Genomic DNA, 57,671 nt, shown 5'->3' on the forward strand with positions numbered 1-57,671 from the left:
GAACAAAATATCGTGAAGTGGACATGCGAGTGATTGCAGCAACAAATTGCAACCTTGAATCTTTGATTGAACAAAAAAAATTTCGTCAAGATCTCTATTACAGGCTAAATGTATTAAATTTTACCATACCACCATTAAGAGAAAGACAAGAGGATATTTCCACCCTTCTGTTCTATTTTTCAAAAAAATTAGAAAAGAAATATGGAATTGAAATGCATATGGATGCCCCTGTACTGGAAAAGTGCTTAGAATATGACTGGCCAGGTAACATTCGAGAATTAAGCAATATCGTAGAACGAATGTATCATATGAGTGAAGACGGTAAGATTACCCTTAATCAGTTACCAACTTACATTTTAAACTTCCCAAAAATAGCTATACAAAATATAGACTATAATACATCTGATATCACTGTTCCCCTTAAAGATGCTGTGAAGACATTTGAAAAATGGTATATTACACAAATGCTTTCACAAACTTCTACTATGCAGGAATGTGCCGATAAACTCGGAGTAAACATCTCCACACTTGTACGAAAAAAGAGAAATTTATCAATTATGTAGATTAAAGTTAATTATAGATTTAAAAAAGAGGCTGACTAAACAAGTAGTGGATTGCACCCCGTCAAGTAGATAGAACAAATAATGTAAATGAACTATCCCAATACCATCAACTTGCGATGTTATCCACTTTAAAAGTCATTGTAAGCGATTACAATGACTTTTTATCATTTCTACCAATAGTAAGAGAATCTCGTCTAAACCTTATATTCATTGATAGGTGGAAAGGATTGTTATCGGAGATTAATACAGATTATTTATATGAGTTAACTAGTTAACCCCATTATCAGAAAAATTTTAAAGTTACCCAATGAAAATCAAATGAGCTCTCAGACAGATTTTAAATCGAGTTGACGGGTGATTCTCCGTCACGATTCGTCTAAGTGCTCTTTTTTCATGCTATTTTTCAAGAAAACTAGTATAAAACATCGCACAATAGAATAGAGAAAAATAAAGAAGCAAAATAGTACGTGATATAGCGTATTAGAATTTTATATTGTAATGGTTAAATATACATTCAAATTACGAATCATTGAATCTGCAATCGGTCCCTCAAATGATTAAAAATCGGTCTCAAGACTTAGAGAAACCACCACCCCTGGTCTATTATCCTTAAAATTCCAAAGACTTACAATTACATACAGGAGGAAAACCACAAAAAAAGAGAGAAATCTTAATGTTGAGATTGAGCAATGCATAAAATGGATGAGCATGAGAAAGGAGATTTTATTAAATGTCTGTGTTTACTAAATGGTCCTTTAAAAATAAGGCGGCCATAGCATTAGTTACAATTCTTGTATTACTTTTAGGATGTGTTAGCTATTTCAAATTACCAATGGAGTTTTTACCACCAGCTGATCAACCGCAAATAACGATTATTGCACTGGGGCAAGGAATCGATTCTAATTCGATGGAGGAACAGGTCACAACACCAATTGAAACCGCAGTGAGTTCTGTCAAAGGAAAGAAAGATTATTTCTCCACAACAGGTGATGGATTTACACAAATCGATATATTATTTGAATCAAAAACGAATATGAAAGATGCCAAGCAAGAAGTGCAAGAAGCTCTTGCTGCGGTGACATTACCTAAGAATGTTCAGAAACCTTCAATCATTCAGCTTAATACATCCATGATTCCGATTGCAGATGTATCTATTACATTTAAGGATGGATTAACAAAAAGAAATAGCGAATTTGCTAAGAAAAAAATCATTCCAATGTATAAAGATATAAAAGGTGTCGCAAATGTGCAAGCGTTTGGTACAGAAAGTTCATATGTTTCTATAAAAATAAATAATACGCTATTAGCAGAAAAACAATTATCACTTGAGAATATTATGGCAGTACTTCAAGATCAAAACCTTTCTGCTTCAGTCGGAGAAAAAACGATTGACGACAAAGCTAGTAACATCAAAATCATTGGAAAATTGAATTCGTTGAAAGACATTAAACAACTACCCATTGCTCCAGGTGTTAAACTGACGGATGTTGCAAAAGTAAGCATTAAAAAGCCAAATACTACGCTTACTCGTGTAAATGGTAAGGATGCATTGATTCTTATTATGACTAAAGGAAGTAATGCAAACGCAGTAAGTACGGGGAAAGAAATTGCAGAAGTATCTAAGAAAATGAACAAACAATATTCTAACGTCCAGAGTGATGTTATTATGTCGACAGCAGATATGATCGAAGGTTCCGTAAATACGATGATGAAAGAAGTATTATTAGGCGCACTATTCGCGACCATAGTAATTGTTCTATTTTTAAGAAACCTACGTTCAACATTTATTACGATTGTCTCCATACCCCTTTCTCTAGCTTTTACCCTGTTTTTGCTATGGATGTCAGGCGTGTCATTAAACATTTTGACATTGGGTGGAGTAGCCGTGGCTGTTGGTAGGCTTGTAGATGATAGTATCGTCGTTATTGAGAATATTTTCAGGAAAATGCAAAAGGAAAAATTCTCAGTTAGTCTTGTCATTGAAGCGACAAAAGAAGTAGGAACAGCCATCTTAGCTTCTACACTAACAACTGTTGCCGTATTTTTACCTATTGGATTAGTTAGCGGCAGTTTACAAGACTTTTTAATGCCATTTGCCTTAACAATCACGTATTCTTTACTCGCTTCTTTAATTGTTGCAGTGACCGTTGTACCATTGATGAGTTCTTCCTTGTTAAAAAACAGCAAACTTGCTGTGCATAAACCTGCAGTACGTTTTTCTCGCTTATTAACATGGACACTAAATCATAAATGGGTTGTATATCTACTCTCTTTATTATTATTTGCTGGTTCAATTGGGACTTATTTTGCAATGCCTAAAGGAGAGATTGATAAATCGACAGCTGATTTCATTCAAGCAACTTTAGAGTATCCAAATGATACACCACTTGAAAAAGTAAAAGAAAATACACTTCGCCTTGAAGATTACATTCACTCTCAAGATGAAGTGGAATATGAATATACACAGCTTGGTAATACAGAAGACGCTGCAAGATTAGGAGGAGTTAATTCTCCAACGCTCGCAACATTCATGATTATGTTAAAGGATAGTAAAGATACAGAAAAAGTGCTTGATAGGCTAGAAAAACAAAAGAAAGAGTATGTCGGTGCAGAATTAACAGTAGATACAGCTTCCTTTATGTCAGGATCTTCTTCACCAGTTACGATTGATGTTATGGGTGATGATTTAACTCAAATTGAAAAAACTGCAACTAATGTAAAAGAAAAAATTGAAGGAATAAAAGGAATTGAAAAAGTAACAACCAATCAGGATGCAAAAAAGATGGTTTATTCATTTAAAGTGAATGCTGCAGAAGGAAGTGCAACGCAAATTTCTCAGCAATTAGGTGTCTTTTTAAATCGAACGCCTATAGGATCGGCAACGATTGGTTCACAACCAATTACAATTATGTTAGAGCCTCTACTAAACCCAAAAACGAAAGATGAACTAAACAACATTTTAGTCGCTACACCTACGGGAATGGAGCCTTTATCCAAAGTAGCTAAGCTAAAACAAGAAGAGAAGCCAACAAACATAATCCATAAAGATGGCAATTCATATGTACGTATTACCGCTAGTGTGGATCCTGAGCAGCTATCAAAGGTCAATGAAGAGATTACTAAAACTATCTTTGGTAAAAAAGATGTAAAAGGAATGAAGATTCCATCTGGAGTAAACGTATATATTGGCGGTGCAAGTGCACAACAAGCAGACGATTTCTCTGATTTATTTATCACTATGCTTGTATCAATCGGAATCGTATTCTTAATAATGGTAGTAACCTTTAAGACATTCCGTGCACCAATTGCAATATTATGCTCACTTCCATTAGCAGCAATTGGCGCGATTCTCGGCCTATTGATTAGTGGAATTACAGTAGATGTTACGGCATTACTTGGTGCCTTAATGTTAATTGGCATTGTAGTTACGAATGCGATTGTCTTGCTAGATCGCGTCAAACAAAATGAAAAAACAATGATTATACGTGACGCACTTGTAGAAGCAGCAGCAACAAGAATGCGTCCAATCTTAATGACAGCTATGGCGACAGTCTGTGCTATGATTCCATTATTATTTAAAAAAGCAGAATCAACTAGCTTAGTATCCAGTAGTCTTGCAATCGTCGTAATTGGTGGCTTAACGATGGCTACATTGCTGACGCTTGTGGTGATTCCTGTTATTTACGAGACACTTCACTTCCGAAAGGCAACAAGACAGCGAAAAGAAAAAGCAAGTGAAATGAATTAATCTGTTTAACATAACTAACAAGCCCTTCAATCTGTTGATTGAAGGGCTTGAATTGTGATACATCAAGTTCTAATAGTTGGCTCAATTTAATTATATTTTTTACATTTCTTAGATACACTTGTTTTGCATACTGATAAACGAGGGATTCTTAGATTTGTGGTAAAAATTTGCTTAGATCCAATAAACGAACACAGTTATTCCAGTAATATAAATGATAGCACAAAAGGTTTTTTAGGAATATTTGTAGAATACCAATATATAATGAAAGAAAAAAACACCATAGTTTAGGAGGGGTTGCAAATATTAATGGGAATCTTAATATTTAGTCCAATATATGTAATATTTATTTGGCAATTCTTTAAACCTAAGGAAGCATTATTGAATGGACGAGCAACACTATTTTGGGGATTTAAATATACTATTGAAAAACAAAAACGCAAGAACTTTAAAGAGGGAGAAGATGTTACCGAAAAAGAAATCTTTCAGACAAAAGCTAGTTCTGTTCTAGCTATTATGTTTTTAACCATAATTTTAATTATTGAGTACCTAGTAATCGAGTATAAATCGGGTTTTTAATGTAATTATTCACCCATGCATGAATGAGAAACGTTTTCGACTCCAAATATCGAAAACGCCTCTTAATTAATAAAAAGTAGCATTATAGTTAAATAGAACCCAAAAATTAAAAGCACCTTCGTTTATAGTGCTACTTATTTATCGAATTTTCATCTTTAACTATTAGATAATGTAATTATTGTGCAAAATAAAAGCAACACGTTCAATCGCTTTATTGATTATTGTTGAACTGGTAAAGTTAGAAAGTTTTTGTCATAAATACTTGTGAAACAGGCGTCTCTTCAAATCCCTTTTTCGTTAATAAGGAAATCACTCGCCCATCTCCTTTTAAGAAGTTATAAGTAGTACGATTTATTGGCTTATCGTATTCCAAAGCATACGCAAGTAATGCATTTAGTACATCATCATCACCATTTTCAGATACTTGAAATAATGTAATACCTTCCGTTTCATTTCCGAACACATATTTTTTCCGAATAAGACATGCAGCCTGTACATCTTCATCCTTTGTAATCATCACAACTTCTCCACCTATTTTAGGTGTGTTACTAGGATCTGTTTGCCAAGGTACAATAGCCGGAAATAATCCTGAACCTATTGCATGTACAGCAGGAATCCTTTGAATTTCATAGCCATCTAAACTTGGTAATTGATTATCTAAAACCCCTTCTGCTGATAAAAAGAGTAAATCGTCAACTACATTATATCCACACTTCTCATATAATGATATGGCTGGCTTATTTTCAGAAAGTGCTTCTAATGTAGCTATAGAAACATTGTTATCCAATAAGACTTTCACTGCCTCTTGCATCAAAGGGAAGCCCAACTTCTTCCCACGATATTCAGGAATAATACCGGTTCCACCATTCCAAGAAACCTTTCGACCATCCACTTCTCTAATCCCTTGCAATACAAATCCGACAGGCTCAATCCCATCATACGCAACGACTGAGAGCGATGGAGATAAACTTTCATTTCCAAACTTACTAATGAATGTTTCAAAAGATAAATTCATCGGTAATATATATCCTTCAAACCCTCTATTAAATAATTCGTGTGCTTCTTGAAAGCTTACTGACGACAGTAATTTATAAGAAATGTTCATTGCTTACCTCCGCTTTTCATATTGTTATTCGGACTTAAATTTCTGCAAATATATTAATCTATTCTTTTCATTATATTGTTATTCTTAATTTTATACAATTCTAATATTACTGACTATTATGTCCCGCGAATATTAAAAAGCCTTGATTCAAAATTAGAATCAAGGCTTTTACATTTTTACATCGCTTCTTTATTTGAAAATTGACTGTTATAAAGGTCAGCATAGAAACCGCCTTCTTCTAACAGATCTTGATGTGTTCCTTGTTCGATGACTTTACCTTGATCCATCACTAAGATCAAGTCAGCGTCTCTAATAGTGGAAAGACGATGTGCAATAACAAAGCTAGTTCGCCCTTCCATTAAACGATTCATCGCCTGTTGGATCAGTAATTCTGTACGCGTATCAACACTTGATGTTGCTTCATCCAAAATCATGATCGGAGGATCCGCAAGTACAGCTCGAGCAATAGTTAAGAGCTGTTTTTGTCCTTGTGAAATGTTTGATGCTTCTTCATTTAAAACTGTGTTATACCCATCTGGAAGTGTACGAATGAAGTGATCTGCTCGAGCTGTTTTGGCAGCCGAGAATATTTCTTCTTCTGTTGCATTTTCTTTCCCAAAAGCTAAGTTCTCTTTAATTGTCCCATTAAAGAGCCAAGTGTCCTGAAGCACCATACCAAATGTTTTGCGGAGGTTTTCTCGTGATATGTTGCGCGTATCAATACCATCAATTTTGATTTTCCCGTCATTTAACTCATAAAATCTCATTAACAGATTGATCAGTGTCGTTTTACCAGCTCCAGTTGGACCTACAATGGCCACTGTTTGACCTGGCTGTACTTCAATATTCATGTCCTCTATTAATAGATCCTTGCCATATCCAAAACTAACATGCTCGAAAGTAACGGCTCCTTTTGCTTTCGTTAAACTAGAAGATGTCACTTCTTTTATTTCTTCTTCTTCATCTAATAGTTCAAAAACACGTTCAGCTGCGGCAATTGTTGATTGGATAATGTTTGCAATGTTCGCTGTTTGTGCAATTGGCTGTGTAAATTGGCGAGTGTACGTAATAAATGCTTGTATATCACCAATTGAAATCGCACGTTGCGTTACTAAAATACCGCCTACAACACTAATGATAACGTAACTTAAATTTCCGATGAATGACATTAAAGGCATAATCATTCCCGAGATAAATTGTGCTTTACGACCTGCTTGATATAATTTTTCATTTACTTCATCGAACTCAGCGACCGCTTTTTTCTCATGACCAAATACTTTAACGACTTGATGACCTGTATACATTTCTTCAATATGACCATTTAACTGGCCAAGAGTTTTTTGTTGATCTGCAAAATGTTTTTGTGATCTTTTCAAAATTGGTTTAATGACGAAAATCGAAAGTGGTAGACTTACAATTGATATTAATGTCAGCAACGGGCTGATTGTTAACATCATGATGATAATCCCAATTATTGTTACGATCGAAGTGATAAACTGGGTCACACTTTGCTGTAGCGTACTACCAATCGTATCAATATCATTTGTTACCCTACTTAAAGTTTCTCCATTAGCACGTCCATCAAAGTATTTCAATGGAAGTTTCTCTAGCTTTTCATTGATCTCTGTTCTTAAATCATAAACTGTTTTCTGAGCGACGCTAGACATAATATACTGTTGAATATACGAAAACAAACTACTAACAACATAAAGTCCCGCAAGTAACAGTAACAATTGTCCAATAGCATGGAAGTCGATTTCTGCTCCTGGTACTCCTTTGAATTTGCTATATGCCCCTTCAAATAATTCAGTGATTGCATTCCCCATTATCTTCGGCCCTACAACCATGAAAACAGTACTCATAATTGCTGCTAAAAATACGATAATTAATCGATTACGATGTGGTTTTAAAAAGCTAAGTAAACGTCGGAATGTGCCTTTAAAATTCTTGGCTTTTTGCCCTGCCATCATCATATTACCGCCATTCCCCATTGGACCGCCTTGAGGTTGCGTTTTTCTATGCTTACTCATGCGATTTCCTCCTCTGAGAGCTGTGATTTCACGATTTCACGATATACTTCATTTTCTTCAAGTAATTCTTTATGTGTACCTATACCAGCTATTTCGCCTTTATCTAAAACAATGATTCGATCAGCATCTACTACTGTACTAACTCGCTGAGCAACGAGTAACATGGTTGCATTCTTAGTTTCTTCTTTTAATGCTGCACGTAGACTTGCATCTGTTTTGTAATCAAGCGCGGAAAAGCTATCATCGAATATATAAATATCCGGTTTTCTTACTAAGGCTCTTGCTATTGAAAGTCGTTGTTTTTGACCACCCGATACATTTGAACCGCCTTGAGAAATCTCAGATTCATAACCATTTTCCATTTTACTTATAAAATCTTCTGCTTGGGCTATGCGCGCCGCATGTTCAATCTCTTCTTGCGTGGCATCTTCTTTACCAAAGCGAATATTTTCAGCAATCGTACCTGTAAAGAGTAGTGCTTTTTGCGGTACATAACCAATCTTAGAACGTACCTCATCGATTGATGTCTCTTTTAGGTCTACACCATTTACTCGAATCGTTCCGCTAGTAACATCATAAAAACGTGGAATCAGATTCACGAGTGTTGATTTCCCAGCACCGGTTCCCCCAATGATTGCAGTAATTTCACCTGACTTAGCACGGAAACTAATATTAGATAACACAGGTTCTTCTGCTCCTGGATAAGTAAAAGACACTTTATCAAATTCAAGTGTTCCTCGTTCTTGGTCTACTGCTTTAGCCCCTTCATTAAGTATTGTCGGTTTCTTATCTAATACTTCATTAATACGTTTTGCGGACACTGCAGCTCTCGGAATCATAACAAACATCATTGATGCCATAACAAGGGCGAACATGATTTGCATGACGTATTGAATAAATGCCATCAAGTCCCCTATCTGCATACCACCGTTATCGATACGAATTCCACCAAACCAAATGATACCAACAACTGTTAAATTCATAACAAGCATCATAACCGGCATTAAAAATGCCATTACTTTATTGACTTTTATAGAAACATCCATTAAATCTTTATTTGCTTTTTGTAAACGAACTTTTTCTTGTTTTTCACGATTAAAAGCACGGATAACGCGTATCCCTGTTAAATTTTCGCGTAATACTAAATTCAAACGATCTAAACGTGTTTGCACTAATTTAAAAAGCGGTATTCCTTTTGTCATAATTAGAATAACTGCTCCCATTAGTACAGGGATTGTTGCTACGATAATAAGCGATAATTTTGCATCTTTTGATAAAGCCATTATTAATCCACCAACAAACATAATCGGTGCACTTACAACCATTCTTAGTAACATGATTACTACTTGCTGTACTTGAGTTATGTCATTTGTTGTTCGTGTAATCAGTGATGCTGTTCCAACTTCATCAAAATCTTGCAGTGAAAATCCTTCAACATGATTAAACACTTTACGGCGGACATCACGACCAAAACCCATTGCCGCTTTTGATGAGTAATAGCTTGCAACAATCGATGCACACACTCCGAATGCAGCTACTAAAAGCATTAATCCACCAATTTTTATAATATAATTCTTATCACCTACTACTACTCCCTTATCAATAATATCTGACATTAGAGTAGGTAAATACAAATCAGCCATGGATTGAACGAATACAAGTCCAACCACCGCTAGAACAATCCACTTATAAACTGTGAGGTTTTTTAGTAGTTTAAGCACTTAAATCATTCTCCTCTTTCTATAGCCTCTTCTAATAAAGTGATTATTTGGCGCTGTGATGTTAGAAGATCATCGTATTGTTTTTCACTAAGTGAATCAGTCGCTAACTCAAAAGCTTTGAGTACACTACTCTCTTGGCTTTGTATCTTGTTATAAAGCAATTGACCTTTATCACTAAGGGTCAACAGCATTTCACGTCTATTATCTTCTACAGGATTTCTCTGAATCAATTCAGCCTGTACAAGTCCCTCAACAGCTTGACTTAATGTACTTTTCGGAAAAAACGTTGCCTTCCCTAACTGTTTTTGAGTCATCTCTTCAAATGGTGCGAGCGTTATTAATAAAGCATATTGAGGAATCGTAAGCTCATTTTCTAATGCCGTTCTTTGCACTATTCTCCTAATACAATGGTTCACATGCCAAAATGAATGTAATAACTTTTCAGACCTTATACTAGCGTCTTTTTCAAGACTCAAAATCCCCCACTCCTTTCATTTCAAACAGTTCCATTACGAACAGTTCTATAATAGCACAATTAAATTTACATTTTTATTGAAGAACAATCAAGCGAAAAGCGTTGTATTTGGCAAACTAATTTCATTATTAAAACGGCAAAAGAAAACCCAGTTAGAGGACCTTATTATACTGTCCTTTAACCGGGGTATTTTACATATTCAAGTTAACTTTAATGTTTCAAATTCATCGCCGTCTTATAAAATGCTGCACTAGATAGTACTATCAAAGCTACCAAGAAAAAGAGTTGATCTTGAAAATGCACTAGCAGCCATCCACCTATTACTGGACCGATGAAACTTCCTAAGTTCTTGAATTGGGCAGCCCCTAAAAAACTTGCTTTTTGTGTTTCGGGGGCAATTTCATCAATTAAGACATTCATTGTTGGGAAAACAAAGATCTCACCAATCGTAAACAGTACCATCCCTATAACAAATATGAGACTACTATTTGCCACGCCAAATAAAGCTAATCCTGCTACAAAGAATCCAATGCCCACTAATAGTGTGGATTTCGTTGAATATCGCTCTGAATAGATACTAATAGGTAATTGTAGAATAAGAACTACCGCTGCATTAAGTGCGATTAAAAATGAGTATAGTTTTACTCCATCCTCAACAGTCAATTCGACCAATTGAGGTAATGTAGAATCGAACTGAGAATATCCAAAGTTAATCAATATCGCTCCCGCAACAAACAGCTGCATTTTTCGATTCGATAAAATAATGCGAAACATATGATGTATTTGAATTTGTGTTCCTAGTTTTTGCTGTTTCATTTCATATCGATTCAATACAATCATCAAAAAGATTCCATATACGCAGTACATAGCGCCTGTAAACAAAAAAGGAACGCTTGGACTTGATAGGCTGGCTATATATACTCCTACAACAGGACCTATAACAGCAGCTATATTAATTGCTGTATATCGTAATGAAAAGAGACGTTTTCTTTTTTCTTGTGGCGTAAAATCAATCATTAATGCTTGTGTAGCCGGTTCAAAAAATGAACGACATAAACCATTGATAGCATTTAAGACTATGAACATAGCAACTATATTTGTCGTAGCAAATCCTATAAACACCGTACTCCATACAAAAACAGTGATTAACAGAATTCGTTTTCTACCAAATCGATCAGTCAAATAACCACCGATAAAGCCCCCTATAGTAGATAATAATGGGGCAATTCCTATCGTTATACCTATAAGTAAAGGCCCTACTCCTAAATCTTTATGTAGATAAAGCGCCAAAAAGGGCATAGCCATAAAACTTGCGATACGTGTAAATACTGTACCGCCTAAAATGATCCATACTAATGGATGAAAATGTTGGAAGAATCTCAATTTTAAGCACTTCACTTTCAAATAATTAAATTTACAATTTTAACAAATATAACACCACCAATATATGTATGAACAGAGTTAAATTTTCACTACTTTAATTATTTTGATAAATCTGAGTTTATGAGGCGAAGAAGTTACAGGTTTTATTATTAAATAAAAAGCCCCTTATACTAGAAGAACAAAATGATCTTCATTGTATAGGGGCATATATCATTTACAAACTAATACTTGTCTAGCAAAAGTACCTTTTCTTGCTTCACAGCGATCGATAATTTCAAAACCAGCTTCTTCAACCATATGGTCCATTGTATCAATCGTTACTATTACAACTTTTTTGGTGAATCGGCGAGCCTGCTTCACGATATCAAGCTGTTCTTCAACAGTAATATGTGTGAATAAATTGTACGGCATATCAATGATTGCAACATCATAATTGTCTTCAATCTCTGAAATTGGTCCAGTAGTTACATTGCCTTCTAAACCGAAATGGGCAATATTTTTTCTTGAGCCTAGCACTACACGTCGATTAATATCTCGTCCTACGATATCGATTCCCATCGATAATGCTTCAACTAAAACTGTCCCAATACCGCAACATGGATCGATTGCACGAACCCCGTTAGGATGCGGAACTGCAATATTTGCAACGGCTCTTGCAACACGTGTATTTAGCGCTGTTGAGTACATATGCGGTTTTTGCTGGTGGTGAAGCCAAATAGGTTCACTGACTTCTAATTTACCAAAATACCATTTGTTATCTATCATAACGACACCAAATACAGTTTCAGGTTGCTCTAAATCAGGTTCACCTTTAATACGTAAACCAATATTACGTTCGATTTCTCGTCGTTTTGAGTGGCCTACCTTTTTCATAGAACCAAGCTCGGAGTCATTCAAACAAACAACTTTAAATGTTGCATGATCTAAATCAAGTTGTTCAACTAAGTCGGCTATTTGTTCGAAGCTATCACCTTCATATATTACTTCAAGGCGCTCTTTCATAAATGGACTTCTACTTGGATCTATTTCTATCGTACTTTTCAACACATTTGAAAGGACGTCGAATCCAAAAAATGATCGCATCTCCATACGACACAAATCATACTCATCTCGATGTCCTGAATATGTGTAAATAAATTCTCTGTTACTCAATCATTTCCCATCCTTCACTGTGCTTCCTCAATCTCTTCAACTAATTTGAAGAAGAAGCGATAAATCATATTATAGATTTCTTCAAATGATTTCGCTTCACTAAAACCTTCTAGATAGTCTAATGGCACATTTATATCCCATAAACCATCTTCAGCGGAAAACATGACACTGTATTTCGCATTATCTCCTTGCAAATGTGTATTCAAATAAGTTTTTATCGCTTCGCCGAATTTCTTTTGTAATTTTAAACCAAATAAGGCTGTGTACGTTTCGAAAACATCATCGAATTCTAGCGCTACAGCATCCATGCGGATTAACTCAAAATTACTAGATTCTACATAAACAAATTCATTTGCTTGTTCTTTCAAATATGAAATTGGTTTCTGCAAGAAAGCAGGAGTTTCCGTAGAGATCAATTCTTCCGTCTCTTTATTACAGCGTTCAAGAGCATCTATGTGAAATGCTTTTTCAGCAACAGCTACACCATTAGGAAGTAATTGATGTTTTTCTGCGAATTCCTTTTCAATATCAAACAATTCAATTTTGTTTTCACTTATATGATTTTCAATATAATTTTCAATTTGTTGTTTTAACAAGTTAAGTCAGCTCCTTTACTTGAAAGGAATTGAATTGGATTCCTCTCATACCCTAGTATAGCCTAAATTGTACTGTTAAGCCTTTAATTTATTATCTTGAAATATAGATCTTTTATTGTCGGTTAATTTCTAACTAAAATACTTATGGAATGTCGAGTTCTGGCACCATTCATGTCAACTCATTTTATTGGATTATAACAATAGTTGTTGTTTTTTTGTCAACAAAACTCACTTAAACAAGCACTTTTTATCAACACAAATAATATGATGTAAAAAACAAGGGGTGTTGCATAGTGGCTTGGTTAATCATTTTAGCTTTTGCGTTTTCATCTAGTATTGATAATTTAGGTGTAGGAATTTCTTACGGTATTCGTAAGATTACAATCAGATTTGACAAAAACCTTTTAATCGCGTTCATTTGTTTTCTAATGAGTATGGGAGGGATTACATTTGGTGTTTGGCTATCAACCATTCTTCCAGGTATGCTTCCAGTAATCTTTGGAGCTTTCGTATTATTTGTTATCGGTATTCGGATCATACTTTTGGCAAAACCTCGTAAAAAGGAATTCTCACCAGTGGGTAGTACGAATGAAGTGCAGTCTAAACGTTTCCAAGATGTTTTAAGGAATCCCGAAAAAGCTAATCTTGATAAGTCTGGTGAAATTGGTTGGTGGGAATCTGTACTCCTAGGCGTTGCATTATCTGCGAATGCACTTACGAATGGACTAGGAGCCGGTTTGCTCGGGCTTTCACCTCTTGCAATTTCAATTACTGCTGCTATAGGTAGTTTTGTTACTGTTTGGGCAGGAGTCAAATTAGGAAGTAAAGTTGCCGATGTTCGAATTGGATCTTTTACTCTTGGTCAATTTGGAACAATCATCAGTGGAGTAATTATTATAGTAGTTGCTTGTACAGTATTCTTTTAACTCAATTTGTTGACAATTTGTCAACATTAATATACTCTTTTTGAGAATGTATATTTCCACATTATACAAATGCATTAATTTACGTATAGTAACTTAAGGAAGGAGAATCGAAAATGGCTGAACAGAAAAACAGCACTACTCTAGGTTTATTGCTAAGAGATTTATTAAAAGAACGCTCAATGTCAATGCGGAAGTTTAGTGAACTCACCGGAATCGATACAGCTACTATTTCTCGGATTATAAACGGTAAACGAAAAGCAACCCCACAACATTTAGAAAAATTTGCTGAATGCCTTGAAGTTCCTTTAATCAATCTTTTTGAAGCTGCAGGATACCCTATTGAACAGAAACAGGAAAAGTCCAATTCAGATATTCATACGTCTGTTGACGCAATTCAAGCTTTTCTTGAGACTTCCAATGTTTACGATAAGCAATTTTCGATGGCAGATGTTGAAGAAAAATTAGAAAACTATGGACTATATGCACAAACAGAAGAGGGTAAAAACACGATTCTTGAAGATTTTGATAAAAAAATTCAGAAGGTAGGTAGTGTTGGCCCATTTATAAGCAAATTGAAAGAGTTATATGAGAAATTCACATTAGGGAAGGGTACACTATTTGAACTTACCTTAATTGGAAGTACATTATTATATTTTATTATTCCTGTAGATGCTATTCCTGATTATCTATTTCCGATTGGCTATTTAGACGATGCAATAGCTGTACAACTTACCACAAGTGCATTACTAAAAAAATAATTACAATTAAATGATAGGTGGATTTATTTATGAAAAATAGCAATAAGAACCGTAAATGGCTAAGAAATTTGTTCTTAGCATTCGCACTAGTGATTGTAGCAGGAATCATCTATTGGGTATATCAGTACAATAGTGGATTGTCTTTGGCAAACGATGGCCTCTATAAGGATGACACAACGACGTTTGATCCATTCGAAGGTGCGGATCTGCAATTTGGTGAGATTAACGTACTACTAATAGGAAGTGACTCAAGAGGCGAAAAAGGTGCTAGATCGGATGCATTATTGATTGCACACTATAATCAGAAGACGAATAAAGTAAAAACTGTTTCTATTATGAGAGATACGTATGTTGACATCCCAGATTACGGAAAGCAGAAGATAAATGCTGCTTTTGCTTTTGGAGGCCCTGAACTTGTAAGAAAAACAATTAAGAAGAATTTTGATATTGATGTAAATTACTACGCTGTCGTTGATTTTGAGGGATTCCCTAAAATTATTGATCTTATAGCTCCAGATGGGATTAAGGTTGATATTCCATATAAAATGGAGTATGGAATTGGAATGACATTAAATCCGGGTAAACAGACTTTACATGGTGATCAGTTATTAGGATATGTACGATTCCGCCACGATCGCCTAAGTGACTTTGGGCGGGTGGAACGCCAGCAAGAAGTTTTGTCTAAAGTTAAAGAAGAAGCTATCAGTATTCAAAGCTTAGTAAATTTGCCAAAAATACTTGGTGTTGCTGATCCATATATTGATACAAATGTTGACAATAAAACGATTCTTACAATTGGAAAAGGTTTATTAGTTGGGAAATCTAAAGGTATGGATACTTTACGAATTCCTATTGCAAATTCTTTTGAAAACAAAAATGTAGACGTAGGTGCAGTCCTAGATATTAACCTCGAAAAGAACAAGCAAGCATTAGAAGAGTTTTTATCATCAGAGGTCAATGAAAAAAAAATTACTAAATCTGAAGAAGTTTCATCTTAGGTATCAACATGAATATAGACTATCAACTTTTCAAACTAATTAACCAGTTTGCAGGACAGAACTCGATTCTCGATCAACTTGTTCTTTTGTTTTCGACATATGGTCCCATTCTGTTTGGAATGGTCTTAATATGGCTATGGTTTTCAAAATCCAATAATCAGCATGAAAATCGAAAGATCGTATTATATGCGTTAACGATTGTTATTCTAACACTCGGTATTGATAAGATTATTGAAATGGCATATTTTCGACCACGTCCATTTGTCGACCATGCAGTAACATTGTTATATGAAAAAACAAACCTAGACCCTTCATTTCCAAGTAATCATGCTGCAGGTTCATTTGCCTTGGCATTCGCCCTCTTTTGGAAACGAAAAAAAGTGGGAAGTGTACTTATAATTTTGGCCTTTGTCATGGCACTTTCAAGAATTTTTATTGGCGTACATTACCCTCTAGATGTAATGGCTGGTGCAACCATCGGATTAGGTGTAACTTACCTTGTTATATCACAAAGCCGTTTACTTGAATCACCATACAATCTAATCATTCATATCTGCAATAAGTTAAGCTTGAAAACAAATAGATAAGTTGTTTATTTTCTCTCTTAGCCTATGATTCTACTTTAGGTGGTTCATATGGAGAACGTTTCAAAAGCCTAATGACTTTTGAAACGTTTAATTTAATTTATAGCATTCCCTTTTCCATCGTAAAACCCCACAAAATAACCTTCTGATAAAGCATCATTTAAAATCTCACTTCGTATAGTCCAAAATACGGATTCTTTAGGTTCTACATGAAAAACCGTCGTGAATCCTTTATTCCCCAATTTCACCTTGACTACATTCGATTTATTATTTTAGAAACTACTTTTGAAATCTTCACCTTAGAAAGTTCTTTGATAGCTAGTTAACGTCACATTGCTACCCCATTTCATTTTTCCAACAAATGTTTTCATAAAAAAAGAACCGATTTGATTCGATTCCTGAAGTTAATATTGAGGTACTTTTCTCTTAGTTTACAGTATTCCTTATACTTATCTACATACATTTGTTAAAATGAATAGTACACTAAGAGAAGCAATTAAGTATTAGGGAAAATGTTGATATTTGGTAGCTTTTTAAATTATTTAAGGTGGGCTATATTAAATTGAAAAATAAAAAAAACGATAAAAAGCATCATTATTTTAAATTAAATGAAGATGATATTTTAGAAATAGTTTGTCACCACTTAGCAGATCAAGAAGAGTTAGGTACTTATAATTCTAAATTAACATTTATTGATGAAGGAAATGATGATTTACGAATTGTTGCTGCATTTGGTGAGTTAGAAGATGAAAGCATTACTGAATTAGACTTATTTAAATTAGATAAAGAAATCGATTATAATGGAGATCATGCGAATATTCCAGAAGGATGTAATTTAGATCCAACTAATCCAGAAACAAGAGAGAAAGTAAAAAAGTTACTAGATAAAATTAAAAATGGAGAAAAAATTTTTTAATTAATTCATTGAATTAAATCTGCACCTCAATTGTTAGACTTAAGTCTACAATTGGAGGTGCTTTTCTATTGTAACTGTACACTAAGGATTTCAATATAATTATATTTTGATATAATTATATTTATGATAAATTTGGAAATAGAGGTGATTTTTTGAGTACAATAATTATGTATAGTCCTATTCTATTATTAATACTGAGCTATTATTTTAAAATTTCATTTATAGAACACCTTCATGAAGGAAATAAACGAGAAGCTAGACAAGCAAAAATATTAACGATTACCTGCTTCACACTAGGTATCATACCCTTGATTCTCATGTTAATGGATGCAAGCGGCTTGTATAATGGCTGATATGTAAAAGGCACTTCTACAATATCGTAGAAGTGCTTTATTTTTAAAATAGACGCTTTAAATTAGCCATCTCAATTGCCGCAATTGCAGAATCATAGCCTTTATTGCCTGATTTCGTACCTGAGCGTTCGATTGCTTGTTCAATATTTTCTGTTGTGACTATACCGAAAATAACGGGTACATTTGTATTTAACGAAACATTGGCAATTCCTTTTGCCGCTTCATTGCACACATAATCATAATGGGATGTGGAGCCACGTATAACCGTCCCCAAACCTATTACAGCGTCGTAGTCACCTTTCTCTACCATTTGTTTTGCTATAAAGGGCACTTCAAATGCACCAGGTACCCATGCAACATCAATATTGTCTTCTGAAACGCCATGTCGTACTAAGCCGTCCATTGCGCCACCTAGTAATTTACTTGTGATAAACTCATTAAACCGACCTACTACAATACCAATTTTTAAATCTGTTCCAATTAATTGTGCTTCAAATACTTTTCCCATTTTAAGATCCCCTTTACGAAATAAGATGATTCATCTTTTCTTTTTTAGTTTCTAAATAAAATAAATTGCTTGCTACAGCTTCAATTTCTATTGGCAATCTTTCAACAACTTCTATGCCGTATCCTTCTAAACTTTGAACTTTATCCGGGTTGTTCGTTAATAAGCGGATTTTCGATATGCCTAAATTTTTTAGTATTTGAGCTGCTAATGCATAATCACGTGCATCTGAAGGAAAACCCAACTTTAAATTGGCTTCAACTGTATCAAAGCCCTGCTCTTGTAACTCATAAGTACGTAGCTTATTAATCAAACCTATACCTCTACCTTCTTGCTGCATATACAATACAACACCTGCCCCTTCAGTCTCGATGACTTTTAAGGCCTGTTCCAATTGAGGGCCGCAATCACATCTTTCTGAATGAAAAATATCACCTGTTAGACAAGATGAGTGAACGCGCACAATCGGAGCTTCTACAATACTTACATCCCCTTTTATAAGGGCTACATGTTCGAACTTGTCGATGTCGTTTTCATAGCCAATCAAATTGAAATGGCCATAGCTAGTCGGAAGTTGTACACTAGCTGCTCTAGTGATTATCTCTTCATGGTTGTAACGATATTGAATTAAACTTTCAATTGTAATGATTTTTAATTGATGTTTTTTAGCGAAATCTATTAGCTCTTGTCCAGTTGACATTTTCCCGCTATCGCCCATTATTTCGCAGATAATGCCTGCTGGAATGGCTCCGCATGCTTTCGCCAAATCAACTGCCGCTTCTGTATGACCAGGTCTCTCTAATACGCCATTTCTTTTAGCAACTAACGGAAAAACATGACCCGGTCTTTTAAAATCATCGGCTAATGCATTGGGATTCAATAAATGTTGAATCGTTTGCGAACGCTCAAATGCACTAATGCCTGTTTTTGCATTACAATGATCAATACTTACTGTAAATGCCGTTTGATGGTGATCCGTATTATTGGACACCATTGGATGTAAGTTGAGCTCTGTTGCGATTTTTTCTGTGATTGGTGTACAAATTAGACCTCTTGCATGTGTTGCCATAAAGTTAATATTTTCTGGCGTTGCATATTCTGCAAGTGCTACTAAATCCCCTTCATTTTCACGATTTTCATCATCAACGACGATAATCATTTTGCCTTCTTTTAAATCCTTTAATGCTTCTTCAATTGAGTGAAACATTGCTATACACCGCCCGTTTTAAAATCCGTTTTGTTGTAAAAAATCCATTGTAATTGCTGAAGTACTATCGTTATTCTGTAATTGATGAATAATATATTTGCCTAGCATATCTGTTTCGATATTCACTTGTTGTCCCGTTTCCTTCAGTGCGAAAATCGTTTCTTGGTACGTATGTGGAATAAGCGATACAGTCAGTTTTTCAGGCTGTTTATCAAAAATCGTCAAGCTTGTTCCATCAATGGCTACGGAACCCCTTGATATACACAAATGACTCAGTTCTCTAGAGATAGCGATGTCAATGTAGACTGCATTTGCTTGCTTTGTTTTTCTAACAATGGTTCCTGTCCCATCAACATGGCCAGAAACGAAGTGACCACCAAATCGCCCATTTGCAGCCATTGCTCTTTCTAAATTCACCAACTGACCTACTTTTAAGGCGTGCATTGTTGTCGCCTTCACTGTTTCTGGCATAACATCTAAACTGAGTTTGTGCTGGGTAAAATGCGATACGGTTAGACATACCCCGTTAACTGCTACACTATCGCCAAGTTGCATATCCGACATGATGTCATGAGCTTCAATTGTAAGCTTCATACTCTCGGCATCTTTTTTCAGCTCTGTTATTTTTCCTTTTGCCTCAATAATTCCTGTGAACATACGCTACCCCCTACTCTCGAAATCACTTTAATCACATCACCAATTCGATCCACTTTCTGCAGTTTTAGTGGGACAGCTTCAGCCATATTTTTTACGTCTAAATCTTCCAACATCCCAATTCCATCATGGTCACCTACTATTTTTGGTGCGATGTAAGTAATCATTTCATTGACTAGACCTGAATTGATAAAGCTTGTATTTATACGCTGCCCCCCTTCCACATAGAGGGTGACGATATTTCGCCTTGCCAGCTCTTGAAGAACGTCCTGGATTGCGATTGTTTTTGTTTTAAGTTGGATTATTTGTACATTGGCTTGTGCAAAACTTGTGATTTGATCAGAAGTAACTTCACGCCCAACAACTATCCATGTTTGCGTTGCTTGATCGGTGACAACCTTAGCATTTATAGGGGTTCTTAAATACGTATCCAAAATAATGCGAATCGGTTGTTTTTTACTTTCTGCAAAACGATTTGTAAGTAATGGGTCATCTTTTAACACCGTCCCAACACCAACTAAAATCGCATCTGTTCGCGCTCTTTTGCGATGAACATCCTCCTGCACTTCTTTACCTGTGATATTTTCATTTCGTCCATGAACGGTAGCAATCTTGCCATCTAATGTAATAGCTTGCTTTAACGAAACAAAGGGCAACTTCTGTTTCATAAAATACAAATAGGCTTTATTTAAATTCATAGCCTCTGCTTCACAAAGCCCCACTTCCACTTCAATGCCAGAATTCTTTAGCTTTGCTACACCAGTTCCCGCTACTATGGGATTTGGATCAAGTGTTGCTACCACTACTTTTTTTATACCTGCATTCAAAATAGCCATCGTACAAGGCGGTGTATTACCGAAATGATTACAAGGCTCTAATGTGACATACATCGTGCTGCCACCTGCATTTTCTCCAGCCATGTTAATTGCATGAACCTCGGCATGCGGTGAACCTGCTCTAAGATGCGCTCCAAAACCGACTACATCACCATCTTTTGCAATGACCGCTCCTACTACCGGATTGGGCGAAGTTTGCCCCGCTCCCACTGCTGCTAATTTCAAAGCAAAATCCATAAAATACTCGTCATGCATAGTGATAAACCTCCCTTTTTGAAAAATAAAAAAACTCTCTAATTTAATTAGGGAGTTTGGGAGAGTTTTAGATAACCGCATCGCTAAATAAACCTAATGAAACACTATTTTTCAAAAGGAATTGCGTGTGATCTAGTTGTCCTTCTCCCATCCAGACTATACTGTCGGCTTTGGATTCGCACCAAATCCTGCTCTTATCAAGCTCACGGGCTTAGAAGCTTTACTTCATCACCGTCGATTGGGAATTTCACCCGACCCCGAAGGACTTACTTATTTAGTTTTTTCCATCAAAAAAACTCCATAGATTTCTACGGAGTTTGATAGGAGTTATGTAAAATATCATAAGCAAATAAACCTATTAAAAAACAAATTTTTTAATAAGACTTCGATATTCTCTACATCCTTCTCCCATCCAGACTATACTGTCGGCTTTGGATTCACACCAAATCCTGCTCTTATCAAGCTCACGGGCTTAGAAGCTTTACTCTTCATCACCGTCGATTGGGAATTTCACCCGACCCCGAAGGATATTACATATGAAATTGACAATAATACAATAAAGTTTTAGGGCATCAAAAAAACCCCATAGAACACTACGGAGTTTGATAGGAGACATAAATTATCAATGCTAAATAAACCTATTAAATCTACATAAATTTAATAAGACCTTGATATTCTCTACATCCTTCTCCCATCCAGACTATACTGTCGGCTTTGGATTCGCACCAAATCCTGCCTAAAAAAGGCTCACGGGCTTAAAAGTTTTACTTTATCACCGTCGATTGGGAATTTCACCCGACCCCAAAGGATTATTATATTGTATGTAAATACCATAGCACTTTACTTATTTAAAAACTAGAGGTTTTTTTAATTTCTATAGTATTGATCGAGAACATACTAAAATGAATTTACTCTTAAAAGCTTGATGTATTGGGCTTTATTGGCCTGTTACATGACACGGAAAATTGTAATTTTTTTATTCACTGGCACCAATTCACTGTATAGTTAGGGTAATAATACAAAAACCAAGGATAAAAACGATAGATATAAAAGTGATAAAACTCCATTTTTTCATTTCTAATTTCGGCCTAATTATACTGTTTAAATTAATACAAGCCGGAATGTAAATAGCCGTAGAAATGATAGAAAGAATCAAAAAGAAACCTAGTAAACCATCATCAAAAGTAGAGTCTACACTCAACCCGAAAGAATGCGAAGCGTACATTATTGTCATGAACCATAATACACCTATAAAAAAAGATAAATAGCCGAGAAATAAGTTAACTATTACGGAAATAGAACGGTATCCTATCCTCATTATATCCTCCTTTTTATTATTAAATTTATGCGTCAAAAATCTCATCACATTGTTTTCAGTACATGTACACATACTATTGAAAATAACCTTAAACTATTATATAGATCGTTTTAATATTTTATGTATATGACACAATGATATCGAATATTTACTAAAATTTACCAACAATTAATCTATCTTCTCTCATACAAAAAATTATACATGCCTAATAAAAAAGCACTACATAATAAAACAATTTAATATCGTTTCATATGTAGCACTCCTTTATTCAAGTTACTTATTCGTTTATTCTTCTAGCATTATTTTTATTATTCGGTTTTTGTTTATCTTCATGATTATGTTGTTTATGTGCTTCATCATTTTGTCCAACCGAATCAAAGTCATCTGGACTCAAATCAAACCCATAACCAAATTCTTCACGACCTAAGTCATTTTTCTTTTTCGCTTTATTTTTTTCTTGGTTGTTATTCGCCATTAATAATCACCTCCATCCACTATAATTTGTTCATTTTCTTTTGAATTATTCTTAGTATTTATTCAGTAAACCTGACTTGAGATAACTGTTTGAAATAAAACGATTCCTTATTAACCTTTTAATTCCAAATCGTTATTAATAATCGACTTTTTAATTATTTCTATATCATTCCAGTAAGCAGTATAGTTTTCTTAAGAAAAGGAGTGAGCAGAATGAATAGTACTTGGAATGCAACTTTATATGATACGAAGCATCAATTTGTTTCAAAATATGGTGAAGGATTAATTTCCTTTCTTAATCCAAAAGCAGGTGAGCAGATTTTAGATGTAGGTTGTGGTACAGGTGATTTAGCTGCACAAATTGCTGAATCAGGTGCAAAAGTCATTGGGATTGATCAGTCAGCATCAATGATTGAACAAGCAAGCCAAAAATTTGAGCATATTCCATTCCACGTCAAAGATGCGCAAAACCTTGGTTATTCAAACCAGTTTGATGCCGTTTTTTCTAACGCTGCGTTACATTGGATGAAATCTCAAGAAAAGGCCGTTGCAAGTATTTATGAAGCGTTAAAAGATGGTGGTCGTTTTGTCGCTGAATTGGGTGGAAAAGGTAATATTCAATCCATTGTAGAAGCAATTCAACAATCATTTCGTGAACTAGGTTATGAATACAAAGGAGAAAAGTTCCCGTGGTATTTTCCAAGTGTGGCCGAGTATGTTGCTTTACTTGATGAATATGGTTTTAATGTGCACTATGTAGAATTATATAATCTTCCTACTGAATTATCTGGGGAAGATGGTATTTTAAACTGGTTGACTATGTTTAGTGACAGTTTACTCGAGCATTTAACGAGTATTGAAAAAGAAAAAGTTATTAAACGAACTGAAGAACATTTAAAAACAACTCTGTATCAAGATGGAAAGTGGATTGCGGATTATTACCGTCTTCGTGTATTAGCTACAAAATAAAAAGAGTCGCTTTTTGGAAATCGGAGTGGAAAATACACTACAAGAAGAGTATAGAACGACAGATGCATTTGCTGAGATTCTTAAAGAGTTAATCGATATTAAATAAGAGCCTATTTTCGATATACAAAACAGGGATAAATAAAGCCAGATATACTAGCTTTATCTGTCCCTCGATTTTTAAGTCCCATAAATAGATTTGCATAATTCAAAAAGATATTCCGTCTCCACTGAGCTATGCTTTGAGATAAAATACGTTTTAGACGTACAAGTTTTAAGTATATTTGTCGCTAATAATGCTAGTCTGTCTTCTTCTAACTCCTTGAGTACTACACTTTTCGGTAAAAATGCTACACCTATTCCTTCTAGTATCATTTGTTTGATAGCCTCTGTTTGATTCACCTTCATATTAGTAGTATGAGAAAAATGTTGTTGCAACTGACGGTTAACTTCATCCCAATAAGGGGCATATTCATGAGTCAATACTTTTTCCTGTCGTATTATTTCTACCATATCCATACTTTCCAAATGTTTTGGACCAACACAAACAATAGGCTCATCATTTAAACATTTAACGCTTAAAGATGGATTTACAGGTTTTATCTTTGACAAACCGACATTAGATTGGCCTGATTGAATACTATTCGCAACCTCATTTGATTTAACGATTTCTACACGCACACTCACATGTGGCATATGTTTTGAAAATTGTTTTATAATAGATGGCAGCATAGAATTGGCTATTTGAGGTGCAACTGCTATCGTCAACTCCCTCTCAAAACCTTCTATATATTGCTGAAACCGATGAATCCCCACCTCAAAAGTGTCAATAATTTCCTGGGCAATAGGTAAAAACATTTCACCATTTTGATTTAAACGAATGGATTTATTTTGCCTAACAAACAGCTGAATATTTAAGCTTTTCTCTAAACTTTGAATATGCTTAGTCACAGCTGGCTGTGAAATAAATAGTTCTTCAGAAGCGAGACGTAAATTTTCATATTTTGCAGCTTTAATAAATGATTTTAACCATTGAGTCTCCACGTTTTCCTCCTCTAAGTTTATTTTATAATTCGATTAGAATTTAAATGTTCGCTCATAATATTTAATCATCCACTAGGACGATCTCAGTTTTATAAAACATTATTCTGTAATTAAAATACCAAATATTTCATTATAACGCATAAAGTGCTTCACTAGATTGTGATTATTAAAGTATAAAAAGGGTGCTCACATATTAAATGTAAGCACCTTTCCATGAGATTAAATTTGTTCTTTCTTCTCTAATACATTTATCCCTATCCCCATAAAGATAACCGTCATGAACATTAATATACTAAATGGAAATAGTAAATCTGTTATGGAACTACTATTAACTGTGACACCATTTAATAAATCCATTCCGTACTTTATAGGCGATATTTTTGATAAGGCTAACATTATTTTTGATGTTACGATTTCAAGTGGCCAGTATGCTCCACCAAGCATGGCTAATGGAACTGCTAACACTGTCATAAAGGCATTAAATTTACCAGGTGTATTTGCAATTGCAGCTATGAATATAGAAAGTGACACAATACAAAGTACATATGGTATGACAACAATTAAGCTCTTCCAGTAGCCACCATAGAAATCGACGCCCACAGCGAAATAGAATATAGAAAGTACGAGAGCAATTTGCAAGTATCCTAGCAAGAAACTATAAGTTAAATTAGCTAGATAGGCTTTCCATTTTGGTATAGCTGACACCGTTATCCTTTCCCAAATCCTATCCCTACGTTCCATAACGATATGATTGACGCCACTCGCAATCGTATAAATTACCATGAATAATGTAAAACCAAATAAGCTACGCAGCTTCTGATCAAACTTTAACCCATTTTCATTTCCTAAATTTTTATAGCCAATATTAAAACTTGGGTCATCTTGAATTTTCACTATTTTACTTGTTATTTGCTCTTTTTGTTCATCAGGTGATGATTGAATTATCGCATTCTTTAATAATACCTGACTATAAATCGTATTCAACTCATTCCCCAACATTGGAGCATTCATAAAATCTGGTGCTACGATTAATTTATACCCATCATCTTTTAAAGATATAGCAACATCAACTTTGCCATCTTTGACTTGTTTAATCGCTTCATCCTCTTCGTACACTGTGAAATCATATTGCGATAATTTTTTTAACTCTTTCATAATTACCGACTGCTGTTCGTTATTTAGTGTAGAAAATAAAGCAATAGGTTCCTTTGTTACTTGGCCTTGACCCATTAAATAAGTAAATACACAAATGATAATAGTTGTAATAATATACGCAGCTGGTTTTCTTCTAAATAATAAAAATTTCGTTTTTAAAATATTCATCATGATATGCCACCTCTTCTAGGAAAGAGTACAAACGCTATAACTAGGAGACCTATGCCTAACATACTTAAATTGAAGACTAGATCATGAATATCAAGAAACGTCGCATTTTGCTGCAGTTTCAAATAAGCTTCAAGTGCTGCTCCATTCGGTGTCCATTTTCCAAGTGATGATAAAAATGACGATAGCTCACTTACTGGAATGAAACTCCCTCCTACTAAGGCAAGAATAGATATGATTGCAGCTGAAAATATATTTGAAGCTCCCGATGAATTGTTTCTATAATTTATCGCTGACAATAATGCTGCTAAAGCTCCTACAACAACAGCCAGAAGAAATGTAATTAGTACATATAATCCGAACTGTTCAAATTGAATATCAAACATAAAATGTGAAACTGTAAACAAAATAGTCATCTGAATCATTGCTAATAGAATAGTTGATACAATGATGCTACCTAAATACGTTATTGGATGAATTCGTGCTAATAGAATCCGATCGAAAATATTCATATCTTTTTCTAAAAAAGCCAAACTTGCTATAGTACTAGCCATATATAAGATGAACATGACACTCATACTAAACGTATAATATATTTTTGATGAGATACTCTTTTGGTTGTCTAATGTCTCAATATCCGATGCCACTACAATTTTAGGAATCGTTACTGCAGCATCTAAGTTACTGGAACTACTCAACTGTGTTAGTAAAGAATATTGTTGTTGGAAATAATCTAGCATGCTTTTAGTAATTGATGAAGTAACAGGCTGGTCTTCATCTAAATAGACATTTAAAGAAGGTTTACTTCCTGATAAAAAAACGGACGATAAATACTCATCAGTGAAATTTTTTGGAACATCGATAATTACGTCATAGTTACCACTTTTTCTTGCCTTTTTAAGTTCATTCGCATTTAGTTTTTTTACTGTTACAAATTTCTTCATTTCTTCATTTCCCGTTAATTGATCGAGCAACAAAGTTACTGGAAGCATTTGTTTTATGTTTCCCTCCAGCTTTTCATCAATTGGCATGCTTTCATTTGCCTTTTTTAGAAAGGATTCGAGCTGCGCATCTTCATCATCTTGTTGAATAACAGCTATATCCAAATCTAACATTTCACTATTCCCATCCATTATTGGTCCGAGAGCTACACTTAAAATTGTAATTAATACAACAGGCATTAACAGAAGAACTAGCAACTCTAAAGGGTTTCTACTCAATATTTTTAATTGTTTTACGATAAGCGCAAAAAACATTGGCTCTCCTCCTAATTTCGTAATGCTCTACCTGTTAAGTGTAAAAATACATCTTCAAGACTCGGCTCCTCTATTTGAAAGCTATTTAATGCCACATGATGTTGATCACATAATTTTAAGATCATAGGTAGAAAATTTGTATCTTTTGCTACTGTTAAGCTAATCTCCGCATCTTTTGCTAATATATTCGATAACATCGGATTCAAAGTTAAATCCTCAACGAGTTTTTTAGAAGGTTTCTCAAGTTTAAGACGGATGGTTTTCTCAGAAGACAATATAGATTTAATCTCATCCTTTGTACCAGATGCAATAACCCTTCCCTTATCAATAATGTAAATACGGTTACACAAAAATTCGACTTCTTCCATGTAATGACTTGTGTAAATAATTGCTGTATTAGATCGTTCATTTAGTTTTTTCACTGTTTCTAAAATGTGATTTCGTGATTGCGGATCAATCCCTACAGTTGGTTCATCCATGATTAAATATTCAGGCTCATGTAATAATGCCACACCAATATTTAAACGACGTTTCATACCACCTGAGTAATGTTTGACCAGTTTTTTGTTTTCATCTTGTAGGCCAATTTCTTGTAATACAATTTCAATTCTCTCTTTCAATTTATCTTTTGGCATTTTATGAATACTGCCAAAGAAATGCAGATTTTCTCTAGCCGTCAAATCACTATATAAAGCTATTTCTTGTGGTACGACCCCCAACACCTCTCGCAAAGAACCTTGATCATTTATAACGCTTTTTTGGTTTAGTAATACATCCCCCTTTGATGGTTTGATAAGCGTTGATATCATAGCAATCGCCGTCGATTTTCCCGCACCGTTTGGACCAAGCAACCCTACAATTTCACCTGGCTCAATATATAAATTCACGTGATCTACCACATTTACTTTTTTATATGTTTTTGTTAAATCCACTACTTCTATCATAAATTCCATCCCCTCTCTCCTTAATTACACTATAAATAAAATCATACTGCTTGCCGACTAGCTAACGTCATAAATCGATATGACCTCAGTCATATAAAAAAGCGACGATATTATCGCCGCTTCTTTCATTAATCATACGAGATCATTTTTGATAGCATAAATGGCTAACTGTGTACGATCCCTTAAATCAAGTTCCTGTAGAATATGTGTCATATAATTTTTAACCGTACCAATTGATAAAAACAATTCTTCTGATATTTCTTTATTAGTCTTGCCCTCACCTACAAGCCTCACTACATCAAGCTCTCGTTCGGTTAATGTATGAACTGGTTGTGATGACGTCGATTTTTTTAATAACTTAGGCATTAACTTTGCTGCAACTTCCTCATGTAATACGAGCCCTCCTTCAAGGACACTCTGGATAGCACTAATTAATTTTTGTGGTTCTGCAGATTTCAACAAAAATCCATTTGCCCCGTCTTTTAGTGTTTCGAACGCATACTCTTCGTCATCAAAAGTCGTCAACACTAAAACCTTAATTTGTGGGAATCGATTACGGATCCTTTTAGTTGCTTCTATCCCATTCATTTTTGGCATTCTGACATCCATTAATACGAGATCAATATGATGATTTTCAAGTGCAGCCAGTGCTTCAACTCCATTACTTGCCTCCGCAACGATTTCAAAATCTGGCTCTTGCTCTACAATCATCTTCAGCCCATTACGTACAATAGCCTGATCTTCAACAATCAAAATATGTACCATTCTCTATTCCCTCTCTTTTATTGGAAATGTGCCTTCAACGATAAAATGATCTTCGGTCCGATTGACACGAAGTTCTCCTCCGATTTCTTCTACTCTACCCATCATATTCGTGAGTCCGAAACCGAATTCAAAAGCCTTTAGTTTCAACACTTTATTTTTCACTATAAAATGAACCTGTTGTAATGAATTTTGTCTTAAAATTACTTCTACTTCTTTTGAATCACTATATTTCATCGCATTCGTCAAGCTTTCCTGGAGTACGCGATAGAGAACAATACTTTGTTTATTAGAAATCGGTAAAGATAACACACCTTTTTCAAACGTAAAGCGAATTTGTAAGTGACTTTCCATTTCAAGCTTTCGTATTAAATGAATAACAGATTGAATACCGCTTACTTCAGTCGTTTTCAGCTGTCGCACTGCATTTCTCGTTTCATCTAAACTATCTCTAGCCAATTCTTTTATGTCATTGATGCCTTTCAAATTATTCTCAATGGATAGAACCTCTAATTGCATTAACAAAGCTGTTAACTTATGTCCCACTGAATCATGGATATCTCTCGCCATTTTAGTGCGTTCTTCTGCTCGAGCTAATTGTTCTTGCTCTACAAAAGAGCGCTTTAACGTTCGATATTCCCCAAGCAATCCTGTATAAAGATCACCTTTTTCTTTCACACCCCAAAAAAATCGACTTACAAAGTAAGAACTTATACAAATCGAAATAAATAACACTAAACTTAAAAAAGGAATGAATTTTAATAAAGTAATTGCTGTACAAACGAAAACAAGTGAACTTATGTATATTGCGTGTTCACGATGTTTTAGTTGAAATGCGCCCTCCATTATAAAAAAAGCATGCAGAGGCAATATATAAACAACATCAATTGAAAGTGCCACTCCTATCGGAATTAACAACACCATGGTGAGATAATTAATGATAGGTATTTTACTAAGTGGAATTGTAAAATATAAGCACAAGGTAGCTGTAGCTATAATGAATGCATTTGTGACGGACCCACCATTCAAGATGATATGTATTAAAAATAAGCCAATCGTAAAGAGTAATGCAATATAACGAATTATCAATACATGCACTGTTACACCTCACTTTTATTATTAGTATTTCACTCTATTAATTACCTCTATAGTTAAGTCTTGAGTGTAGCAATAAAGAAAGAAGTATTTTCCGTTCCAAACTTGTTAGTCTGTTACTTGTAATAATAACAAAATATAGTAGCAATAAAAATATCTATTCATTGCCTATGTCTAAAATCAGTTTTTATCGTTTGGTTATGCTAATATATCATCTAAGAGAAGGTGATTTTATTTCAGAACTATTTACTGAGAAATTAATATTCATTGCACTGTTTATCCTGATTATCCATTGTATCGAAACACTTGCATACGCTGTTCGATTATCGGGTGCAAGAGTTAAACTACTTGCTTCTGCTTTATCCTTATTTAACTTGATGGTCATGGTTTCGAGGCTTGCTAATATGATGCAGCAACCTTTTACTGGAAGTCTAATTGATAAAGCACCAAAAGAAAACACACTAGAATTTGTCGAAAGTCAATTTAGGATCATTATTGCCTCTTCAACAATAGGGACTATCATCGGGATTCTATTGCTCCCAACTTTTATCGCCATTTTTTCTAGAGCAATTATTCATTTAGCCGAAGAAAGAGGCTCCATTCCGTCGCTAATTAAAAAAGGATTCACATTTGCATACATAAAGCGCGGACTAAAGCATATCCACTTACCGAAACTTTCTTATGTAAAGGATATAAAATTAAAAGATATCCCAGTAAAATTATTTATCATCAATATGGTGATTACTGCAATCTACACAATTGGCGTATTATCTGCTCTGTACGCCGGTTTGATCGCTCCAGAAAGAAAAGCAACAGCAATTATGGCCTCAGGTCTTATAAACGGGGTTGCGACTATATTGCTTATCATCTTTATTGACCCAAAAATATCAATTCTTGCCGATGATGTCATAAATCAAAGAGGCAGTTATTCAAATCTTAAAGGTATGTCAATCATGATGATGACTTCCCGATTATTCGGGACATTGTTAGCACAAATCTTTTTCATTCCAGGAGCTCATTATGTAGCTTGGTTTACGAAATTTATTGTTTAAACTTGTAATGACTTGTTTTATACTACGAAGTTTTATCGGACTTGGAAATTATCCTTAGGGGGCGTTTATTAATCAATCGCCACTAGAAACAATAAGCGTATTCAATGTACAACTCGAATATGCTTATTGTTTTAAGGAATTTCAATAATAGCCTTAAACATAGCCAATAAATTTGCAGTGTCTTACTGGAGTAAAAATCAAGTAAAGTAAGCTAATCAAACTTATTAAGCTTTTATCGGTACACATATTTCGCAATAATGGTTGTTTACCATCTCCTCGGTGTATCTTTCCAAAATGGGTTTGTTATCAATTTGATATCCATTCATTTGTAAATCAATAAAAATGTTAGCATATGCTTCTCGAATGTCTTCGGCTGTATGTTTTACTTCGTAAGCAAGGTACTTTCCACCAGCAAGTTTACCTTCGCAAATTGAATCCTCGATTCGATAATCCTCTGAAATCACAATACAAGCATCAAATCTACAGTCATCAGGAAGTGTTGTCTCAGGGTTATCTTGTTGAATTGCAAGAATAATTGACGAAAGATTTTTCTCTCTTGCCCACTTTTTTAACTTCTCCATTACTTCAATATTTGCAGAACCATACGGACCAACACGTCTCACATAAGCTAATCGATAGTTAGGGAGTGTTTCAACTTTAAAATTCATAGTTACTATCTTCCTTTCTTCATTTAGATTATCTTTGGTACATTTCGAATGTAACATGCTTAAAAAATATATACACTTCATTTGTTTAAAAGTAACAATTTTCCTTATTTACGGATTTTCAAAACAAAAAACAGAGCTGTTTCTACAGATTTTGCAGATTAACTCTGCCTTTAGGTTTTAACAGCAACATTCTTTTAGAAAACAGCCATTACCGTATTCACTTGTACAATACCAAACCAACTCAAAAAAATCAGACCTTTTATCTTCAAATTTGAAGATAAAAGGTCTGATTTTTTCTAATTCTATTTATTTTACCACTAAGTTTTTGGCTTTTAAAGATTTCCTTACAATGTCTCTATTAAGCCAAAAACGTACTAATATACTCTATCGCTTTTTTATCCTGTACATGGGCATAATGATCACCCTTTAACATCTGAATTTTTACTTGATTTGATTTTATTCCTTCCACTTCCTTCTTTACTTTTCGTTGCGCAGCTGCTGGACTATTTTCTCGATTTCCGTAAAGAAGCAAACAAGGCATTTGAATTGTGTTTAAGATTTTAGGTGGATTGCTCCTATAAGCCGCTAACAACAAACTAATACCAGATAAATTACTTGATCGTTGGTTTTCAATGGCATCTCTAATAAAAGGACTATCTTCAAATTTAAACTTTTCAATAACTTTCTTAATTTCTTCCTCTGTTTTTGGCTTTGATACTTGCTCATCGTCTAATTCTTTCCCTAGTAAACCTTGTCCAAATAATTTATGGCAAATACTTATGATAGGTAAGAAGTAGCCAGTTTTACCGAACATTTTAACAGGGAAACGATTAACCCTATCATATCCGATATCTAAAAGAATCAGTTTATCTACTTTCTTTGGATAATAGAATGCATATGCTAAACCAATAATCCCACCTAATGAGTGGCCGATGATAGAAACTTTATCCAATTGATTCTTTTCGATGTAACCATGAAGCCAGTCAGCCATATTCCTTTCTGTCACTACACCTTCAATCCCAGAGCTCTTCCCTATACCAGGTAGATCAATCATATGTGTAGTTAACTCCTTTTGTAATGCATCCGCTATAGGCATCCCCATACTTCCAGACCATCCGGTACCAGGGAGAAAAATAGCAACCTTATTACCTTTTCCACTTACGGTTGAATAATATTGTAGCATTGTGTCCCCTACCTCTATTTATGTCAGATTTTCACTAACTACGCTTGATGAATAAGCGCTTTTCCTATTTACTAATCAAATTTTGGACTTCTTTAAAATTTGGACTCAATTCACTCCACACATCAAATTTATTTCCATCTAAATCAGCGAAAACGAAGTTTCTTCCAACATGACCTCTATTTTCAATATTCCCAACATGCATTTCTCTTCCCTTAAAGAAATTATGTAATTCCTCTAATGCATCGAGCCCATCCACCTCAAATGTCATCGAAAAACGTTCATTACCGTTACTATCGGTGAAATTCGAATTTTGATTTTCTGCAGCCTTCACTAAGAAAAAGCTTTGATCTGCTAGATTAAGAATCACCTTCTCTTCATCTTGATAGCTCAGTACAGCACCTAAATTATTTACATACCACTTTGCAGAAATGTCTACATTAGCTACTGGAATATAAGTAGTTCCAACCCGCAATAATTTATTGTTCATTATCCAAACTCCCTTCCATTTGTACTCTATATAATTCTATTAATAAAGACATTTTCCTCTTTTGTCCAATTTTTATAAAAATCCACAAAAAAACAGCAGAAACAAATTAGTTTCTGCTGAATCTTTAACTTGCAATGTTATTTAGATAAAACGAGCAATATCTTCTAATGGTAAACGAGATGAACCGAATGCTGGTGCTGCTGCTTTACCGATAGCGATTAATACGATTGGGAATTCATTTTCAGGTAATTCAAATCGCTCTGCAAATTTCACTTTATCAAATCCGCCCATTGTTACTGTATCGAAACCTTTTTCTTTTGCGATCAGCATCAATTGCATTGAAATTAGACCTGCATCAAAAGATGCGATACCTTGTCTTACTTCTAATGGTGCTGCTGGGTACATACGCATTGTATTGTTGACTGTGATGTTCTTTTGTTCTTCACCCATATGGCCTTCTTCTACATTTTGTGTGTAGATTTTTTCTACGTTTTTGTACATTTCAGCATCACCTAAAACGGCAATAACTGCTGAAGATGTTTCAATTTGTTCTTGGTTGTTACCAATTGCGCGAAGTTCTTTTTTCGTCTCTTCATCTTGAATAACAAGGAATCTCCATGGTTGTAGGTTACTTGAAGATGGTGCACTAGTTGCTTCTTTGATGATCTCTTCAAGTTGTGCTTGAGTCATTTTAAAAGTAGGATCGTATTTACGAACTGATTTTCTGTCTTCCATGATTGTATATAAGTTTTTTTCTGTTGTAGTTGTCATTATATTTCCTCCTAAACTTACTTAATGTAAGTTGATAAATAAATCTTACCATTAGTAAGTTTATACGTCAATAAAAAAGTTTTATATGTTACAATAGAGGAAAATGCATTCACATGCGGGAGGTTGTATTATGACTCAACCGAATTGTACACATAAATGTAGTAGCTACCATCAAGCAATCGAATTTATCGGAAAGCGCTGGATGGGAATGATTATTTATTCTCTGTTATCAGGTCCTAAACGTTATCATGAAATTCACACTTTAATTCCTGGAATTTCTGACCGCTTACTAACAGAACGCTTAAATGAATTAGTAGATGCTGGCTTAATCAATAAAAAGCTAATTGACTCTTCCATTAAAAAAGTAGAATATGAGTTAACACCAAACGGTTTGGCATTTAATGACGTCATTTTATCTATTCAGAAATGGATTGATCTATGTGATTTTGAAAAGCAAACGAATGAATCAAAATAGTTATAGCATTTCTTATTATCAAAAAGTACGAAAAAAGCCATTCATCTAAGTTAAGACTAGATGGATGGCTTTTGTTTATTACAACTAAGAGTTGCATTTGTTTTAGTTCGATTTATATATTTTTTAACTTTTTCTCATTTAAATAATCTTTATAGACTAAAACAGCTACAACAATAAAACTTAGACTAACAATCCGGAATATCATTTCTAAACTAATCCATTCAGCTAAAATACCTAATACAAATGCGCTAACTCCAACACCAACGTCAAAACTAGAAAAGAAGGTTGCGTTTGCTGTGCCGCTTTTTTCTTCACTTACCTTTTGAACCGTCCATGTTTGTAAACATGGCATAACCGTTCCATAACCTGCTCCAAATAAAATCGCTGCTATTATTAGACCAATATCATTTGATGCATAAGACAGCATAACAAGTGATAAAAACCCTAACATAGCTGACACAATGATGATAGACCACGGTCCTTTTTTGTCATACCATTTCCCAGTAAATGGACGTATTAAAGTTGCTACAGTTGCATTGATAAGGAAGAATAGAAAAATATGATCTATCCCCTTTTGCTTCCCAAAAAGAACTAAGAATGTAATAACCGCTCCAAAACCAAGTGTTGTAATAACTGTCAGTAACGCTGGAAACCACACTTCTCTCTCAAAAATCATATCCAAAAATCGAAATGGTTGCTTCTCACGCTTTACAGTTGTACGAGGTGCTTTTACAAATTGAAGCGCTATTACTGCCAATAAACTAAGTATTACGGAGGACCAAATTAAAACATCGAAGGAAAACGACTCATATATAAGGATACCAATACTCGGTGAAATGATAGCCCCGACCGTTGTAGAGATAGAAAAATACCCCATTCCTTCTCCTAACCGTGACTTAGGGATTAAATCGACTACCATTGTACTATTGGCTGTGGTTGATACTCCCCACGCTGCACCATGGAAAATGCGCAACAATAGAAAAAGCCATACAAAATTAAGAAATGGATACAGCATTGTAATAATCATTAAAGCTGCACTTGCACCAATGGCTAGACTTTTTCGTTGGTTATCGATTAAATAGTACCCTACAAAAGGTCTGATTAGAACTGCACCTATCGTAAATAATGTTGTCACTAGACCTACTTGAATGGTAGATGCATTTATACTTAACAAATAGGCTGGCAAAATAGGGAGCAACATATCAAACCCTATAAAAACTAAAAAGTTGCTAATAAATAAGAAAATAAATGGTTTACTAAAAATTCTTTGATTGTTCATATAACTATTCCTCGCTTCTAAATTATTCTCTAAGTTAGAAGCGTTAGGATCACTGAAACGTTTTTCAATTGTCTAAGGTTTTTAGTCAATTGATTCACCTTCTTTATTTAATAATATTTGGACAAAGATAATTTTTAAAGTATATCAAACTTTAACATTATAAACAAATTACTTTTTTTAACAACTCTATCGTCACTTTACATAAATGTAGCGATAATAAAACAGTTTAATTATGTATATAGAAACACAGAAACCATCTATCAGTTACTTAATAGATGGTTTCTGTGTTTCTAATTTGGAAAGCAAATCGTTAAAAATTAGCTATTCGAAAATGGAACCAATGAATTCCTACTACATTAGGAGATGAACAAACACCTTCAAATACTACACGATTAATTTCATATATAGTTGGTCCAATGACATTTATATCGTTGCCTATTTGATTAGACAATTGTAGAACCTCAAACACTGATTTTGCTGGTTCTTCGATCATAAGAGAGGTCTCGCAATTTAACTCAAACAACGTTTTATCTTTCCAATAAGGTTGTAGTGATACCACTTCAATATCCCCAATTTCTTGTTTTACTCGATTGATGACCTTTTGAGCCTTTTCTTTCGATTTTGCTTTAATATACATACGCCAACTAATAGTCTTAAACATTTTTGTCTCCTAAAAAATAATTAAACTGCTCTTTTCTACACTAACGAATATTGAAATATTCATACCTTTATTATACAAGTCCCAAATGTCGGAAAATTTCTACTCGTTCTTGCTTTGGTCATACAATAAATGATTTTACCACAGGTCAGTCCCTGCCCGCCTCGTAAATCTTCTGCGCCAGCATAACCGGTCTTGTTCGCGAATCAGTAAAGTGGTCACCGTCTCCGACGATTAAACGAGACTGGCCAAGCCGTATGGACATATGCGGATGCCAGCCGAAGCCCTCTCCTTGTGGTAATGCGTTGTCTTGGTAGAAATAGAGATAGCTTTTAGGCATAGACAACGCATAGAATGCTTTAAGATCCAACTTCTCGAAAAGCGGCTTAGCCGGTTCAGGAGTGACGCTTAAATACATCTGTTTGGCTTCGTCCAAAGTGGCCGTATTGACGAAAAAATCTCGAAACAGTGGAAATGGAAGCATAATCGTATCGTCCATCGAGCTAGCTCGGAGCTGCTCGAAACTTTGCCTCATTTGAGCCGGGAACTCGTCGACAACCGATTCGCCGTCTTTCAGTACGAACGCGTCCCAGAAGACAAGGCGCTTTATGCGGTCCGGCACCTGTTCTGCAACCTTTTGTATGACAGTTCCCCCGAAGCTGTGCCCGACTAGAACAAAGTTGCGTAGGTTCAGTTTCGTTATAAAATCAACGACGGACTTCGTAATCATCGCATGTGTGACATTTTTGTTCGGATCTTTACCGTGACCTGCGTATTCCGGCGTATATACGGCATGCCCTCGACTGCGCAGCACAGCCGCTACGCCGTCCCAGAAGTGAGCGTCAGCCCAAGAACCATGCACAAGCACGAAAGTAAGCCGTTGCTGTGCAGGTAAAAAGTATCTTTCATCCGATTCATTGCAGGGCCACCATCCTTCATAACAAGGGGGGCAATAATATCCGCGGGGCATAAACCTATAATCTAGACAAGGGTATTGATGATTTTTTTGAAGATAAGGAAACATGTACATAACATCCTTTCAAATCGACATATATTATCAGCTTATGCCCAATACTTTTGAGAGGTTCCCACAATCTATTCGCCTAAAAAACCCGCAATAGGTAACGATGGAGGAACTGAAATAAGGATACTGATTCCAAACTGTGAAAATAACAATTTTGTAGAAAAGGCAATTGTTTAACCACGACCCCAACAACCAATATGATAGGGCTCACCGTAATCGGTCTGTCTTCAGTGATAGCCCTCCCCCATCTTGTTGTTTTGAGTAAAATATAAAATACCCTCCAAGAATATCTTAGGAGAGTATCGTAATTTGAGTTTTTTCTAAAACCGATAAGGAAATTGCATGATAATAGCTGTTGAAATCATATCGAGTAGACCCTATTTGAATAAGAGTACACTGTACAACGTAACCATTCATCATTATAAAGTGATTCAAGACAGATGATAATAAACCAAACTATTAAAAAATACTCTCCTAAAAGCCTATCAAGGATAAAATAAAAAATTTCAACTCTTCTTATTTAGTAGAATGTAACATAAACTAGTGCCAATTAACTTCTCCCTATTTTCTCATGCAAAATAGTTGTTGACACCCAGAATAGTTTTGTTTACAATTTTCTTAATTTGATACGCAAACTCACAAGAATTCGTGAGTGGCGGAATTTTGTAGAGTTTTAACTCTGTTTCATTCGCCCGTCGTCTATTTATAGACGACGGGATTTTTTATTTTTTGGAGGGATTTTTTGAATAAATTGAAGTTTTCTTTAGTAGTTTTATTAGGAGCCTGTAGCTATGGAGTCCTATCTTCCATTCTTAAAATTGGATTTTTAAATGGATTTTCATTTCCTGAACTTTTAGGTGGACAATATATATTTGGCTGGTTTGGACTATTATTACTTGTTATTACCTTTTCTCGTCATAAAGTATCCTCAAAAAATATATTATCGTTGTTAGCAGTTGGGACAACAATGAGTTTAACAAGTATTTTTTACGGACTTTCTGTAAAAGAATTACCTGCATCCATTGCTATTGTGTTGTTATTTCAATTCACTTGGATGGGTGTTCTAATTGAAGCAATTGCCAATAAAACTTTTCCAAGTCGTGAGAAGGTATTGTCCATTCTCATTTTATTTGTAGGAACGGTGTTTGCTGGTGGTGTATTTGATGGATTAGGACAGCAATTATCTATAAAAGGAATCATCTTTGGTTTACTAGCAGCTATAACTTTTTCCTTATATATATTTGCAAGTGGACGTGTTTCTACTGAAGTACCAATCTATTCGAAAAGCTTTCTTATGACAACGAGTGCAACACTCTTTGTTTGCTTAATATTTCCCCCGACATACTTGACTGATGGTACACTGCAGGCTGGATTATGGAAATATGCTTTAATCCTAGGTTTCTTTGGTGTTGTTATACCAGTTATATGTTTTTCCATTGGTGTACCAAAAGTAGGGACAGGCCTTGGTACAATTTTAGGAGCTGTCGAACTCCCAACAGCAGTTATCGCTTCTATTACACTTGTTCATGAAGTCGTATCGCCTTTACAATGGATTGGAATCATTTGTATTTTATCAGGAATTTTCATACCTCAAATATTAAAAGTACAAAAAGAGAAGAAACAAATCCGTTTTCGTGAAGAAACTACAGAACTTTAGGCTAGGTAACTATGAAGTTCCACTAACTAAAATCAACTTTTGATGTTTTCAAAAAAGAATCCATTTTGAACAAACCTTTTCAAAACGGATTCTTTTTATTTGATATAAAATATTTCATAATACTACTTATTATGGTTTCAGTTTCTCAACAGAAACAATTTAACATAATGCCTCATATGTAATTCCAAAAATACTCTGGTCACTGTACTAGTTCAATCAAATCATCAGTACTATTAGCTAAACCAACCTTTTTCATATAGCCACCTCTAATCCTTCTCCTATATATATTAAACTCAAAGAATAGTTTATAAGACTAATGCATTTTATGTATTTTACTCATCTTTTAATAAACTTCAAATTTCATTTTCCTCATACGTTCTTTTCTAAATATCTCTTTAGCATCTTTATAATTCACTGGAACAATAGGACGCATTATAGCACTTAATCTAATATTCGATTCTATAACATCTACACACGTATATTCTACCAATCTATAAAAGTATCTATTTTGTTTAATAGTTACAGGTAGTATATTCCCTAACTTAAAATCGCATATACGCGAATCATCAAACTTACACTGAATACTTACCTCTATTTCATCTCTAGCCCTAGATTTTTCAAACTCAGTATCATGTGGTATAAATTGATTTTTAGTAAGATCTTGCACTATATAAACTATCTCAATCATTTTTTCTTGCGTAATCTCAAAACACTCAATACCTATAATCAAATAGTATTTCTCATCGATTTCACTTACTTCACCAATTTTCTTTGTACTTTCAAAAGGATAAAAACTAACTTTCATTTTTCTGATTACACCTAAATCTATATCAAGCAATATTACCACCTCATTTATAATTTTCCATATATGAAAAGCTTGTTTCATTTACACCAATAACTTATGTAAGTATTTATTTGCCATCAAACTTTGTATTGAACAAAATGTATCTCAATCATATTTACTCTTCTTCTACCTTTACCCGTTTTCTTCATTCTCGAATCATCTGAGAACGTTTTAGATTTAAACAAACTAATAAATTTATTTGGAATTACTTTTAAAACGTATTTTATTAACCTAAATAAAAAAGTATCTATTCAGATAATTCTATCTAATAAAATCGAATTAGTATATACAAATATTGTAAAGGTATAAAAAAATAGTTAACAACTCCGATATTCCAATATAACGATAGTGATTGGCCTTCTTTCAACAATTATTCAATTGCATTCAAAAAGTATATATATAAAATGGCTAGTGAAACTTTCCATTTACAAAAAGTTTCACTAGCCTCAAATGATTTGATTATGATTTCGTTACCTCATTTGGTTAAAGAAAGAATTTGTATGGGGATTCTCCCCACGTTTTTCAAGTAAATCTAGCCTATCAAGTATAATTATTACAACAATCTGAGTAAAAGAAAAGCTGAGATGAATGTATATAAAATACTATTATCTCAGCCTCCATTCTCCTATTTAAAACTGATTTTTTCTTTCTTCTGCTTCAACTTTGTCTTGCATTTCCTTTTTCTTTACATATAATTCTTTGTTACGACGTTGATTTTTTTCTTGGAGATTTTCAAGTTCTTCTCCACTAGCAAATTCCATACTGATTTCTGCTTCACGAATATTTTTTTCCGTATTTTCAATCATGCTTTGTACGCTTGCCGCACTATTCGATTTGTTATTAGACTTTGGAAAATGTTGTTCTGCCATTTTTTGACCTCCTCATTCATTTAATTATTACTGTATTAGTTTGTTTTTCTTTGTACACTTTATACTGCAATAAAAAAGAAAGCCAGCCTTTGATAGATTCCAAACAACTCCATTAGAAAAAATTATTGAACTGAATTGCCTAAGAAAATTTGAATTCTGATTCGGATGAAATTACACCTCTTACACCTTACGTCAATTTAATTCATAAGATAAGATATACACTTTTAGTTAGGAGGAATCCAATTGTATTACAGTCCTTATCCATATGTTCTTTATGCAAATCACTATCCACAATGGGTCATGGCAAATCATTCTTCACCTACTCAAATCTCTAGGCAATTAGCAATGCCAACGAACCCAACAAACTCCAGCACATTTCCACCTGTAAATACACATAAGTTTAAGACTTCAGCAAAAGAGATACAGAACCTTATGCAACAAGCTCATCTGCTTGTAGATAAGATTTCAGTTTCAGAGCAATTTGCACATGATCTAATAGACGCTGCTCAACTTTCAAATAAAACAGAAGTCGACAAATTAATTGCATCAACAGGAATCACCATTAAATTCGATTCTAAATATACACCAGACAGTATTCGAATTAATTTGACTGAAAATGGTTGTTGTGGACTAACGATCATTTTAAATTGGTGACTTAAGAATTTACAAACATAATACCGAATATCAGCGCTACATGAATGAGATGGTAGCGATGCGAGCTGAAAATAAGGAGCTAAATGAGCGATTAGTAGGGTTAGAAAGCAAGATGCTACTTTAAAGGCTATTGAATCGGATAACGAAGGTAATGAACAAATGAACGAACTTATGAATGAAATTAAAAAGCTCACTGCAAAAATAGAATCGTTAGAAGAACAAAATCAACAAAAAAACCTTCTTTGTTAGCAAGATTGTTTAGAAAATAATATTCGTAAAAAAGAGACTCTTCACTAAGATGAAAAGCTTGATTTTTCAGAACTTAAATTGAGGAATCAGGCTTTTTGTTGTTCCATTCACCAAAATCAATTGCTAAATTGAAGACGATCTTCGTCACCTGGAACCAAAAAAGCCAAGAAGCATAAATAAATAGATAAAAGCAAATCTATTTTTATGGGAGTGGATGGAATGAATACTCCATTATTTTTCGAATTAAAGCGGATTCAATCTCAGCAACAGAATAATAATAAGAATCTAATCGACCAGGAATTATATCGACTTCAAAATAATGACACAGTACATACCAAATCTCTTACAGAATCTGTGAAAGATATCGAAGAACAGGGAATAAAAAAAACGAGAATAGAAGATAAAGAAGAATGTAATGTAATTCCACCTTCTAATTTGGGAAATATCTATTCAAAAGAGAATATTATTCCATTTACTATATTTGTTGAAATTGATGATTTTCTTAGTCTACCTATTTCGGGTAATATTATTCAACAATCTGCACTATTCCTCGAAGACGATAATCAGACACAACAATCAGTGAGCAATTCACAGTTTATTCATACAGAGTTATCTTATCCTGATCCAATTCAATATAGGTTAGTCCGTTCAACAATTGATGAAATTATTAGTTTTACTTCTGAAAATGAAATGCAATATGAAGAGAATAGCATATATGAAACGATTGCTAATCCAATCCATATGCATTCACAAAAAAAGAAGGGTAAGCCAGAATGTACACATAATCATATAGAAGTGAGAGTCCCTGTAGTAGTAGGAGAGTATGAAATTGAAATAAATATGAGCAATCAAGTTTTCTTTGAACAGGAAGTTCTTGGTTTTAAAGAAATCTCTAAAAATGTTGAATTAAGAAATTTTAAATTTATTCCTAATCAATCTGGCAAATCATTAGATAATGGGACATACACGGTATCCAAAGGAAAAATAAAATTAGAAGGAAAAGTTTTCCAAAACTTCAGGTATTCAGCTAATACAAATCACAATGAAAATGCGTCGCAACAAAAGCAAAAGAATAATCGACTTCACCAAAGAATGGCACTTAACTTAACCGTTCATCTTTCACAAATACAGAAAATTAAAGCTACCTTATATGATGAATAAACTACAGAAATATCTCATTTTTGTCAGCTGGTTAGATAATAATTTGTTTCTTTATTCATGTTTTGTAAATAAATCCTGCTGTAAATGAATCAAATGACTATTCTATTAGCCTATTGGAGATTATTTATTCCACATATTTTATTATTAGAGTTTGAAAAAGCTCAAAAAATAATAGAGGTGAGGAAATGAAAAATTGTAATAACAGTAATAACAGTCAACAGCAACAGGCACAGCCACTGCAACCAGCATGCACAGTACCATCGACGCAACAAATTCCGGTGGCTGATAATGCAGTAGTAAATAATGAGACACCCAGTACGCCAATTATGAAAGTCCCAGTTGTGCTTGTAGAAAGGTCGCTGCAAATTGTCGTAGAATCAGATATTCCACTTGTTCCACCAGCAACAGAGATTAAACGTGTAACAAAGAATGCCTTTTTAAATCAAGTGAAGCTCGTTCCTGTAACATTTGTTCAAATTGATGACTCAAACTTCTTTGAAGTAACGAGAGCTAAATTATTTGTATCAGGGTTTATTCGGAAAAATATTGAGTATTCTACTAATGCGTGTCAAGGTGTATTACAAGATCGAATTGTTGAAGTACCGTTTTCTGGATTCGCTGAAATTACAGCAGGTGAATTCTTAAGTCCACCTGTTATTGGTCTTTCCGATAGTAAAAAAGCGTATTTCTTAAACGACACTAATGGTGAAGTACCTCGATTGGACAAAAACTTCTTCGCAAATTCTGTGACATACAACGAACAACCATATGGGGAATTAATTGGTGCTAATTTCTTTGAACTTGACTTCTCTCCAGTTACTGTTGCACCAGAAGGTCAGTTTGGAACATTACGTGAAAAAATCGTTATGGATGTTATTGTGAAAGTGTTACAAGTTCAACAACATCGTGTAGCTGCAACTAGAATCATACCAACTTTTGGTACTGGACTTGATTGTTAAATTGTACAAACAGTTTAATGTAAACGAAACTATGTGATTATCTCCTCAATCATAATAAGTTGAATTTTTTATGTAAAAACGTATGAAAATGTATATTTTCATACGTTTTTTTGTGCGGTTTTACGGGATTCTTCCTTTCGCGATACGCTAACATACACATAATGTACGATATTGGATGAAATGAGGGGTGGCTCTTGCCACATTAGAACTCATGGACAAACTCATCTGAAAAATGGCCTTTAGTACAAATATGTTATTTATCGATTGTTTCTTTAAATGATTTTCTCTGAGATTTTATTTTATTAATTTCAACTTTTAACTTTATCGAGTCTTCATTTAACTCAACTTTCCCGTTCTTCTGAAACTTTTTCCACGCCTTTATGTTTTTACGATATAAGTGCTCTGATAATCGATAAATGTCTATATCATTTTCCAATCCTTCTTCATAGGTATCTTTCACTTCTTTTTCAACTTCCTTTATTACTTCCTTTCGAATTTCATCAATTGTTACTTTGTCCTTAAACTCACTAATATTAAAATCCAATTTTATATGAACATCAAACTTCACTTTATCTTTATTAACAATTGGTTTCACTTTCACTTTTACTTTGTCTACTACCACTGTAAAGTGTTCATCTTCGTTTGGACCTACTTTGGACGTTACTTCTCCTCTCTTTGTATCATTTGTCATCCATTGTAAACCACTTGCCTTTTCTGCTGGGATAAAGCCTTTAAAGCTTTTAGGGGAAAGTACACCAACTCCCGATAATTCAACCTCGTTTTTGGTTTCTTTTTCTGTTTTCCACTTTGATATTGTAACGAAAGGAATACCTATTTCATAACTAGGTTCATTTAATCCAATAATCAAAGTTCGAAAATTAATTGGTTTAATAAAGGATTCTTGTTCATATGAATTTTCCGGATTCCCTAACTTTGACAAAGTTATAGATCTATTGAGATTTGGCGTAGTCAAAAGTATATCTTTTACAGGATCCTTAGTACCGTAAACCCATATTTGATATCTCGTTTCTCTATATCGGATAAAAGCATCGATAACCTGATTAGCTCTTCCATTTTTCAATACTTCTTCAGATAAAATAACATAAGAAAAAAAGCCCCACAGAACCATTTCATCCATTGAATGATATAAATTAAAAACCGCTTCATTAATGGTTTTACCTGAAGCATGCCCTACTTCAGCCTGCGGAACATTAGTAATGGGTTGTTCATTTTTTGCAGTAGTAGTAAAATCAATAATTTGAGCATATACCTCATATTTCCCGTCCTTATAATCCAACCCCATACCATGAAAATATAACATTCTTTCGGGTGCTTTTACATCCCAACAACCTGTTAGGAGAGTCGTGAGCACAATAACTAATATCAATATTCTCTTATTCATTTTTGACTTCTTTTGGACGTGATGTATCATCAATGAAGTTAGGAATTTGTCTTTTTAAATTGAGTGTAAACCAAAGAAAAAAAACATCTTCAGACTTCAAAAATGACTGTCTCAGTGTATTAAAATTTATTGACTCTTTGGCATATTCCATCCCACTCACTACTTTCCGCATTATTATTTTACTTAGAATTAAGTTATATTCATTTTGTTAGTTATCACCAATAACAAGAAATATTATAAGTAGGAATTTATAATGTACATTTTCTGATTTTATGTAATTTTTTATTAACTACAAATTGAACACTGGTAGATCAATTAAAAAGCTTCGTAAAATAGAAAAAAACCTTCAAGTTATTAACTTTGAAGGTTTTCTATTTCTATATTAATAATTCTTTCAATTACTGTGTTATCCATAAATAAGAAATAGTTAGTAAATGTACATCAATTTTTTCTTCACTTCAATGTTCAGAAATTGATACACGTATTTCATATCTTCTGTTTTACCATCATGAACATTTCTAATAGTATTACTAGAAGTAGTGAGATACCGAATAGTGGCATAACAATACCCAGCAAAATCATGATGATTATAAATCCAACAGAAACACCTTTTGAAGTGTTAGGCGGTGCAGAAAACTCACCTTTCTTTTTGCGAGATAGCCAAGTTTTAATACCCCAAAAAATGACGAAAACAAAGGCAAGACATACAATTAAATTAATAATTTTATTTGGCCATCCAAATAAATGCCCTTCATGTAAAGGAATTCCCCAAGTAAACCACTTAGCTAAGATACCATAGTCATCATAGCCGACTTTTGCGATCAACTTCCCATTATAATGATCAAAGTATGATGTCATTTCATCGTAAGGACTTACATCTAATCCAGTTACGCCTGTGTTACTACTTTTAGCAACTGTATAAACTCCATCTTCAGTTGAAGGGTAGACAATTGAATATGGTTTAGAAATTTCAGCATTCTCAACTTTTTTCATCAGTTGTTGGACACTTAGCATATTTTCATTTCCGGACATATCCATTCCCGACATATTCATACCTTTGTGAAGTGCATGCGGATCATCATTAGAAGATGCCGGTGCTGCATTTTTTCGAGTAGCCCACGGAATTTCACTCATATCTGAAGTAGGTGGGTTTACTTGTAATTCTGGATTACCAATAGAGGGATGCTCTTGTGAGGCTATATAAATAAAATTCCCCATAAAAGCCGACCAAGGTAATCCGGTAAGGATAATGACAAGCATCGGAATAGTAATAATTGTCCCTATAAGTGCATGCCATTTCTTATTTTTTTGACGAGTAGAAGCATTTTGTTTTTTCTTCAAAACCTTCCCTTTAAAAGTCATGTATACACCTGTAATTAGAAGGAATATAGCCCAACAAGCAGCTAATTCAACTAGATAATTGACAACTGTTCCTCCAACAAATAATGAACTATGAACATTTCGCATGATATTTGCAAATGTATATTTCGCATTTTGGGTCCCTACGATTTGATTATGTTCATCTAAGAAAACATATTTTTCATCGCCTTCTTTATTGCCCATCGTTAAACGTGTATTATATGGATCGTCAAGGACAATGATTTTAGATACTGAATATCCTGCATTTTGTTCTTTAGCTTTAGCTATTCCCTCATCAATCGTTAACTGTTCAGAATATGTACTATCACCAAAGAAGTAATCATCATATACATTATTTTCGACATTCGTATAGAACAAAAAACCAATTCCACTAAGTGTTAAAGTAAGTAGCAGTGGTGTAATAAATAACGCAGCATAAAAATGCCATCGCCAAAATCGATTATATAAACCCTTATTCATTTCTTTCCTCCTAGAAATAATCCCATTTTTATAGAACAATACTATTCTATAAAAAAAAAGTGAAATTTGAATGAAGTTATTCAACTTTTTTATTTATTGTCTCAAGTATTTTCTGGAATAGATTTTATCATCTTGATAAGCTGATTTGAGTATTAAGATGTGAACAATCATTAACCGCTCCATATTTCCAATATGTTACAATAACGAGACCCACTTACTCCTTTTCGCATTATAGAATTTAGCTCATTTTATTCAAAATAATTTAGCAAGATTAAGTGTAAATGAGTATATTAGTTTAAGTAGATACATCTAAAATACTAATAGATTAATACGATAAATTTAGGGGTGAATTAATATGGAATTCGCGAATTTTGCTCTTGGTTTTATGCAGATTCTTGCTCTTGTGTCGGTATTATATTTGATATTTTCATTCTTTTTTAGGGATAAAAAAGAAATTATTTCGGTTATTTTTAATTTCATTTTATTAATAATGATAAATTATTTCGTAATTACTCAAAAGGATTTTATGTTTGATAATTTCACCAATTATTTATATGGATTTATAGTACTGTTATTACTTATGTATTTTGTCTTTTTTAGAAGTTTGTATTCATATATAAAAACAAAGGCAACTTAGTTAGATTTACATCCGTATTAATAATGCTATTCCATGGATATAAGATTGCAGTTGAAACAATTTTTTTGAAGTACAAAAAAGCCATTCATCTAAGTTAAGACTAGATAAATGACTCTGGTTTATTTAATGCATGTGTTTATCCTAACTATTTGTTCATTATATGGAAGAACTATTCCCAATATAGATATGTAAATCAAATAGTCTTACATACTATATAATCACTGATTCATTAGAATATTGTAAGTCTCCTACCGCCTTCACACGAATTAACAATGCGTTGCCTGGTAAGTATGCGAGAGGGATGTCTTCAATCGAAATGATTGATATTGTTTTTTCATCTGCACCTGCTTTTAATGCTTCATAAGTTGCTAGATTCTTTGCATCTGTTATTGCTTCTTCTCGGTTCATTTTGTCTAAACTATAAATTCTTTCTACATCCCCACTCACTTGACCAAGTGCAGCTCCTATAGCATTTGCAGCACCATAGTGCTCTGGCATAATGACTTCTGAAACCCCTTTCAATGATTTTGAAACTATGATACTTCCTCCACCTGATAAAATAAGTGGTACATCTTTTGAGCTCGTCTTCATTTGATCAATAGCATCTTCTAACATCTCTGTCATCTGCTCATTTACTTTTTCACAGAATTCAGTGGATAGATGTTCTACTTGTTCTGCTCTATCTTCAAAGGCATACCCTAAACGCGTCACTATATCTGAAGTGGTTAGTACATCTCCACCAAAAATTATTGCCTTTTTCGTAATTTCGTAACCTACACTTTCTGGTCCAACAGTGATTTTTTCGTTATTATCAAGAATTCGAGTGCCTCCACCTAATCCAATAGATAAAATATCTGGCATTCTGAAATTCGTATTTACTCCACCAATGATAACTGCTAATGAAGATTCTCTAGGAAACCCTTTTGATAGTACACCAATGTCACTCGTTGTTCCCCCAACATCCAATACTATAGCATCATCTAACCCTGTTAGGTGAGCTGAACCTCGAATGGAGTTTGTAGGTCCACATCCCATCGTAAGAATCGGATAGCGTTCTGCATACGCTGCATTCATTAAAGTACCATCGTTTTGGCTAAAAAACATTTCAGCTTCGATATTTAGACTACTTAATGCTTTAGAGAACCCATTAATAACAGTCTGACCTGTAGTCATCAATGCTGCATTTAATATCGTCGCATTTTCACGTTCAAGTAAGCCAATACTGCCTATCGCATGGGATAGAGAAATAGGAATATCTCCAAGCTCTTCTCTTACCCAAGCTGCCACTATTTCCTCTTGTTCTTTATTTACTGGGGCATATACACCTGAAATAGCAATACTTTCTGCTTTACCACTGATTTCTCTACAAAACTTAGACACTTCTTCTTTATCCAACTCAGCTATTAAACGTCCATCAAATTCATATCCACCTGAAACAATGATAGATGCTACTTCAATTTTTTCTCTTATGTCTTTTGGCCAATTAGTAAACGGAGGAATGGCTGTTGTAGCTGGCCTGCCAATTCTTATAACACCAACTTTATCTAAACGTTTACGCTCGACGATGGCATTTGTACAATGGGTAGTACCAAGCATGGCATATTTAATATTGTTACTATCCACTTTACTTTCTCTCACCACTTTTGCAATTGCGTCGATGATTCCACTTTCCACGTCTTTAGTAGTTGGTACTTTCACCGTATGAAAAACTTTTAAATCTTCATCTATTAATGCTGCATCCGTATTAGTTCCACCAACATCCAATCCTAAGCGATACATTATACTCTCTCCTTTTGTAACTCTTCAACTGGCCGATACTCAAAATCATATCCAAAATAATATGGTCCTACTGTTTCAATACCCTTTTTAGTTCTCCATTTACTATGACATGGAAAGGCTACAACCACTACTCGGGCTCCATATTTCATCCGCTCTGTTGTTATAGGAAAACCAGTCTCTGCATCTAATACTGCAATTAAATCTGGTGTTGAACATAATAAATGCTCGCCTTCTTTGGCCACTAGATGCTCATTTTGAAAATCGATGCTAAAAGATCTTCCTTGTTCATTTCGTATGCCTTCAAATATTGCCTTTCCTCTTGTAAAGCCTCCAACTAATCTACGTTCTATGTCTGTAACTTTTGCTTCAAACAATTGATAGCCTTTTAATTCCTCTAACATTTTATTAATACCTTGTCGTTCCTTACCTTTGTTTTCAAGTAGATACCCGCCAATTGTTTCAGCTAATGTAAGGGTTCCAGGAATAGCACTGCGCTTTACTTCCTTTCCTAATAAACCATAATCACAGATAGAAGTACTTCCTCCCATTTCTATCGTAATAACACGTGCTAGTCTTTCGTGCCAAACTCCATCTCGGGGATATAATACGACTACATTTCCTTTTTCATCAGACATAGTAACAGGTGAAGATTCTAAACCATCTAGATGAAAAGTGACCATTTGGGCTTCAGGGAAGGCACGTCCCATAGCATCTGCATCTAATAACGGTAAACCCTTTTTAGCAGCTGCAATAATAGGGAACAGGGAGTTAATACCCCCTATCTCAATAGGCATCACTACGTCAACCTTTTTTCCTATCACCTCTTCAAACTTATCAAGTGGTGCAGTGAATTCAATTTCTGACGGAATTTTCTCAATCGTTACAGAGGGGGCACCCATCCCAGATATAGGAACCACTATCTGACTATCTTTTAACTCATCTAATGAGATCAGTGCAACTGGCCCATATTTACGTATCGCTTCTTTTGCAATCAGCTTTCCAATATAGGGATCTCCACCTCCACCAGTACCTAGAACAGCAGCTCCTAATGCAATTTTTTCTATAGCTTCTTCATCAATGTATCTCATTTTGTAAAGTCCCTCTTTTCATATTTGCTTATCGATGTTAAGTTGAGGAATTGAATCTTTTTGATTGGATAATTTCCCTAGTATCGTTTGTACAACAAACCCTATTAAAAAGCCGTCTAAAGGAGGAACAGTTGTTAGAGAAAATAACGCTAGTCCCGTAGGTTGTGCCGTTGTCAAATAAGTAACGACCATTCCTATAATCCAAGCAATAATTGAACGAGCAACTATTGGCTGAGCCTCCTGCTGATTCTCGTATCGTTTAAATTCAGTTTTCACAGTATAAAATTCAGAAACATAAATTCCACCAATTGGCGCAAGAACTACGGCTAAAATATTTAGGAACGAGATAAATTGTTCAAAAATACCGAGAACTGCCAGGCTTGTTGCTATTAATCCTAGAATAATGGTTAACAACTTTTTTGATATTTTCGGAAACACTATTGAAAATCCAAGAGACGAGGAATATAGATTAGTAGTATTTGTTGTCCATTGTGCCAGTGTTAATACTAAAATCCCTGGTATGGCCATTCCCAATATTATAAAAATTCGCATCATATCATCAGTTCCGATATAGCTTGTCAACAGAATGGCTATGATGATCATAAAACTATTACCTAAGAAAATTCCGAAAAATGTGGAGATAATAGCATCCTTTTTGCTCTTAGCCCATCTGGAAATATCCGGTGAAATAGTTACACCTACAATAAAAATACTGATAACAAGGGAAACTGCGCTACCAAATTTAAAAGCTCCTGTATTTTGAATTTCAACAGGGAATGAGTAGTCTTTTAAAGTTAAAAATAAGGTTATTAACATGATGCCCAATAAAAGTGGCACGGACCACACACTTAATTTTTCAATCGCACGGAATCCATAAACAGCAGTTGTCATCATCAAAATACCACCAATAAAAGATAGTACCTTCACATTGATAGATAGATCAAACGATTCTAATAAAATAGTGTGGGCGTTTTCTGCAAAAAAACCTACTTGAACACCAAACCAACCTAATAAAGAGATACCAATAACAAGGGAAAATGCCAGTGCTCCATACTTCCCAAATACATACTTTGTAATCATAGAAGTGGACAAATTGGTTGAAGCACCTACGATTGCACAAATAGAACATAAAATAGCTAGAAGAAATGATCCTACACACACCGATAAGATAGCTTGATTTAATGCCATTCCGTTTGCTAATTCAGCACCTAATAAAACAGAAGCTAAATCTACACCTATAGCAACTAATACAGAGAACATGGAAAACCACGATTTACGCAAATGTACCGGTACAGCTTCTCGTTCGTAATCTAATACCTTTTCACCTTCGTCCATTCATGTACCCCCCTTGTTTTTTCACTCAGTTATTCTTTACAAATACCATTCCAATAAATGTTCCACGTCTGCTCAAAGCGCTTTTTGAATTTTTCTTCTTCGTAATAGTACAATTCCAAAAAGATACCATCCATTAAACAAAGGAACGAGGCAATTAAGTCATCTACAGGTTGCCTTTTGATTACACCTTGCTCTATTCCTCTAGTGAAAATTCCCAATAGAATTTCATAATAGAATTCCTCCTTTTCGTTAAAGGTTCTTTTTATGTCATCGTTTAATTCATGAGGTAGGAAAAAAGCAAGCCTCATATATGCCGCTGTTTTTTCAGGTTTACTCAAATGATAGTCACTTACATCCTTTATCATTTGATAAAGCAATTGCTTTACAGTCGCATTCTCCAAATTTGCCATCGACAGTTTAATGAATTGAAATTGATCATCCAACAAATCATTATATACAGCCATAAACAGATCTTCTTTGCCCTTATAAAACGCATAAATGGACGGTGTTTTTATACCTACTTCCGTAGCAATACTTGCAAGTGTGGCTCGTTCATACCCTTTTTCAGCTAATTGTTTACAAGCAACTTCTTTAATTTTGTTTTTCGTCATGTTCACATCACCTAACTAATTTAGTTAGGTAAATTATAATTTAAGTTTTCTAAATATTCAATATTTTTTTGAAATAGAATTTCTCATACTATTATTTAATATGTTTTCTTTAATATATCTCTTTAAGCTACTTTTTAAGGCAAATTAAAAGAATCCATTTTGATATTATTAATCAAAATGGATTCCTTAGTTGTAACTAGAGATTAAGCTCAAACAACAAAAGTGCTGAAGTTAAGCAGAATCTCTGCTAGCTTCAGCACTTTTGTTGCTTTTTTTAAAACAGCTTTTTATTAAAAGATAGCGATAATTTTGTCTAGTATTCCCGTAATATCCAGGAATACTATGAAAATTACTAATGGAATAATATATCTCATGATAAAGAACCAAATGTTAAATGCAGTGGCCCCTAAACTAGAATGCTGCAATACTTCTTCTCGCAATTTACTTTTCTTAATCTTAAGTGGTACGAAAATAGAGATTAAAAACACGCCAAGTGGCATTAAAATATTACTAACTAAATAATCAGCGGAATCAAATATATTCTTCGAGAAGATTATAATATTATCAAAAACACTATATGATAATGCTGATGGTACTCCAACTGCGAAGATTAAAACCCCTATAATATATGCGTATTTTGTTCTCTTCTCTTCTTTCCCTTTAACTAGAGAAGCTACAATAATTTCTAACATAGAAAATGCCGAAGTTAATGTGGCAAATAAAAATAAGGCTAAAAACCCTAATAAGAAAGCTTCTCCGAAAATGATTTGATCAAACACAGCAGGTAATACAACAAACAGCAAACCAGGTCCTTCAGCAGGTTCTAGACCTAGTGAAAATACAGCTGGGAAGATTGCTAAACCTGCTAATAAAGCGATGAATAAATTCATTGAAACGATTGAAATTGCCGGTTGAATTAAGCTTTCTTTTTTTGAAAGATACGAACTATAAGTAACCATAACTGATACACCGACACTTAGGGAGAAGAAAGCTTGTCCCATTGCATAAAGAATACTTTGAGATGTGATACTTGCAAAATCAGGTGCTAAGAAGAATTTTACACCTTCCATAGCGTTATCAAGTGTAAGTGAACGAATGATAAGAACAAAAAACAGGATAAATAAAGCGGGCATCAAAATTTTACTTACTTTTTCAATTCCATTTTGAATCCCTTTTGCTACAACTAAAACAGTGAAAGCTAAGAATACAAATTGAGCTCCAATAACTAACATTGGATTTCCAATCGTATCGTTAAAGACAGATGCATAATCTGCGCCTTCACTAATAATTCCACCAAACAAACCTTTTGCAAAATATATAACAATCCAGCCACCAATTACACTATAAAAAGACAATAGTAGGAAACAAGTGAAGACCCCTAACTTGCCAATCCAATGCCAATTAGTATTTGGAGCTAAAGTACGATATGCACTAACTGCTTCCTTTTGCGTACTTCTACCAATGACAAACTCTGCTAACAACAGCGGAAAACCTATGAATAAAGAAAATAGGATAAACAGTAGGAAGAATGCTCCCCCTCCACTGATACCAGTCACATAGGGTAGCTTCCATATTGCGCCTACCCCTATAGCTGAGCCTGCTGCGGATAAAATAAAACCAATCTTAGATGACCATTGCTCTGATGTTTTAATGCTAACCAATCCAATCTATATATATTACGTCTTATCCTCATACAAAACGAAGAAAAAGACAAAAAAGCCACGTCTCTATCTTTAATAGATAGGGACGTGGCTGTGTTCACGCGGTACCACCCTAATTGGAAACATATCTAGTTTCCCACTTACTTGGTAAAATAACGGTTTAATCCGTTTTTATACTACTATCTCTAAGTTGTAGTATAAAAAAAGCTCTAAGAATGAAATTCACCAAAGTCTATGTATCAGTTTCCACCAACCACTGATTCTCTGTCAACAGGGAGACCCGGCTTAATATGTTCTTGTCATCGCTCATTTGCTATTTAGAATATTAAACGAAATTATAGTATGAGAAAACCTTAAGGTCAAGACTTTTTTTCAGACTTTTAATATTATTCAACTTAATTACTTCTCTGCGTCTATTTTGCAAACTACAGTTCACAGTCATTTTCTAAGTTCAAAATCTGTGATTTATCCCGATAAATAAAAGGATCATTTACAGTGTAGAGATAATAAAGCCGTTTAATTTTATATAACAAAATCAATATCCTCACAACCACGAAATGTTTTAGAAAGGTTTGAAGTTATGTAATTAATTGTTGAAAGCCGAACATTTACGTTTGCACAAATTATAAAGAAAATTTCCCACCATGATAACAATAGTAAGTTTCAGCATTAAGATTTTTAATCTTTCTTAACGACTGCTGTGCATTATCGACATCTAGACAAAAGTTTGGATTTGCAATGATCAATTCCTGTTTTTCATTAACAGCTGCATCACCAGTAATTACGCTATTCAAACTGGGGAAATACAATGAAATATGCCCCGAAGTATGCCCCGGTGTAGCTATTATCCTACATTTGTCATCTAATAACCTATCACCATCATGTACCTTTTCATCAATTGAAACATACTTCAAATTCTTTAATTGTTGTATAAACCATTTACCAAATTCGACTTCGTTATTCGGCATGTTCTTTAGCATTTCTTCAGCTTGAATCAATCTCTCTGACTTCATTTCACCACTTATGTATTTTGATTCATTTTCACTAGCTATTATGTTAATCCAAGGATACTTTTCTTTGAATTCATAAAGGGAACCTATATGGTCATCATCATAGTGAGTAATAATTATATTCTTTAAATTTTTCACTTCATATCCATTTTTTAATATTTCATTTTCAATTAAAGGTAAGAAATTTGTATACCCTGTATCGACCAAAGTTAGTTCATCATTTAATATAATTAAACTAGGATAAATGTGATTTTTTTGTCCATTAAATTCAAATTCAATTGGTAGCTCTATTATCTTCATTTTCTTCCCCCATTACTGCATATAGGTGATATTCTCTAACCGAATATGCTCTACATTTATTATATTTGATATAGAAAAAAACAATAAAAACAAACTCTAAATTTTTCTTAAGAGCTAAATTTAAAATATTGATTATTTTTACATATTACCATGAAATAAGAAAAAAGAGGTGAACTCATTTTATCAATTTAGCTGTTTATGAGCGTTTCATAAAGTTAAAAAAATCACCTCCTTTGACGTAAAAAGCAACGACAATAAGAGGTGAAAATTTAATCTATTTTATGACTCGCCCAAAATTATTTTACATCATCTTCATCAAATCTTGCTTTTGAAAATCCTCTTCCAAGTATTTCAGATGCATTTAGGAAAATGACAAATGAATTGGGTTCTCTATCTAATAAAAGCTTCTTGAAATAAACTGCTTCTGATTGTTCTACTACGCATAAAATCATTGTTTTTTCTTGGTTAGAATAACCACCGAGTGTCTTAATTTTCGTCAAGCCTCTATTGATTTCATGCTTAATAATGGTTTGGATTTCTTCTTCTTTATCGGTAATAATCAATACTAATTTCGTTGGTGATGTTTGTAGCTGCACAAAATCGATTACTTTACTTGTTACATAGATGGCTATCATGGCGTAAAGCGCTAATTCAAAGTCAAATACTAGTGCTGAAGTAATGACCACTAATCCATCAACAAGTAGCTGTGCAAAGCCACTTGAAATCCCCGTGAATTTCTTCAATATTTGCGCTATTAAAGCTGTACCACCCGTTGATCCATTTCCTCGATATACAATTCCAAGACCAACACCTAACATAATTCCTCCATAAATAGCACTTAACAAAGGATTATCAATAGGTAAATGGATACCAGCTGTTAACCAAATAACAAATGGGACAAACGTAGTACCGACAAGTGTTTTCCAACTAAAATCTTTCCCCACCACTAGAATGCCTAAGATAAACAAAGGAATATTGATCATCCATTGTACATAAGCGGGATTAAATTGAAACAGCTCGTATAGAATGGTGCTTATCCCTGAAACTCCTCCAGCCGCAAGTTTAGCGGGCAATAGAAACATATTGAATGCAAGACCAACAAGCGCTGCTCCCACCATGATTTGAATATATTCAATGATAACTATCTTCTTCTGATTTCTTTTGATCATATTTACTATACTCCCTCTTTGTTATAAATCCTAACTTATTCTAACAGAAAAGGGCCGTTAAAACATAACTTTTTATTCTATTATGTCTCTAAATATAGGTTTTAAGAACTAAAAAATAATCTATTCCACAATTTCACATTTTAGAAATATCAACCATATTCTAGTCATTAGAATCCAACTGTAACTATTATTCAAATAACATCACAACTGGCTCTTTCCCTAATAATGTTATGTACAAATGCAATTGCGCTCGGTGGTGATTTAGATGTGCTAAAATCTCTAATAGCCATTCAAACTGACTATAAGTTGTTCCCCAATACGATGTTG

52 protein-coding genes, 3 riboswitches and 1 other annotated feature (2 of these 56 running past the window's edge) are annotated in these 57,671 nt (G+C 34.1%); of the genes, 15 read left to right on the forward strand and 37 right to left on the reverse strand.

Annotated elements, in window-relative coordinates; all coding sequences use genetic code 11:
* From AMD00_RS03925 to AMD00_RS03935, 3 genes are all read left to right on the forward strand, one after another.
* A protein-coding gene (locus AMD00_RS03925) for a sigma-54 interaction domain-containing protein (protein WP_053415769.1) crosses the window boundary here: on the forward strand, positions 1–563 show its end. Its footprint begins 853 nt before the window's first position; 563 of the gene's 1,416 nt are visible here — the last part of the coding sequence; the start codon falls outside the window, past its left edge; it ends in the stop codon at positions 561–563.
* A gap of 730 nt (positions 564–1,293) precedes the next feature.
* Entirely contained in the window at positions 1,294–4,311 is a 3,018-nt protein-coding gene (locus AMD00_RS03930) for an efflux RND transporter permease subunit (protein WP_053415770.1), read from the forward strand.
* A 306-nt stretch (positions 4,312–4,617) separates the two neighbouring features.
* Complete coding sequence (locus AMD00_RS03935; protein ID WP_053415771.1) at positions 4,618–4,887, forward strand: hypothetical protein; 270 nt, start codon at positions 4,618–4,620, stop codon at positions 4,885–4,887.
* A 238-nt stretch (positions 4,888–5,125) separates the two neighbouring features.
* Here the strand turns inward: AMD00_RS03935 and AMD00_RS03940 are convergent, their stop codons facing one another.
* The 7 genes from AMD00_RS03940 to AMD00_RS03970 all read right to left on the reverse strand — a co-directional run bounded on the left by AMD00_RS03940 (position 5,126) and on the right by AMD00_RS03970 (position 13,349).
* Positions 5,126–5,992, reverse strand: a complete 867-nt coding sequence (locus AMD00_RS03940) for a GNAT family N-acetyltransferase (RefSeq protein ID WP_053415772.1) — start codon at positions 5,990–5,992, stop codon at positions 5,126–5,128.
* Positions 5,993–6,168: 176 nt separating this feature from the next.
* Positions 6,169–8,022, reverse strand: a complete 1,854-nt coding sequence (locus tag AMD00_RS03945) for an ABC transporter ATP-binding protein (RefSeq protein WP_053415773.1) — start codon at positions 8,020–8,022, stop codon at positions 6,169–6,171.
* On the reverse strand, positions 8,019–9,743 hold the full coding sequence (locus AMD00_RS03950) for an ABC transporter ATP-binding protein (RefSeq protein ID WP_053415774.1): 1,725 nt from the start codon (positions 9,741–9,743) through the stop codon (positions 8,019–8,021). The genes AMD00_RS03945 and AMD00_RS03950 overlap by 4 nt, the downstream gene beginning before the upstream one ends.
* Positions 9,744–9,748: 5 nt before the next feature.
* Positions 9,749–10,219 carry a MarR family winged helix-turn-helix transcriptional regulator gene (locus AMD00_RS03955; RefSeq protein ID WP_053415775.1) on the reverse strand — a complete coding sequence of 157 codons (471 nt, stop codon included), beginning with the start codon at positions 10,217–10,219 and terminating at the stop codon, positions 9,749–9,751.
* A gap of 209 nt (positions 10,220–10,428) precedes the next feature.
* Positions 10,429–11,601, reverse strand: a complete 1,173-nt coding sequence (locus AMD00_RS03960; RefSeq protein ID WP_053415776.1) for an MDR family MFS transporter — start codon at positions 11,599–11,601, stop codon at positions 10,429–10,431.
* A gap of 210 nt (positions 11,602–11,811) precedes the next feature.
* On the reverse strand, positions 11,812–12,753 hold the full coding sequence (locus tag AMD00_RS03965; protein WP_053415777.1) for a TRM11 family SAM-dependent methyltransferase: 942 nt from the start codon (positions 12,751–12,753) through the stop codon (positions 11,812–11,814).
* Positions 12,754–12,767: 14 nt separating this feature from the next.
* Entirely contained in the window at positions 12,768–13,349 is a 582-nt protein-coding gene (locus AMD00_RS03970; RefSeq protein WP_053415778.1) for a hypothetical protein, read from the reverse strand.
* Positions 13,350–13,642: 293 nt separating this feature from the next.
* Here AMD00_RS03970 and ytaF point away from each other — a divergent pair, with 293 nt between their 5' ends.
* The 5 genes from ytaF to AMD00_RS03995 all read left to right on the forward strand — a co-directional run bounded on the left by ytaF (position 13,643) and on the right by AMD00_RS03995 (position 17,531).
* Positions 13,643–14,275 (forward strand): sporulation membrane protein YtaF, encoded by a 633-nt coding sequence (ytaF, locus tag AMD00_RS03975; protein WP_053415779.1) that lies wholly within the window; start codon positions 13,643–13,645, stop codon positions 14,273–14,275.
* Between the two features lie 113 nt (positions 14,276–14,388).
* On the forward strand, positions 14,389–15,033 hold the full coding sequence (locus tag AMD00_RS03980) for a helix-turn-helix domain-containing protein (protein WP_053415780.1): 645 nt from the start codon (positions 14,389–14,391) through the stop codon (positions 15,031–15,033).
* A gap of 29 nt (positions 15,034–15,062) precedes the next feature.
* Positions 15,063–16,031, forward strand: a complete 969-nt coding sequence (locus tag AMD00_RS03985) for an LCP family protein (protein ID WP_053415781.1) — start codon at positions 15,063–15,065, stop codon at positions 16,029–16,031.
* An 8-nt stretch (positions 16,032–16,039) separates the two neighbouring features.
* Complete coding sequence (locus AMD00_RS03990; protein WP_053415782.1) at positions 16,040–16,618, forward strand: phosphatase PAP2 family protein; 579 nt, start codon at positions 16,040–16,042, stop codon at positions 16,616–16,618.
* A gap of 559 nt (positions 16,619–17,177) precedes the next feature.
* Positions 17,178–17,531, forward strand: coding sequence for a hypothetical protein (locus AMD00_RS03995; RefSeq protein ID WP_053415783.1), 354 nt, complete (start codon positions 17,178–17,180; stop codon positions 17,529–17,531).
* A gap of 396 nt (positions 17,532–17,927) precedes the next feature.
* Here the strand turns inward: AMD00_RS03995 and ribH are convergent, their stop codons facing one another.
* The 5 genes from ribH to AMD00_RS04030 form a co-directional block, all read right to left on the reverse strand.
* The gene (gene ribH / locus AMD00_RS04005) at positions 17,928–18,392 is read right to left on the reverse strand and encodes a 6,7-dimethyl-8-ribityllumazine synthase (protein WP_053415785.1); all 465 of its coding nucleotides are present in this window, start codon (positions 18,390–18,392) and stop codon (positions 17,928–17,930) included.
* A gap of 13 nt (positions 18,393–18,405) precedes the next feature.
* Positions 18,406–19,596, reverse strand: coding sequence for a bifunctional 3,4-dihydroxy-2-butanone-4-phosphate synthase/GTP cyclohydrolase II (locus AMD00_RS04010; RefSeq protein ID WP_053415786.1), 1,191 nt, complete (start codon positions 19,594–19,596; stop codon positions 18,406–18,408).
* An 18-nt stretch (positions 19,597–19,614) separates the two neighbouring features.
* The gene (gene ribE, locus AMD00_RS04015) at positions 19,615–20,253 is read right to left on the reverse strand and encodes a riboflavin synthase (protein ID WP_053415787.1); all 639 of its coding nucleotides are present in this window, start codon (positions 20,251–20,253) and stop codon (positions 19,615–19,617) included.
* The gene (gene ribD, locus AMD00_RS04020) at positions 20,217–21,341 is read right to left on the reverse strand and encodes a bifunctional diaminohydroxyphosphoribosylaminopyrimidine deaminase/5-amino-6-(5-phosphoribosylamino)uracil reductase RibD (RefSeq protein ID WP_053415788.1); all 1,125 of its coding nucleotides are present in this window, start codon (positions 21,339–21,341) and stop codon (positions 20,217–20,219) included. The genes ribE and ribD overlap by 37 nt, the downstream gene beginning before the upstream one ends.
* Positions 21,342–21,476: 135 nt before the next feature.
* Positions 21,477–21,610: riboswitch (FMN riboswitch) on the reverse strand.
* Positions 21,611–21,737: 127 nt separating this feature from the next.
* Positions 21,738–21,873: riboswitch (FMN riboswitch) on the reverse strand.
* A gap of 147 nt (positions 21,874–22,020) precedes the next feature.
* Positions 22,021–22,154: riboswitch (FMN riboswitch) on the reverse strand.
* A 782-nt stretch (positions 22,155–22,936) separates the two neighbouring features.
* Entirely contained in the window at positions 22,937–23,134 is a 198-nt protein-coding gene (locus tag AMD00_RS04030; protein ID WP_053415790.1) for a hypothetical protein, read from the reverse strand.
* A 212-nt stretch (positions 23,135–23,346) separates the two neighbouring features.
* Between AMD00_RS04030 and AMD00_RS04035 the strand changes: the two genes are divergently transcribed.
* Positions 23,347–24,102: a class I SAM-dependent methyltransferase gene (locus AMD00_RS04035; RefSeq protein WP_053415791.1), complete on the forward strand. Its 756-nt coding sequence runs from the start codon at positions 23,347–23,349 to the stop codon at positions 24,100–24,102.
* Between the two features lie 177 nt (positions 24,103–24,279).
* Here AMD00_RS04035 and AMD00_RS04040 read toward each other — a convergent pair whose 3' ends face one another.
* The 6 genes from AMD00_RS04040 to AMD00_RS04065 all read right to left on the reverse strand — a co-directional run bounded on the left by AMD00_RS04040 (position 24,280) and on the right by AMD00_RS04065 (position 30,526).
* A complete protein-coding gene (locus tag AMD00_RS04040; protein WP_053415792.1) occupies positions 24,280–25,143 on the reverse strand; it encodes a LysR family transcriptional regulator in 864 nt (287 codons plus the stop codon).
* A gap of 219 nt (positions 25,144–25,362) precedes the next feature.
* A complete protein-coding gene (locus AMD00_RS04045; protein ID WP_053415793.1) occupies positions 25,363–26,469 on the reverse strand; it encodes an ABC transporter permease in 1,107 nt (368 codons plus the stop codon).
* Positions 26,466–27,722: an ABC transporter permease gene (locus AMD00_RS04050; protein ID WP_053415794.1), complete on the reverse strand. Its 1,257-nt coding sequence runs from the start codon at positions 27,720–27,722 to the stop codon at positions 26,466–26,468. Before AMD00_RS04050 ends, AMD00_RS04045 begins: the two co-directional genes overlap by 4 nt.
* Before the next feature lie 11 nt (positions 27,723–27,733).
* On the reverse strand, positions 27,734–28,666 hold the full coding sequence (locus AMD00_RS04055) for an ABC transporter ATP-binding protein (protein ID WP_053416778.1): 933 nt from the start codon (positions 28,664–28,666) through the stop codon (positions 27,734–27,736).
* 132 nt (positions 28,667–28,798) lie between these two features.
* The gene (locus AMD00_RS04060; RefSeq protein WP_053415795.1) at positions 28,799–29,431 is read right to left on the reverse strand and encodes a response regulator transcription factor; all 633 of its coding nucleotides are present in this window, start codon (positions 29,429–29,431) and stop codon (positions 28,799–28,801) included.
* A gap of 3 nt (positions 29,432–29,434) precedes the next feature.
* The gene (locus AMD00_RS04065; RefSeq protein ID WP_053415796.1) at positions 29,435–30,526 is read right to left on the reverse strand and encodes a sensor histidine kinase; all 1,092 of its coding nucleotides are present in this window, start codon (positions 30,524–30,526) and stop codon (positions 29,435–29,437) included.
* A gap of 197 nt (positions 30,527–30,723) precedes the next feature.
* Between AMD00_RS04065 and AMD00_RS04070 the strand changes: the two genes are divergently transcribed.
* Entirely contained in the window at positions 30,724–31,575 is an 852-nt protein-coding gene (locus tag AMD00_RS04070; RefSeq protein ID WP_083446178.1) for a lipid II flippase Amj family protein, read from the forward strand.
* Between the two features lie 224 nt (positions 31,576–31,799).
* Here AMD00_RS04070 and AMD00_RS04075 read toward each other — a convergent pair whose 3' ends face one another.
* The 4 genes from AMD00_RS04075 to AMD00_RS04090 form a co-directional block, all read right to left on the reverse strand.
* Positions 31,800–32,243, reverse strand: a complete 444-nt coding sequence (locus AMD00_RS04075; protein ID WP_053415797.1) for an AraC family transcriptional regulator — start codon at positions 32,241–32,243, stop codon at positions 31,800–31,802.
* 358 nt (positions 32,244–32,601) lie between these two features.
* Positions 32,602–33,426, reverse strand: a complete 825-nt coding sequence (locus AMD00_RS04080) for an alpha/beta fold hydrolase (RefSeq protein WP_053415798.1) — start codon at positions 33,424–33,426, stop codon at positions 32,602–32,604.
* Between the two features lie 64 nt (positions 33,427–33,490).
* On the reverse strand, positions 33,491–33,913 hold the full coding sequence (locus AMD00_RS04085) for a VOC family protein (protein ID WP_053415799.1): 423 nt from the start codon (positions 33,911–33,913) through the stop codon (positions 33,491–33,493).
* A gap of 141 nt (positions 33,914–34,054) precedes the next feature.
* Positions 34,055–34,684, reverse strand: a complete 630-nt coding sequence (locus tag AMD00_RS04090; RefSeq protein WP_053415800.1) for a nitroreductase family protein — start codon at positions 34,682–34,684, stop codon at positions 34,055–34,057.
* 130 nt (positions 34,685–34,814) lie between these two features.
* Here AMD00_RS04090 and AMD00_RS04095 point away from each other — a divergent pair, with 130 nt between their 5' ends.
* Positions 34,815–35,159 carry a winged helix-turn-helix transcriptional regulator gene (locus tag AMD00_RS04095; RefSeq protein ID WP_245639435.1) on the forward strand — a complete coding sequence of 115 codons (345 nt, stop codon included), beginning with the start codon at positions 34,815–34,817 and terminating at the stop codon, positions 35,157–35,159.
* A gap of 112 nt (positions 35,160–35,271) precedes the next feature.
* Here AMD00_RS04095 and AMD00_RS04100 read toward each other — a convergent pair whose 3' ends face one another.
* The 3 genes from AMD00_RS04100 to AMD00_RS04110 form a co-directional block, all read right to left on the reverse strand.
* On the reverse strand, positions 35,272–36,438 hold the full coding sequence (locus AMD00_RS04100) for an MFS transporter (protein ID WP_053415802.1): 1,167 nt from the start codon (positions 36,436–36,438) through the stop codon (positions 35,272–35,274).
* Between the two features lie 310 nt (positions 36,439–36,748).
* On the reverse strand, positions 36,749–37,099 hold the full coding sequence (locus tag AMD00_RS04105; protein WP_053415803.1) for a hypothetical protein: 351 nt from the start codon (positions 37,097–37,099) through the stop codon (positions 36,749–36,751).
* Between the two features lie 145 nt (positions 37,100–37,244).
* A complete protein-coding gene (locus tag AMD00_RS04110; protein ID WP_053415804.1) occupies positions 37,245–38,120 on the reverse strand; it encodes an alpha/beta fold hydrolase in 876 nt (291 codons plus the stop codon).
* Positions 38,121–38,862: 742 nt separating this feature from the next.
* On the opposite strand from AMD00_RS04110, the gene AMD00_RS04115 reads away from it, so the two are divergent.
* The gene (locus AMD00_RS04115; RefSeq protein WP_053415805.1) at positions 38,863–39,777 is read left to right on the forward strand and encodes an EamA family transporter; all 915 of its coding nucleotides are present in this window, start codon (positions 38,863–38,865) and stop codon (positions 39,775–39,777) included.
* Positions 39,778–40,120: 343 nt separating this feature from the next.
* Here the strand turns inward: AMD00_RS04115 and AMD00_RS04120 are convergent, their stop codons facing one another.
* The gene (locus AMD00_RS04120) at positions 40,121–40,663 is read right to left on the reverse strand and encodes a hypothetical protein (RefSeq protein WP_169786308.1); all 543 of its coding nucleotides are present in this window, start codon (positions 40,661–40,663) and stop codon (positions 40,121–40,123) included.
* Between the two features lie 587 nt (positions 40,664–41,250).
* On the reverse strand, positions 41,251–41,490 hold the full coding sequence (locus tag AMD00_RS04125; RefSeq protein ID WP_053415807.1) for a hypothetical protein: 240 nt from the start codon (positions 41,488–41,490) through the stop codon (positions 41,251–41,253).
* A 243-nt stretch (positions 41,491–41,733) separates the two neighbouring features.
* Between AMD00_RS04125 and AMD00_RS04130 the strand changes: the two genes are divergently transcribed.
* The 3 genes from AMD00_RS04130 to AMD00_RS04140 all read left to right on the forward strand — a co-directional run bounded on the left by AMD00_RS04130 (position 41,734) and on the right by AMD00_RS04140 (position 44,513).
* Positions 41,734–42,144: a hypothetical protein gene (locus AMD00_RS04130; protein ID WP_053415808.1), complete on the forward strand. Its 411-nt coding sequence runs from the start codon at positions 41,734–41,736 to the stop codon at positions 42,142–42,144.
* 468 nt (positions 42,145–42,612) lie between these two features.
* Entirely contained in the window at positions 42,613–43,554 is a 942-nt protein-coding gene (locus AMD00_RS04135; protein ID WP_053415809.1) for a BC_2427 family protein, read from the forward strand.
* Between the two features lie 185 nt (positions 43,555–43,739).
* On the forward strand, positions 43,740–44,513 hold the full coding sequence (locus AMD00_RS04140) for a CsxC family protein (RefSeq protein WP_053415810.1): 774 nt from the start codon (positions 43,740–43,742) through the stop codon (positions 44,511–44,513).
* A gap of 253 nt (positions 44,514–44,766) precedes the next feature.
* Here the strand turns inward: AMD00_RS04140 and AMD00_RS04145 are convergent, their stop codons facing one another.
* From AMD00_RS04145 to AMD00_RS04195, 10 genes are all read right to left on the reverse strand, one after another.
* A complete protein-coding gene (locus AMD00_RS04145; RefSeq protein WP_053415811.1) occupies positions 44,767–45,915 on the reverse strand; it encodes a Ger(x)C family spore germination protein in 1,149 nt (382 codons plus the stop codon).
* A 486-nt stretch (positions 45,916–46,401) separates the two neighbouring features.
* Positions 46,402–47,754, reverse strand: a complete 1,353-nt coding sequence (locus AMD00_RS04150) for a PepSY-associated TM helix domain-containing protein (protein ID WP_053415812.1) — start codon at positions 47,752–47,754, stop codon at positions 46,402–46,404.
* A gap of 847 nt (positions 47,755–48,601) precedes the next feature.
* Positions 48,602–50,170 (reverse strand): ROK family protein, encoded by a 1,569-nt coding sequence (locus AMD00_RS04160; protein ID WP_211258606.1) that lies wholly within the window; start codon positions 50,168–50,170, stop codon positions 48,602–48,604.
* Complete coding sequence (locus AMD00_RS04165; protein WP_053415815.1) at positions 50,170–51,258, reverse strand: DUF917 domain-containing protein; 1,089 nt, start codon at positions 51,256–51,258, stop codon at positions 50,170–50,172. Before AMD00_RS04165 ends, AMD00_RS04160 begins: the two co-directional genes overlap by 1 nt.
* Before the next feature lie 18 nt (positions 51,259–51,276).
* A complete protein-coding gene (locus AMD00_RS04170; protein WP_053415816.1) occupies positions 51,277–52,593 on the reverse strand; it encodes a cytosine permease in 1,317 nt (438 codons plus the stop codon).
* 29 nt (positions 52,594–52,622) lie between these two features.
* The gene (locus AMD00_RS04175; protein ID WP_053415817.1) at positions 52,623–53,204 is read right to left on the reverse strand and encodes a TetR/AcrR family transcriptional regulator; all 582 of its coding nucleotides are present in this window, start codon (positions 53,202–53,204) and stop codon (positions 52,623–52,625) included.
* Between the two features lie 290 nt (positions 53,205–53,494).
* Positions 53,495–54,856 carry a sodium-dependent transporter gene (locus AMD00_RS04180; protein ID WP_053416780.1) on the reverse strand — a complete coding sequence of 454 codons (1,362 nt, stop codon included), beginning with the start codon at positions 54,854–54,856 and terminating at the stop codon, positions 53,495–53,497.
* An 87-nt stretch (positions 54,857–54,943) separates the two neighbouring features.
* Positions 54,944–55,177: a binding site (T-box leader), on the reverse strand.
* Positions 55,178–55,488: 311 nt separating this feature from the next.
* Positions 55,489–56,175, reverse strand: a complete 687-nt coding sequence (locus AMD00_RS04185) for an MBL fold metallo-hydrolase (RefSeq protein WP_053415818.1) — start codon at positions 56,173–56,175, stop codon at positions 55,489–55,491.
* Positions 56,176–56,471: 296 nt separating this feature from the next.
* Complete coding sequence (locus AMD00_RS04190; RefSeq protein WP_053415819.1) at positions 56,472–57,344, reverse strand: YitT family protein; 873 nt, start codon at positions 57,342–57,344, stop codon at positions 56,472–56,474.
* A 187-nt stretch (positions 57,345–57,531) separates the two neighbouring features.
* Positions 57,532–57,671, reverse strand: partial view of a DinB family protein gene (locus AMD00_RS04195; protein ID WP_053415820.1) — the 3' portion only. 322 nt of this gene lie beyond the right edge of the window; only the last 140 of its 462 coding nucleotides appear in the window; its start codon lies beyond the right edge, outside the window; it ends in the stop codon at positions 57,532–57,534.

Origin of the sequence: Viridibacillus arvi, from assembly GCF_001274945.1 — a bacterium.
Classification (GTDB): Bacteria; Bacillota; Bacilli; order Bacillales_A; family Planococcaceae; genus Viridibacillus; species Viridibacillus arvi.

What these genes read in the sequence shown, in the direction of transcription:
- AMD00_RS03930 (WP_053415770.1), top strand. Translation starts at nt 1,294, where the DNA reads ATGTCTGTGTTTACTAAATGGTCCTTTAAAAATAAGGCGGCCATAGCA.
- AMD00_RS03935 (WP_053415771.1), top strand. Translation starts at nt 4,618, where the DNA reads ATGGGAATCTTAATATTTAGTCCAATATATGTAATATTTATTTGGCAA.
- AMD00_RS03940 (WP_053415772.1), bottom strand. Translation starts at nt 5,992, where the DNA reads ATGAACATTTCTTATAAATTACTGTCGTCAGTAAGCTTTCAAGAAGCA.
- AMD00_RS03945 (WP_053415773.1), bottom strand. Translation starts at nt 8,022, where the DNA reads ATGAGTAAGCATAGAAAAACGCAACCTCAAGGCGGTCCAATGGGGAAT.
- AMD00_RS03980 (WP_053415780.1), top strand. Translation starts at nt 14,389, where the DNA reads ATGGCTGAACAGAAAAACAGCACTACTCTAGGTTTATTGCTAAGAGAT.
- AMD00_RS03985 (WP_053415781.1), top strand. Translation starts at nt 15,063, where the DNA reads ATGAAAAATAGCAATAAGAACCGTAAATGGCTAAGAAATTTGTTCTTA.
- AMD00_RS03990 (WP_053415782.1), top strand. Translation starts at nt 16,040, where the DNA reads ATGAATATAGACTATCAACTTTTCAAACTAATTAACCAGTTTGCAGGA.
- ribH (WP_053415785.1), bottom strand. Translation starts at nt 18,392, where the DNA reads ATGGGAAAAGTATTTGAAGCACAATTAATTGGAACAGATTTAAAAATT.
- AMD00_RS04010 (WP_053415786.1), bottom strand. Translation starts at nt 19,596, where the DNA reads ATGTTTCACTCAATTGAAGAAGCATTAAAGGATTTAAAAGAAGGCAAA.
- ribE (WP_053415787.1), bottom strand. Translation starts at nt 20,253, where the DNA reads ATGTTCACAGGAATTATTGAGGCAAAAGGAAAAATAACAGAGCTGAAA.
- ribD (WP_053415788.1), bottom strand. Translation starts at nt 21,341, where the DNA reads ATGCATGACGAGTATTTTATGGATTTTGCTTTGAAATTAGCAGCAGTG.
- AMD00_RS04030 (WP_053415790.1), bottom strand. Translation starts at nt 23,134, where the DNA reads ATGGCGAATAACAACCAAGAAAAAAATAAAGCGAAAAAGAAAAATGAC.
- AMD00_RS04035 (WP_053415791.1), top strand. Translation starts at nt 23,347, where the DNA reads ATGAATAGTACTTGGAATGCAACTTTATATGATACGAAGCATCAATTT.
- AMD00_RS04045 (WP_053415793.1), bottom strand. Translation starts at nt 26,469, where the DNA reads ATGATGAATATTTTAAAAACGAAATTTTTATTATTTAGAAGAAAACCA.
- AMD00_RS04050 (WP_053415794.1), bottom strand. Translation starts at nt 27,722, where the DNA reads ATGTTTTTTGCGCTTATCGTAAAACAATTAAAAATATTGAGTAGAAAC.
- AMD00_RS04055 (WP_053416778.1), bottom strand. Translation starts at nt 28,666, where the DNA reads ATGATAGAAGTAGTGGATTTAACAAAAACATATAAAAAAGTAAATGTG.
- AMD00_RS04060 (WP_053415795.1), bottom strand. Translation starts at nt 29,431, where the DNA reads ATGGTACATATTTTGATTGTTGAAGATCAGGCTATTGTACGTAATGGG.
- AMD00_RS04070 (WP_083446178.1), top strand. Translation starts at nt 30,724, where the DNA reads ATGCTAATATATCATCTAAGAGAAGGTGATTTTATTTCAGAACTATTT.
- AMD00_RS04075 (WP_053415797.1), bottom strand. Translation starts at nt 32,243, where the DNA reads ATGAATTTTAAAGTTGAAACACTCCCTAACTATCGATTAGCTTATGTG.
- AMD00_RS04080 (WP_053415798.1), bottom strand. Translation starts at nt 33,426, where the DNA reads ATGCTACAATATTATTCAACCGTAAGTGGAAAAGGTAATAAGGTTGCT.
- AMD00_RS04085 (WP_053415799.1), bottom strand. Translation starts at nt 33,913, where the DNA reads ATGAACAATAAATTATTGCGGGTTGGAACTACTTATATTCCAGTAGCT.
- AMD00_RS04090 (WP_053415800.1), bottom strand. Translation starts at nt 34,684, where the DNA reads ATGACAACTACAACAGAAAAAAACTTATATACAATCATGGAAGACAGA.
- AMD00_RS04095 (WP_245639435.1), top strand. Translation starts at nt 34,815, where the DNA reads ATGACTCAACCGAATTGTACACATAAATGTAGTAGCTACCATCAAGCA.
- AMD00_RS04100 (WP_053415802.1), bottom strand. Translation starts at nt 36,438, where the DNA reads ATGAACAATCAAAGAATTTTTAGTAAACCATTTATTTTCTTATTTATT.
- AMD00_RS04105 (WP_053415803.1), bottom strand. Translation starts at nt 37,099, where the DNA reads ATGTTTAAGACTATTAGTTGGCGTATGTATATTAAAGCAAAATCGAAA.
- AMD00_RS04110 (WP_053415804.1), bottom strand. Translation starts at nt 38,120, where the DNA reads ATGTTTCCTTATCTTCAAAAAAATCATCAATACCCTTGTCTAGATTAT.
- AMD00_RS04120 (WP_169786308.1), bottom strand. Translation starts at nt 40,663, where the DNA reads ATGAAACAAGCTTTTCATATATGGAAAATTATAAATGAGGTGGTAATA.
- AMD00_RS04125 (WP_053415807.1), bottom strand. Translation starts at nt 41,490, where the DNA reads ATGGCAGAACAACATTTTCCAAAGTCTAATAACAAATCGAATAGTGCG.
- AMD00_RS04135 (WP_053415809.1), top strand. Translation starts at nt 42,613, where the DNA reads ATGAATACTCCATTATTTTTCGAATTAAAGCGGATTCAATCTCAGCAA.
- AMD00_RS04140 (WP_053415810.1), top strand. Translation starts at nt 43,740, where the DNA reads ATGAAAAATTGTAATAACAGTAATAACAGTCAACAGCAACAGGCACAG.
- AMD00_RS04145 (WP_053415811.1), bottom strand. Translation starts at nt 45,915, where the DNA reads ATGAATAAGAGAATATTGATATTAGTTATTGTGCTCACGACTCTCCTA.
- AMD00_RS04150 (WP_053415812.1), bottom strand. Translation starts at nt 47,754, where the DNA reads ATGAATAAGGGTTTATATAATCGATTTTGGCGATGGCATTTTTATGCT.
- AMD00_RS04160 (WP_211258606.1), bottom strand. Translation starts at nt 50,170, where the DNA reads ATGTATCGCTTAGGATTGGATGTTGGTGGAACTAATACGGATGCAGCA.
- AMD00_RS04165 (WP_053415815.1), bottom strand. Translation starts at nt 51,258, where the DNA reads ATGAGATACATTGATGAAGAAGCTATAGAAAAAATTGCATTAGGAGCT.
- AMD00_RS04170 (WP_053415816.1), bottom strand. Translation starts at nt 52,593, where the DNA reads ATGGACGAAGGTGAAAAGGTATTAGATTACGAACGAGAAGCTGTACCG.
- AMD00_RS04175 (WP_053415817.1), bottom strand. Translation starts at nt 53,204, where the DNA reads ATGACGAAAAACAAAATTAAAGAAGTTGCTTGTAAACAATTAGCTGAA.
- AMD00_RS04185 (WP_053415818.1), bottom strand. Translation starts at nt 56,175, where the DNA reads ATGAAGATAATAGAGCTACCAATTGAATTTGAATTTAATGGACAAAAA.
- AMD00_RS04190 (WP_053415819.1), bottom strand. Translation starts at nt 57,344, where the DNA reads ATGATCAAAAGAAATCAGAAGAAGATAGTTATCATTGAATATATTCAA.